Origin of the sequence: Nibribacter ruber, from assembly GCF_009913235.1 — a bacterium.
GTDB classification, from domain to species: domain Bacteria; phylum Bacteroidota; class Bacteroidia; order Cytophagales; family Hymenobacteraceae; genus Nibribacter; species Nibribacter ruber.
The window spans coordinates 1,565,172-1,622,671 of record NZ_CP047897.1; the positions used below are offsets into that span (position 1 = coordinate 1,565,172).

The window sequence follows — 57,500 nt, forward strand, 5'->3', positions numbered from 1 at the left end:
AAAACAGATACCCACGGCCAAACCGTAAGCACCGCAGCCCGGGCAACGGCATCTGGTGAAGTTTCTGCAGACGCAACCGGTAAAGGTGAATACGTGCGGGAGATGGCCCGTTCCAAAAAAGCCGAAGCCAGCCAAGCAGCCAATGCCTTTACCAAAGAAACGCAAGAAGCCGCTGCCGCTCGTTTCCAGGAGCTGTCTGAAACACAGGCATCTTTGGGAGTTAACACCCAGGTTGTCTCTCCTGAAGAAGGCGCGCTGACCAGTGAAACAGCTCTTACGGGTTCATTGCTGGCGCAAGGCAAAGGTCAGGGCAAAAGCCAGGACAAAGCCAAGGCAGAAAAGAAGGAGGTGTCTAAAGAAAAGGCTTCTGACAAGACCCAGAAAGAGCAGGACAACCATGGTAAGAAGGTAAAGGCTACAGCCCAGCAAGCCAAGGAGGACTCCAAAGAAAAAGGCCAGGACGTGAAAGAAGTGGCCAGCGCCAAACGCCAGGAGAAACCTGAGAAGGTAGAAGCTGGTGCCAAGGCAGAAGTAGAAGTGAAAGCGCCTAGATCTGCGGCCCGCCCAGGAAGAGGTGCCGCCCGGGCCGTGCAAGGTAGCGCCGCTGGGGCCACCAAAGCCGTGGGCAATGCCGCTAAAGCTGCCAAGCCGGTAAAAGTAGGCGGCAAAGTGGGCGTTGGCTCAGTGATCAAAGTAGGCAAAAACTAAAAAATACACCGTTAGCATATCCCCCAATGCTACCCGTCGCTTCTGCCCAGTGCAGAGGCGACGGATTTTTTATCCACTCACGTAACCCATGCAGATGAAAAAAGTAATTGGATTCTGTTTCCTTTTGGCGCTAAGCCTGACCTCGGCTGCCCAGACAGACAAAAACGGTTCTTCTACGGTCTCCTCAGGGCCTAGAGCCACCACCCCGGAAGACAACAAAAAAGGCTGGTGGACCCTGGGCCTTGAAAGCGCCAACAACGCCTCTTTCTATGGCCGCAACACCGCCATTCAATATCCTTACATAGCAGGCTCCCTCACCTATACCCACAAGACCGGGCTCTTCCTGTCTGTGATGTCCTATCAGTTGTTTGACACCGAGGACGTGATAGACGAGACCGATCTTTCTGCGGGCTACGCGTTTAAACTAGGCGAGCGCTTTGACGGGTCTGTGAGCTACACGCGCTTCTTCTTCGGGAAGAACACTCCTTTAATTCAGGCTGTCACTTCCAATGCCGCCACCGCTTCTGGCAACTATGACTGGAAGATCCTGTACACGGGTCTTACCACCAGCTACGTGTTTGGCGGCAGCAATGACATCTTCACCGTATTGGACAACTCGCGCTACATTCCCCTGGACCCGCTCTGGAAAGGTAAGTTCTCAGTAGGCCTGGACCCGAAGGTGAGCGTGATTGCGGGTACCCAGGAGTTTGCCGAAACCCATACCACCGTCACCCAGAACAAGAAGAAAGGCGGCGTCCTGGACCCGGTCCTGCCCATTGGCAACGGAAACGGCAATGGCAACAACGGCAGTACTACCACCACCACCACTACTACCACGTCTAAGCGCTTCAGAATCTTGAACTATGGCTTGCGCGTGCCGTTGGTGGTGAGCGTGGGTAATTTTGAGTTTGAGCCGGCTTACCGGTATGCCATTCCGGTGAACAAAGTTGAAGGCGATGAATCCAAGCCGCAGTCTTTTTACTCCATGAACCTTAGCTATACGTTTTAAGCTATCTTCGTCTAAAATTGAGTTGCCATGCACGTATTGATTATAGAAGATGAAGCCGGTCTGGCCAATGAGCTGGTGCACTTTCTCACCAAAGAGCATTACACCTGTGACTGGGCCTCCAGCGGCCGCGAAGCCTCTGAGAAGATTGCCGTCAACCTCTATGATTTCATTCTCCTAGACTTGGGCCTGCCCGATTATGACGGCCTGGACCTGCTCGCCGAAACCAAGCAACTGGACCATGATCCTTCTGTGATTGTGCTCACCGCCCGCGGCGCTCTGGAAGACCGCATTAAAGGCTTAGGGCTAGGCGCCGATGACTACCTGCCCAAACCCTTTTCTTTACTAGAGTTGCAGGCCCGCATGCAGGCCGTCGTGCGCCGAAAGTTCAAGTTAAAGACTTCCGTAGTGGCGTTTCAGGGGTTTGAGTTGGACACCAGTTCGCGCCGGGTTTCTTACCAGGACCAAGAGATTCTCCTCACCAAAAAGGAGTTCGACCTGCTGCATTACCTGGTGCTGCACCGCAACCGCATCTTAACCCGGCTGCAACTCACAGAGCACATCTGGGGCAACATCCTGGAAGACGACTACGACTCCAATTACATAGACGTGCACATCAAGAACCTCCGCAAGAAACTCTCCACCCACGCCCCCACTGACTGGCTGGAAACCGTACGTGGCGTAGGCTACCGGTTATCTGCGTAACCTTTTTTAATGTGCTAATGTGCTATTTTTTAATTTGAAGATGTGGAAATTTGGAGATGTGAAGATGTGGAAATCAGGAAATGATATTCTACCGCACTTCAATAAGGATGCACCGTAAGCACTGTTGCTGGCCTGTCCTGCCTTCCCTTGTTGGTGTTATCACCAACAAGGCCAATAGCCTCATAATATTTTCCACAACCCTATGCGTTTTTGACCTATTTTCGCCTAAACAAGCCAAAAACGATCCCTCCTCAATCCATTTGCACATCTTCACATCTCCAAATTTTCACATCAACAATTAGCACATCAGCACCTTAATCCATTAGCACATTAACCCATGCGTCTCCAGTCCAAACTTGCCTTGTTTAGTGCTGCTTCTAAGGTGGTCATTCTGCTGGTTTTGATTGCGGCGCTTCCTACGCTGGTGAACAAAGTGGCCTTGCACAACGCAGACGTGAGGCTGCAGCAGAAAGAGGAGATTGTCTATCAATTAATAGGAGACCGGGGCATTGAAACCTACATCCCGGAGGGCACCACCAGCTACGGGAGTTACAACCTGCTCAAAGAGGAGTTCGTCTCTTTGGAGGAGGTCAAAAGCGGCAAGGTCAACAACGGCATCAGCACGGCCCTGCGCAAAGTAGAAGGCGAAGTGGTAGAATACCGCCTCCTCTCCAGCACTTTTGACTTAGGCCAGAAGCGCTACCTGCTAGAGATTGGCCGCAGCACCGAGACCATTGGCGAGAACAGCCAGACGCTGCAAAGCTATGCGCTCATCTTCTTGGTAGCCGTGGTCTTGATTACAGTCTTCGTGGATTTGGCCTATAGCAAAGTGCTCCTGAAACCGCTTACTTTGATTGTGCGCCGCCTGCAACGCGTGGAACATCCTACCACCTTCAAACCGCACGGCCTCAACACCTCTACAGATGACTTCCTGTACCTCAACAACACCATCAATGACATGATGGGCCAGATACAAGAGGCGTTCCAGAAGGAGAAGGAGTTTATTGGCAATGTGTCACATGAGTTGCTCACACCCATCTCCATCATGCAGAACCGCTTGGAGAACCTACTGGCAGACCCAGAAACGCCAGAGGCCATGCTAGAGAAACTGGTAGACAATCTGCGCACCTTGCACCGCCTGAAAAGCATCATCCAGGCCCTGCTCTTGATTTCCAGAATTGAGAATGAACAGTATCTGAAAGATGAAAGCGTAAGCCTGGAGTCTTTGGTGCGCGAAGTCTGCGATGAAATCACGGAGCGCGCCGAAGTAAGGGAAGTCAACCTGGAAGTGCACGTACCCAAAGACTTCATACTGCCCCAAGCCAACCAGAGCCTGCTGTTCACCATGCTGTTCAACGTGGTCAACAATGCCATCAAGTACAATAAACCGGGCGGCACCATCACCATCAGGGGCGAAGAGAAACCGGAGGGCTACACTTTGTGCGTGGCAGATACGGGCGTGGGTATTTCGGAGGAGGCCTTGCCCTTCATCTTCAGCAGGTTCAAACGCTTTCATGCTCCAGACGGCGAGAGCCACGGCCTGGGCCTGCCCATTGTCCAGACCATTGCCGGCTTCCATGACATTACCTTACATGTGCAGTCCAAACTAGGCGAGGGCACCTCGTTTTGCTTCCAATTCAAAGGCGCTTAATCCGTTTTTGGCCTCTTTTCCAGAAAACAGGCCAAAAACGGCCCTGTATCACTTTGCCCGTGTGGCTGGTAAATCCGTACCTTCACAACAGTATCACCTCAACAAGAAGTAGCATGAAGATAGGATTTATAGGATTAGGGATTATGGGTAGCCGTATGGCCGCCAACTTGCAGAAAGCCGGCCATGAGCTGGTAGTGTACAACCGCACCGCCTCCAAGGCAGATGAGTTAGTAGCCAACGGCGCGCAGCTGGCTTCCTCCCCAGAAGAAGTGGCACAACAATGCCGTCTGGTCTTTACTATGCTCTCTACGCCAGATGCGGTAGAAGAAGTAGCCACCGGCCCACAAGGTTTTCTGAAGGTTTTACCCGGCAACTCTCTCTGGGTGGACTGCAGCACCGTGAACCCCTCCTTTACCGCTCGCATGGCCCAAATAGCATTGAAAATGGGACACCGTTTTGTAGACGCACCCGTATCTGGCTCCCTGATGCCCGCGCAGAATGGCCAGCTGATCTTTTTGGTTGGTGGCGAGGCAAAGGACGTGGAAGAGATCAGGCCGCTGCTGGACGTGATGGGCAAAGCCGTGACGCACGTGGGCGGCCACGGCCAGGGCGCCAGCATGAAGATGACCGTGAACATGCTCATGGGCCACGTAATGGCCGCCTTTTCCGAAGCCTTGACCTTGGGAAGTTCGCTGGGAATCTCTGAGGAGGTGCTTTGCCAAACCTTGCTTTCTGGCCCGGCCGCAGCCCCCTTCCTGAAACTGAAGGAAAACAAGCTCCTCACGCGTGATTTCTCTCCGGAGTTTCCGTTGGAATGGATGCACAAGGACCTGCATCTGGCCAGCGTGACGGCCTATGAGCAAGGCGTGGCTTTACCCGGCCTGCAAACCGTCAAAGAACTCTACGCCCAAGCCAAACAAAACGGCCTAGCTGACCAGGATTTTTCCTCTATTTACAGTTTCCTAAAAGGCTAAGTCTGTACTGTACCTGCCAGCGAACAGACATAATTCCAAATACCATAAACCCGTTTTTGGCATCTTTTCTGGAAAAGAGGCCAAAAACGGGTTTTGATTTCTACCATGGCGTAAGCGTCCTTCATCAGAAATCAACTGCTTTCAAACTATTGGCAGAAAAATCAAAAAGCAGCCTAAATCACGTCACTCAGATAGAGCGTGGTTTTGATGGTGGCGGAGTCGCGTTTTACTTGGAGTTTGAGTTTGCGGCCGGGCTTGCTTTGGAACAGGCTCAGGATTTCTTCCAGGGACTTGGTGGCGCAGTTCACGCCGTCAATGGTGAGCAGGGCATCGCCCTTTATAAGGCCCGCCTTGCTGCTGGCAGAGTTGGGAAGCACATCAGAAACAGTGTAGTAATTTAAACCTGGGATGGGCGTGACAATTTCCAGCCCGCTCAGGTTAAAGTAAAACGGCGAGCCGTACTTGTAGTTCTGGGTCAGGAACATCTGGCCGTTCTGGTAGTCCATCACCACTTTGAACCGTTGCAGAATGTCGGCGCCCAGGTTGCCATTGCGGTTTTTGAGATTGAGCGCGTGCTGGATGGAGATGGAATCTGGGAACGAGGCCGGAGGGCGCTTCAGCAGGAAGCTTCCCAGTTGCAGGCTTTCTACGCGGCCAATGCGACCATGGATTTCACCGTTCAGGCCGCGGCCCAGGTAAGCTTCAATGTTGGGCTGTGGTATTTTCAGGGCGGCAATGGAAGGCAGGTACAGCAACATGGTCGTGCTCAGGCCACTGTCAATGACCAACCGGATGGGGTGCTTTATGCCGTCTTCAGAGGTAATGACCGCTTTCACGTAAGGCTTGGCGTCTTCAATGAAAATGGGCACCCGGCTGGCCTTTTTTAGCCGTTTCTTGGGGTAGGTGCCGGGTTTGAACAGCGTTAAGACCCGGTTCTGGTAGTCAATCTCAACCACAAAATTTTTAAACAGGGAGTAGCCAATGATGCCGTGTATCTCCACCCCCAGCCGCGTAGAAAGGCTGAAGATGTTCTCCATGAGCACCAGCATCTGCTGGCCCTTGGCCTCAATCCCAGAAAAGTGGATGCGGTTGCCCGAGGAGTTCATCGCTTTGATGCCTTCGCCCTTGCCTAGGCCGCGCAGACTCAGAGGCCGCACATTGTTAAGGGTAATGGAGTCAAACTTGCCCAGCTGCGTGAGAAGCGATGTCTCCACGCCCGTATCTACCACAAAATTGAGCGGCTTGGAGTTGTTGATGTTCACCGGAATGACCACCAGGTTGTGCACCAGCTTGAACGGGATCTTGACGAAGTTCTTAGAAGCGGGGAATTTAAACTCCTCCACCTCTACCTGTTGGGCAAACGCCGCGGTAGTTGTCAAGAGAAACCACAATATCCAGAAATGACGTAACCGCATGAAAATTGATCTCTTTAGACAGGAAGCCATTACTAGCCGACAGGTGTAGTAATATAATCAACTTCTGATTAATTACATACAAATCTCCCTATATTTATAAACTATGCTACGGCCGTATGTCCGTTTCTAGGGAGCCTGGCTTCCCATCTGGCGCTGTCGGGCCTGGTCATCCTTAAAAACCAGACGCCTTTTTTGGGCTGTTTTCTGGAAAACGGGCCAAAAACGGCAGCAACAGCAAGCGCCAAAGAAGTTCTTTTGTTAACTTGCTGTTTTTAAAGAATCTTCTGCCATGAGCGCCGCTATCTACCAACAGTTCCTTTCCCAGGTTTTCTCACAAGAGGCAGCCACTCTGCACACTAGACTCACGCCTTTATACCAAGAGCTGGAAGAGGCCTTGCAGCAGGCCCGTCCTGGCAGGTTAAGCCAGGAGTTGGTAAGTTTCAAATATGAGCGCCTGCGCCTGGGCATTGCCATTACCTTGTTGCAGCTGCTCACAGACCTGGGCGGCGACCAGGACAGCGCCGAAGTACGCGACCTGCTGATAGACGCCCTGGACGCGCCCAACGTGCAGGAGATTGACAAGCGCATCCAGAAAAAAGGTCACCTGTTTGAAGAACTCTACACCGATTTGTACGTGAACGCAGAGGCCGAGCACGTGCTGGCCCTATTTGAGCGTACCCTGCAAGCCTCGTCTAAAGAAGAAACAGACGAGCTCCTGGAAGAAGCCCTGGAACTAGCTCATGACTTGGAGATTCAGCCCGGCCATGATGAGGATGAGGACGATGATTCTGAGGGCAACCCTGCGTAACCTGCCGTTGCTTTTCTCACTGCCATGGAGATAACGCTCACCACCCCCGCCCTGCTGTTCCCGGCTTTGTCTTTGTTGCTGCTGGCGTTCACCAACCGGTTCATGTCTCTGGCCAAGCTCATCAGGGATTTAAAGCACCGGTACCAGACCTCGCACAGCCATCTGGTGTTCGGACAAATCCAGAACCTGCGTACGCGGCTCTTCTTGATCAGAAACATGCAGGCCATGGGCATTGCCAGCATGTTCTCCTGCGTGCTGTGCATGTTTATGCTGTACAGAGGCTGGCAGACTGCCGGTGAAATCATCTTCGGTGTCAGCCTGGTGCTTTTGATGGTGTCAATGTCCCTCTCCTTCCGGGAAATCCAGATTTCTGTAAAGGCGCTTGAACTAGAATTGAGCGACCTGGAGCAGGGAGAAGCCAGCGGACCGTTGGTGCTTCCTTAATAATCTGTCCCTGCGCCGGTTCCTGAAACGGATGCCTGCTAAATTTGCCATTACTTTTATCGTTTTACTACGCGCATGAGTGCCTTCCATCCCCGTCAGATTTCCATCTCAGACTATACCTATGACCTCCCGGAGGAACGCATAGCCCAGTTTCCGCTGGAGGAAAGGGACCAGTCCCGTCTGTTGCTCTACCAGCAGGGTCGCATTGCAGATGCCCGGTTTACTGATTTGCCCAACGCGTTGCCGGCCCAATCCTTGTTGGTGTTCAACAATACCAAGGTGGTGCAGGCGCGTCTGCGTTTCCAGAAAGCCACGGGTGGCATGATTGAGTTGTTCTGTCTGGAGCCGCTGGAGCCCATCAGAGAAGTGCAGCAAGCCATGCAGCAGACGCAATCTGTGGTCTGGAAATGTTTGGTGGGCAACAACAAGCGCTGGCGCGAAGGCCGTCTGGAAATGCCCCTCGGTCCTTCCCCAGAAAGCGGTGTTCTGAACGCGGAGCGCTTGGCTCCTGCCGAGGAAGGCTATGCCATCCGGTTCTCCTGGACGCAGGCAGAGCGCACCTTCGCGGAGGTGCTGGAAATTGCCGGTCTTCTGCCGCTGCCTCCGTATATGAACCGCGATGCCGCCCCAGAAGACCAGAACCGCTACCAGACCGTGTATGCCGCCGCCGCCGGTGCCGTGGCCGCACCTACCGCCGGCCTGCACTTTACGCCGCGGGTGCTGGAGCAATTGCAACAGCGAAAACACCAAGCGGCGTTTGTGACCCTGCACGTGGGCGCAGGGACATTCAAGCCAGTCAAGTCTGAGGTGATGGAGCACCATTACATGCACCCAGAGCAGCTTTCTGTGGATAGAGAGATGGTAGAGCAGCTACTTCGGCATTTGGGCAGACCCGTCATTGCCGTGGGCACCACTTCCATGCGCACCCTGGAAAGTCTGTATTGGCTGGGCGTAGGCTTGTCTATGGGTTCCCTGCCCACCGAAGAGGATCAGTTACTAGTGCCGCAATGGCTGCCGTATGACCAGCGCACCTCTCTTTCTGTGCAGGAGGCGCTGGAGAGCATTATCCATTATTTAGATCAGCAAGGGCTCACTCACTTACAGGCCACCACCCGTATTTTGATTGCCCCCGGCTACCAGTTCAAGCTCTGCACTGGCCTCATCACCAATTTCCACCAGCCTACCAGCACGCTTTTGCTTTTGGTAGCGGCTCTCATCGGCCCGGCCTGGCAGAAGGTGTACAAGCACGCCCTGGCCAACAACTACCGCTTCTTAAGCTACGGAGACAGCTCTCTGCTACTCCCTTGATCCCTTTCGTTTTTGGCCTCTTTGCTAGAAAAGAGGCCAAAAACGATGTTCTGCCTACGCAAAGGTTTGGTTAAGTTGCCTAATCTGAGTAAGTTCCGTTACGCAAACCTACCTTACTAAACCCTAAACAACTTGTATGGCAAACTATTACCCTTCAGAGAAAAACATTGATTTAGAATTTCAGGGAAAAGGCTCCCAGTTATTTGAGATCCAGTTGGCCAACTGGGTGCTCACGGCCCTTACCTTAGGTCTCTACTATCCTTGGGCCAAGGCCAATATTCTCCGCTACACTTACGCCAAGACCAAACTGTCTGGCAGTTCCTTTACGTTTCACGGCACTGGCAAGGAGATGTTCATAGGCTACCTGAAGGTAATGGCCTTGGTAGTGGTCTTCTATGCCTCTCTTTTCTATGCCGCATTCACCCAGGACCTGGATTTGATCAACTATGTAGTCTATGGATACCTGGCCGTCTTGGTGGTTTTGATTCCGATGGCTATTCATGGCCGCATGCGGTACAGAATGTCCCGCACGTCCTGGAGAGGCATTCATTTTGGCTATCGTGGCAGTTTGAAAGAGCTTTCTCTTATGTTTTACCGTGACATATTCCTGACCATCATCACCCTGGGCTTTTACCGGGCATGGCTGGAGGTGAATCTGCGCACTTACATTGTCAACAATTTGAGAATGGGCAATGTGCAGTTCCATTTTCAGGGCACGGGCGCAGAATTGTTCATGATTCATCTAAAAGGCATGATCCTGTCTGGCCTTACCCTGGGTATTTACCTCTTCTGGTACATGCGCGATCTGCACTTGTTCTACCTCAACAACATGCTACTGGAGCAGAACGGCAAATATGTAAGGCTGGATTCTACGGTGTCTGGCTTCGGGTATTTTAAACTGTTGGTAGGCAACCTGCTGTTGGTCATGTTCACGTTAGGACTAGGATCACCGTGGGCCACTGTGCGCACGCTTAAATTCATTATCAACAACACAGACATCATGGGTGATTTTGACCCAGACAGCCTGGTACAGACCGAGGAAGAATACAAAGACGCGGTCATGGAAGACATGTCTGACATGATGGACTTAGGCTGGGTATAAGGAATAGATGGATATGCCCACGTATTCTGGCACGTACTATGACGGGCGCTCCTCCCTGGGGCAGTCCGTAGAGATCATCTTACAAGAAACCGGATTGGCGCTGTACCCTTCTTCTCTACCGGAGGAAGGGGCAGCGCCTTCTGCTGCCTTTTTCTGGGAAGCAGCCCTGCTCAAGCCCAACGCCTTCCGGGACGGGCCCAAAACGGTACTCCGGTACGGAGATTATCCGGCACAGTCCTTAGAGGTGGTTTCTCCAGGCTTCGCAGAGACCATAAAGAAAGCGTATCCAGAGGCAGTCTTCCATAAAAACGCCCAGCCGGTTCCCAAGGGACATCGGCCTGGATTGTATGTATTGGGTTTGCTGTTCCTGGCTGGTTTGGCTCTGTGCTATCTCTTTCTGCTGCCTGCCGTGGCTGATCTGCTGTCTAGGCAGTTGCCCAAAGAAACAGAGATTAGCCTGGGTGAGAAGATTTACACCCAACTCATGGAAAAGGAGCAGGTGGATTCTGTACGCACCCGTCATGCCCAGCGGTTTCTGAAGCAGCTTTCCATCAAGACGGACTATCCGTTACAGGTGACGGTGGTGCAAGACAAGACTGTGAATGCGTTTGCCCTGCCGGGCGGCCATCTGGTCATTTACTCGGGACTGCTCAACAAGCTGGAAACCCCTGAAGAACTTGCCGCGCTTTTAGGCCATGAGTACGCCCACGTGCAGGAAAAACATACGCTGCGTTCCCTGGCCCGGCAACTTTCTTCTTACATTTTCCTGTCCCTGCTGTTTAATGACGTGGCCGGGCTTTCAGGTCTTATCCTAGAGAACGCAGACAAGCTAAATTCCTTGGAGTATAGCCGCACGCTGGAGCAAGAAGCAGACACCAAGGGCTTCTTTTTACTCAAGGCCAATGCGCTCAACCCCAAAGGCATGCAACGCTTGTTTGAACGGCTGCAGGAGGAGGATTCTTCCGGTTCTCAGGTACCCACACTCCTGAGTACGCACCCGCTCACCACAGACCGCCTCCAACACCTGAAGGAACTGATCCAACAACACCCTTACACTTCTGCTCCGGCATCTGCTCCATTGCAACAAGCCTGGCGGTCCTTGCAACAGAGATAGAAACAAAACCTGGGTTTGGACAACCCTAGAAGTAAGGGCAAATAAAAAAGAGGAGGCGTTAGGCCTCCTCTTTTTTATTTAAGGGTAAGTTGAGATTACAGATTAATATCCAGGATTCTGCTTGCCCAAGTTAGGGTTGGTCTCAAACTGCTGGAATGGCAATGGCCATAAGTTCCGGAAGGTGTTGTCTTGCGTTTCGGCTGTTTCTGGACAGAAATTAAGGACGGCACAGGTCTGTCCAAAACGCTTCAAGTCCATGAACCGAAGACCTTCAACCGCAAACTCCAGACGGCGTTGTTTTAAAATCTCCGTCAAAGCTTCTGCGTTGGTGGCAGGATTGGCATCTGCTACCCCAGCACGGTTTCTAATCATATTAATGTCATCTACCACCTGCTGAGAAGGTGCAGCACCTGCCGCTCCCAGACGGGCGTTGGCTTCGGCTCTGATCAGGTACATTTCGGCTAACCTCAGGATGACCACGTTATCACTGCCATTTACTACGTCATCATATTTGACAACTCTTCTTCGGGTACCCTGCTGCAAGGTAGTCTCTCCAAATCTCTCCCCCCCATCACTTGAAAGCAGGTTGAAAAGCCCGGCAGAAACATAGAATTTTTGACCTGGCACCGCGGGGTTAGAAGAACTGGCCAGTGCGTTTTGATCATCTTCATTGAAGGCAAGTTCAAAAATTGACTCAGAAGAGGCATTGTCCGTACCAGAAGCATCAAAGATTTTTCCGAAGTTTTCTTCTAAACTAAAGGGACCGTTATCAATCACGTTAGATGCCTTATCCCGTGCCTGAGCATAATTGCCTTGTTGCAAGTATACTCTAGCCAGGAGCGCTGTAGCAGCCCAACCAGAGCCACTGAAGACATCTTCGTCATCTGCTACCAGTTTGGTTTCTGCCACAGTCAGGTCAGAGATAATCTGGGTATACACCTCCGCCTCAGTGCTTCTACCTTGGTTTTGAATACCTCCTACATCAATGGTGGGTTTGGTAACAATCGGGACGCCTCCAAATACTTTCAGCAAATCAAAATAAGCCAGGCCCCTCAAGAAATGAGCTTCGCCCACAATTCTATCCTTTTCCTCCTGCTCAATGTTGGCCAGCGCATTCACTTCCTGTATCACTACATTGGCTCTGCCAATGGCGGTATAAATAGAAGCCCAGGTGTTGGCAATCTGCAGGTTGGTAGGATTGATGTTACGGCTGGCTACTTCTCTGTGGGTGCTAAAAGTACCTGTGAACGTGAGGTTATCTGTATACAGGTCTTGGTAGTATAGGTAAGACAACCCATAATAATCACCTGCTTGAAAGGCGCTGTAGACTCCTTGCAACGCTCTGTCTGCTGACCGGGCGTCAATGATGGCTCCTTCAAACTCTATGCTAGCGGTAGGCTCTACGTCCAGCACATCTTGGCAGGAAGTGAAAACACTCAATCCTGCACTAATAAAAAGTATATAAAGTCTCTTTTTCATGTCTGAAAATTAAAGTCCGATGTTAACACCAAACGTGAAGGTTCTTGATTGCGGGAAGGTGTAAAAGTCAACGCCAATGGTGGTGTTAGAAGTACCTGCAAAGTTCACTTCTGGGTCAAAGCCTGGATAGTCTGTGAACGTCACCAGATTTTGGGCCTGTGCAAAAATACGTACGCTGCGCAGTTTGGCTCTCTGGCTGATGGTGCTTGGCAACGTATAGCCCAGCATCAGGTTTTTTAGACGGGCATACGACCCATCATAAATAAACCGGTCTTGGTTGCTACGGCCGTTTCCGTTCTCATCTAAGTACGTAGCCCGTGGAATGTCTGTCACGTCCCCTTCTTTTTTCCATCTTCCTTCTACTATGTCCCGCATGTTGTCATCATACACACCCAGGTGTTGCTGGTACTGCATGGCTGGGTTGGCAATGTCATTGCCTACAGAGAATTGCAGGAAAGCGGTGAGGTCAAAGCCTTTATAAGTGAAGGTGTTGGTGAAACCACCCACAAAGTCTGGTTGGGCGTTGCCAAGGATGGTCAGGTCATCATCTGTAATGAAACCGTCTCCGTTGGTGTCTACAAAGTTCACGTCGCCGGCCTGGGTGTCAATGTTCCCGTCCTGGTTGGCGTCTACATACCTGCCGGCATCCACTACCTGCTGAGTAGTAGAGAAGATGCCGTTGGTTTTGAAACCATAGAACGTTCCAATAGGCTCCCCTTCCCGCAATACCAAAGAGTTACCGCCAAACCCGTAGAAAATATCCTGGCCCTGGTACAGTTCTAACACTTTGTTTCGGTTGAAAGACAAGTTAAAATCTGTGTTCCAGGTAAAGCCTTTGTTTTCTGAGGTGAAGTTGACGGTGCTCAAAGTAAATTCAAGGCCTTTGTTCTCTACACTACCAATGTTGGAAGAATAGCTTCTCAGACCATTCTGAGTAGGAATTGGGCGATTGTACAATAAATCATCTGTGGTCTTAATGTAGTAGTCTACCGCAACGTTCACCCGGTTGGAGAACAGCCCCAGGTCAGCACCAATGTTGAACTGCTTGGTTTCTTCCCATTTCAAATCTGGGTTTTCTAATTGACTGTAGGCAATACCCGGTCTGTCAGCATAGCTGGCAGGGCCAAACAGTCCCAGGAAGGTGAAATCTCCAATCTCCTGGTTACCCGTGATACCATAGCTGGCCCGCAGTTTCAATTCACTAAGAGCAGCTACTTCTGGCATGAAGCTTTCTTCCAGGATTCTCCAACCAACAGAGATGGATGGGAAATAACCGAAGCGGTTATTCTTACCGAAACGGGTTGAACCGTCTGCTCTAAAGTTTAAGCCCAGCAAATACCTGTCTGAGATATTAAAGTTGGCTCTACCAAAGTAAGACAACAAGGCAAATGGCGTGATGGAGTTAGAGCCATTGTTCACGCTGGTGGCACTGCTCAGGTAGCGGAACCGCTCACTTGGAAAGCCTTGGCCCGTTACAAAGGTTCTGTCAATATCATTCTCCTCCACAGAGGTACCCGCCAATAAGTTCACGTAACTTGTTGGCGTGAATTCCCAACGGTAATCTGCCGTAGCTTCTAAAAGTCTCTTGCTTACCAGCGTAGAAGTTTTGGTAGCCGAACCCTGGGTGGCAATGCCCACACTGCCCGGGAAGTTGTCACCGGTATAGCTGCGCTCAGAAAGGTTCAGGACGTCAGCCCCAGCTTTCAGGTTCAGGTTTAGCCTAGGAAGAAGGGTGTATCTGGCAGAAATGTTACCAATGGCACGCAGGTTTTTGCTTTCATTGTCATTCTCCTTGCCTTCTGCCACCGGGTTGGTGTAGTAGTAGTTAGGGTAGCTGTAGGTGCCGTCTGGGTAATACACCGGAAACACCGGCGAGGCAGCCAGCGAGTTGGCAAACGGCCCAATTACGGTGTTGTCACTTACAATACGCTGGTTTTCAGACAAACTTAATTGCACGCCGGCAGAGAAAGATAACTTGTCACTGTAGGAGTGATCCAAGTTCAAACGACCACTGTAGCGCTCATAGCCGCTGCCTATGATGATACCGTTCTGGTCAAAGTAGTTACCAGACACATAGTACCTGGTTTTGGCATCCCCGCCGCTGGCAGACAGCTCATAGTTGCTGATGCGGGCATCTTTCACGGTCACCTGGTCCATCCAGTCAGTGTCTACGCCTTCGGCATCAAAGTCAAGTCCTCCGTAATAGAAATCGCCGAAATCATTTGGTCCCCATGGATCGTCTTCGCCAAGATAGCCGTCATTGATGAAGGCTTCGCGCATTACTTGCAGGTACTGGGCTGCATTCAGGTAACCCGGCTTCTTCCACATGTTCTGAATACCAGTATAGGCATTGAAGTTGATGGTGGTTTTGTTGGCCTTCCCGCGTTTGGTAGTGATCAGGATTACCCCGTTGGCAGCCCGTGAACCGTAGATAGCCGCCGCAGAGGCATCTTTCAAAATGTCCATGGACTCAATGTCTGACGGGCTCAAATCTGAGAGTGCGTTCACAGACTGGCCCCCGAAGTCTAACTGAGAGTAGTCACCGGTGGTCATGGGCACCCCGTCAATCACGTACAAAGGCTGGTTACTAGCTGAGATAGAGCTAGAACCACGCACCCGCACGGTCACCCCGCCCCCTGGCGTACCAGAGTTCTGCGAGATTTGCACCCCGGCTGCCCGTCCCTGCAGGGCTTGGTCCACACCCGCAACGGGCACGTTCTCAATGGCAGCAGCATTTACCTGGGTAGTAGCCCCTGTTACCTCGCGGCGCTCCTGGGTACCATATCCAATCACCACTACTTCATTCAAGCTACGCGCACCCTCAGCCAGGGCAACATTTAAGGTGGCTCCGGTGCCGGCGCTCACCTCTTTGGTATTAAATCCCAGGTAACTGAAAACCAACGTTGGAGACCCAGAAACGCTCAAAGAATAGCGGCCGTCTGCGTCTGTACTGGTCCCATTGGTAGTCCCTTTTACTACTACGCTTACGCCCGGCAACGCAGAGCCGTCAGCCGCAGAAGTGACCCTGCCCGACACAGTTCTTTCCTGCGCCATGGCACTTATACTCAACACGTTGAGCATGACAAACAAAATGAGGAAAAGTCTTTTCATATACAATTGTTACAGGTGTTTACTATTTACAAATCACACATCTACCAGAGAAAGAGCGCATCTTTCCTTTGTCACTTTGTCTAAGTTTTGTTCTTCATGAAAAAGTCATTGATTAGGTTTATCCTATGTACGTATATAGGGCTGGCTACGGTCTTAATTTTTTCACATATTTTCCTTATTAATATTCTATTTAACCGTAATTTAATGATTAAAGTGAAAGATGCAAAAGATGATCTGAGCGGGTTTGTCGTTTTAGTTTTCACCGCGTTTTTGACTAGTTTTACACCCATAAGTACCATAACTATAAGACATATGAAAAAGCACATTCAATTAGCCTGCACGTTGGTTTGCGCCCTGGCCATGTTTCTGGTAAGCACCCAATCCTCTGCCCAGATTAAAATGCCCGCTGCCAGCCCGGCCGCTACGGTAAAACAAGCGGTTGGCTTGGGAGAGGTGACCGTTGAGTACTCCAGACCCAGCATGAAAGGCCGCAAAATAATGGGCGACATAGTTCCCTTTAATGGCAAGCTTTGGAGAACGGGAGCCAATGCATCCACTAAGATCACCTTCTCTGAAGACGTCATGTTGGAAGGCAACAAAGTGCCGGCCGGTCAATATGCCTTGTATACCATCCCTGGTGAGAAAGAATGGACCGTCATCATTCATAAAAACCTGAAACACTGGGGAGACGGTGGCGAGGAATACAAGCAGGAAGAAGACCTGGTGCGTTTTAAAGTGAACGCCAAAGACCTGGATGACAAAGTAGAGACCTTCACCATTGGTTTCAATGACCTCACCAACAACGGCGCTACCCTGCAAATCATGTGGGACAAAACGCTAATACCAGTTAAAATCACCACAGACGTAGACGCCAAGGTAATGGCCCAGATTCAGGAGAAGGTGATCAACGGCACAGACGTAAAACCCGCCATGTATGCCGCCGCCGCCAACTACTACTCAGAGACCAACAAGGACCTGAAGCAGGCGCTTGCCTGGATGAAGAAAGCCAATGAAAAAGACCCGTTGTTCTACAACATGCACTACCAAGCCAAGATGCAGCTGAAGCTGAAGGACTACAAAGGTGCCAAAGCATCGGCTGAAAAGTCTTTGGAACTGTCTAAGCAGGCTAAGAACGCAGACTACGTGGCCATGAATGAGAAGCTCCTAGCCGAAATCAAAAACAAATAGCGTTTTTGGCCGCTTTTGGCCAAAACAAGCCAAAAACGAAGCCCCGTCAGAATGATCTGGCGGGGCTTCGTTGTATAGGGTGAAAAGAGGAAAATTACATCCAACGCACTTTTTCCGCTAAGGGAACCACCCGCTTGCCGGCGCTCAGCACCGGTCCCTCTGCATATCCTAAGTACAAAACTCCTAGAACGGTGTCCTCTTCCCGCAGGTGCAGAAACTCTTTCATGGCTGGCTTATAGGCCATTCCTCCAGAACCCCAATAAGTGGCTATGCCCAGCGCCGTAGCACCTAAGAGCAGGTTCTGGATGGCGCAGGAGGTGGCCGCAATTTCCTCTAACGCCGGTATCTTGGGCAAATCGCCGCGGTGCATGTAGGCTACTATCACATGCGAGGCCCTATTTCCCATGTGCAATAGCTTTTCATAGGTGGTATCCTTAAAGCTATCTGCTGGGGTGTGCGTCTTATACAACTCCGCGTGGGATTGACAAAACTCCTGCACTTTCTCTCTGGCATAGACTACAAACCGCCAGGGCTCTGTGTGCCCGTGCGTGGGTGCCCAATCTGCCAGGTCCAAAATAGCATGAATCTGTTCATCAGGGATGAAACGACCGTTCATTTTGGGCGGCTTGGTCGTTCTCCGGCCTTGGATGATTTCTTGTAACGTCTGAAAACTAGGATTCATGCGATGGCATTAAAGGTTTCTACTCGCCAATCAAGGTGTCTTGTTTCGGCAAAAGAGGCTGCAACAGATACGCAATGCTGATGACCAAGCCACAGCCTATGAGGTTGTACCAGAGGTAGGCGATGGAAGTTGTATAGTAGAGCGTAAAGATGATTAATTGAGTAATAACCGCTGCCCAAAAAACCGCGTTGCCCCGCAAAGACTTACAGTAAAACGCCGCCAGAAAGACGCCAAGAATGGTACCGTAAAAAAGCGAACCCAATATGTTCACCGCCTGAATCAAATTCTCCAACTGTGAGGCAAACAAGGCAAACAGAATGGAAATGGCACCCCAGCCAATGGTCAGCCACCGGGAGGCGCTCACGTAATGTTCATCTGAGGCATTCTTCACAATGGACCGCTTGTACACGTCTACTACCGTGGTAGAAGCCAGAGAACTGAACGCCGAGGCCGTGCTGCCCATGGCCGCGCACAACACCACCGCCAACAACAATCCAATCAAGCCCTGGGGCAATTGCTGCGTCACAAAGGTCAGAAACACATAGTCCGTGTCTTTCAATTCCACGCCCACGTTCTGCCGGTTTACCAAGGCCTGGGCGTCTTTCCGAAGCGCTTTGCGGGTTTCCTCGGCGGTTTGAGCTTGCTGGGCAGCCTGTTCTACGCCTTGCGCATCATTGGCCTGATGGGCGGTCACCATGGCCAGGGCCGCCTCGCGCTTCTGGTTAAAAGCGGCGGTGTTCTGGGCTTCTAACTTTTGCCATTCCCCGGCCTGCGCAGAGGCTTCTACTTTAGCCACCTGCTGTTGATTGAAGTACAGCGGCGGTTGGTAAAACTGATAAAAGACAAACACCATCACGCCCACCATCAGAATCAAGAACTGCATGGGCACTTTCACCAGGCCGTTCATGAGCAGGCCCAAGCGGCTTTGAGCGATGGTCTCGCCGCCTAAATAACGTCCCACCTGCGACTGGTCCGTCCCAAAGTACGAGAGCGCCAGAAAGAAGCCGCCAATCAAACCAGACCACAGATTGTAGCGGTCATTGGGGTTAAAGCTCAGGTCCACCAGGTTCATCTTACCCATCTTGCCCGCCACTACCAGAGCATCAGAGAAACCCACCTGGTCCGGCAACAAACGCACCACTACAACCGCCGCCACCAGCATACCGCCCAGCATCACGGTCATTTGCAAGCGTTGCGTCTGGCTTACCGCCTTAGAGCCGCCCACCACCGTGTAAAACGTCACAATCACGCCAATGAACAGAATGGTGTAAGTCAGGTTCCAACCCAAAATAGCCGACAGGATAATGGCCGGGGCATAAATGGTGATGCCCGTAGAAAGACCGCGCTGCAACAGAAACAGAAACGCCGCCAAAGAACGGGTCTTCAGGTCAAAGCGTCCTTCCAGGTACTCATACGCCGTGTAGACTTTTAAGCGGTAATAGATGGGAATGGCCGTGGCAGACAAGACCACCATGGCCAGCGGCAACCCGAAGTAGAACTGAATGAACCGCATCCCGTCCTCAAAGGCCTGCCCCGGCGTAGAGAGAAACGTGATGGCGCTGGCCTGCGTGGCCATGATAGAAAGGCCCATCATCCACCAACGCTCGGTGTTATCCGCCTTCAGAAACGTGGACATGTCACGGGTCTTGCGGGTTTTCCAGACGCCGTACAAGACAATGAACGCAATGGTGCCCACCAGCACGGCCCAGTCCAGGTAACTCATGCGTAGGCCTCCGTCATAAAGTAGAACAGCACAATCAAAAACGCCAACACGCCCAGCACCAGCCAATACATGCCTTTCCAGGTCTTGAAAAACGGCGGCGGGTCAATATCTCCTTTGGTCATTTTCTTGATTGTTGGTTGTTGATTGCTGATTGTTGTTTTCAAGGATAAGAGGATTGCAAATCTACTCCATCCCCTTCTTCCGTTTTTGGTCTATTTTCCGGAAAACAGGCTAAAAACGACTTCAATGTGTATTGCCCTTTTTACCACTCCTGCAAGTTTAAGCGAAGCGGCAACTTGCAGGTGATATTAGGGCGAGTTTTCAAACTTGCCAGTGTCTTTTGCAGACTCACCATCTGGACGCCTGGAAAATCTAGTATGCCCGCGGACACAAGCAGACGCTTGCGCCATGCTTCCTATTTTTTCTTGTGCCTATATCCTTTACTCACTTTTTAAAATCTCTTATTGCCAAAAAGCGCTGTGTCTAAACAGCTTCATTTTTGGCCTGTTTTCCGGGAAATAGACCAAAAACGAAGGTTACTCTTAGCTGCGGCCCATTAAGCTTTCCCACAAGTTCTCCCGGCACAAGCCCGGCATGTCCCACCGTCAGGATGACAAATGTGAGGAAGAGTGAAGCCACCGCCCTAAAATTCCTGATTCCAGATTCTATTAGTTTCCCAAAGACAGCAGGTTCACAAACAATCTGTAGGCGCCGGGCACGCCGGCGGGGAGCTCCCTGAAGAACGAATATCCCGTGTACGCAAAATGCCCTTTGCCGTATTTGGCCACCAGCAAGCCACTTTCTTTGGCGCTCTCGCCGGGGTCATTGCTGGAGATGACGGTTTCATACTCGGGGGCCCATTGGTTAGGAAAATACAAGCCGCGTTCCTGCACCCAGCCAGCAAAATCCTTCTCGGAGATTTTATTGGGCGTGTTCAAGACAGGGTGATTGGGCTTCAGGAATTTGACGGGCGCGTCTTCTACCGTCACGCGGTCCTGTGACAGCTTGAGGCTGTAAGGGCCCAGTTGGTTAGTGACCAAGCCGTTGCTCACGTTGTATTGTACTACCAGGGTTCCGCCCTGGCGCACGTACTCCAGCAACTGCGGTTGCTGAAATTTAAGCCGATCCAGGGTGTTATAGGCCCGTACACCAGTCACCACGGCATCATATTTTTGCAGGTTGGTCGCAGACAAATCCTCCACGCGTAGTAAATCTACGGTGTAGCCAATCTGTTGCAGGCTGGCGGGCACCTCGTCGCCGGCGCCCATGAGGTAGCCAATGCGTTGTCCCTTGCGCTTCAAGTCCAGTTTTACGGCTTTAGAAACGGCTTCGGGGAACAGGGTCTGGGTAGGAATGTGGTTGTATTCAATGGATTTGAGGCCTTGAGCGTATGATTTTCCGTTCATGGACACGTGAGCGCCAATGGTACTCTCCGTCTGAGCCTCTCCCGGAAACACCTGGAACGTAAACTGCTGCTCCTCGCCTTTCTGGCTAAGTTTCACGGGGAAAGAGGCTGGCGTGGCACGCCAGCCTTGGGGCAGTTTCAAGGTCACCTGGCCTGCTACGTTCGGCTCGCCGGCGCGAACTTTCACGGTCACTGGCTTAGAAGCGGCATCGGCAAACACGTATACTTTCTCTGTAAGGTTGACAAAAACTGGTGGCGTGATCTCAAACGGGCGGTACTGCTCTCCTTCTACCGGATCTGTGCGTTTGAACACCAGCGGAACGGTAAAGGCAAGGGGCTGGCCTTGCACCGTTACATGAATTCTCACCTGGGCGGCTGGTGGGTTTTCGGGTAGGCCAATCAGGGAGGCGTCTTCTACCTTGAACATGCCGGTAGTGCCCGGTTTTCGCAACCAGTATGGCTGAGAATAAGGCACTGTGGCCGGAAGAACCACATTGGTTTTGGAGAACCAAGGATTTCCGGCAGTCAATGTTTGTTGCAAGGTGGTATCCTTTTGCCCGAACAGGTATTCTACTTTGGTGAGGACCACGGGAACGGCAGAACGGTTCACGGATTCTACCTGCACGTTCACCTGCTCACCGGGCACGGCGGCGTATTCTCTGGCCGAAGCCTCCAGGTACAACCCAAGACAAGCCTTAACCAGCTGGTTCAATTCCTGTTGTTTCACTTCTTTCCAGGGAGTGGCCGGCAGGTTGCTTAAGGCGGTGTTTATCTTGAGAAGCGTGGGCACTATTGCGGCTGGATTGGTGACAGAGTAGTTTTTCAGTGCGTCTTGCACCAGTTGACCCACGGCTTCACCGCCTTTCACGCGGCTCCAGGTAGTGTTCACGCCTTCCAGCAAATCGGTTTTGGCAGGTTCGCCTTTGAGGAACTCAAAATATTCAAGGGCTTCGCCTCTGCTTCCGCTGCTGCCAAAGCCCTGGCTTTTGTGCATGCTGCGGCTTTCAGCGGCCACCTCATTGTAAGATTTGCCCAGCAAAGGGTTGTACACGCCGGTTTCCAGTTTTAGCTTATTGCTTTCGTCAAACTTCTGGCCCTGCCCATAGAAAAAGCTGGAGGTGTTCCAATAGACGCGCTTCACCTGCCATGGCTCCACGGTTTTGAGTTGCTCCGGAAAACGCTTGGGATCAGCGGCGGCAGTGAAGGCCTCCAGGGCAATCATAGCCGATGCCGTGTGATGACCGTGCGTGTTGCCAGGCTCTGGCGAGAACCGAGTCACAATCACATCTGGCCTGAATTTTCTGATTACCCACACGGCGTCTGCCAGCACCTGCTCACGGTTCCAGATGGTAAAGGTCTCTGCCGGATTCTTGGAAAACCCGAAGTCATTGGCGCGGGTGAAGAACTGCTCCCCACCGTCGGTGCGGCGGGCCTGCAACAATTCCTGCGTCCTGATGATGCCCAACTCCTCCCTAATTTCCGGCCCAATGAGGTTCTGACCGCCATCGCCGCGGGTAAGAGACAGGTAGCCGGTGCGCAGCTTGCGCTCATTGGCCAGATAGGCAATGAGACGGGTGTTTTCATCGTCGGGGTGGGCGGCCATGTAGAGCACGCTGCCCACCACGTTCAGTTTTTCCAAGCCCAGCCGGATGTCTGCGGCGTTGGGTTTCTTGGGAGCCTGGGCCTGCGCAGCCGGAGTTGAGAGAACCACTACCGCTAACCAGACGCCAACTAATGCACGAAGAGAGATCATGAGCAAACAAGGAATGGAGAGGCGGCTTCCCGTTGCCGCACTCTGCTTTGTAACGGTAAAGCTATTCAATTTTATATCATTCGCCACACGGAGAATGGCAGGCGATGGCCCACGCCGGGCCGCTCATAACTTTTTACCGCCTTCTCTAGTTAAGAGAACTTGAAACAGCACGTTAAACCATACTTCTATGAAAAAGATACTTGTGACTTTGCTTCTGGCGGGTGCTACCGGCCTGGTTGCCTCTTGTGACGCCAACACCGGCGGAAACACCACCAACGCCACCCAGGACGCTGAGCAAATGGACGGCAACATGTCTGGCTCCACGCCTACCACGTCCAATGACACCACTGGCGCGGCAGCCACTGAGAAAACCCAGCAGAACGTAGGCAACTCCCAGACCCGCGGCGAGGCCAATACTTCTAATTCCTCCACCACCCAAAACGTGGTGGTAGGTAAAGACTCTGCGCAATAGAAAGCCGCTTAAAACCACAACGCCCGTTTTTGGTCTGTTTTCTAGAAAACAGACCAAAAACGGGCGTTGTGCATATTTCTAATGATAGTCCTTATTTTTTCTGAGCCGGTTTGGCGGTGCTTCTGGCCTTTTGTTTCTCTTTAAATTCCTGACCGCCGCGCCACGTGTAGAACTCGCCTATCAAGGACCTGATTTTTATCTCATCCAAAGTAGTCAGCTGGCTTTCTACGGTTGCTTTGCGTTTGCCCAGGTTCTGTAGAATGTACTCGGCATAGTCCCAGTCCCGCGGAATCCAGGTTTGGCGCTTGGCTCGCACGCTCTGCAAGAATACAATGTAGGCTTCCCGCATTTGCACCGCCTTGATGGTTTGCACGTTGCTGAACTTGCCCAAGAGCTCTTTCTCCCGGCGGCGCACTTCCTCGGCCTGCAAGGGAATCTCATCATAGGCCGGACGGTTCTCCATCTCCTGGAAGGTGGCTTTCAAATCCAGGAAATCGCGCTTGGACTCTTCAGACAAACTTTGGAAGCCGCTTTCAATCTTGTCAGAGTGCCGGGCAAAATCGCTTTTAATGCTGGGCCATTCGGCGCGGGTGGTGGTGGCTACCTTATCATTCTGGAGGCGCATCCAATCCTTCAGCTGTCTCAGGTCCTGTTCCACGGCAGACTCCTGAACTGGCTCCTTTTTCACCTCCTGAGTGGTTTCATTCTTCACTTCCTGGGCCAGAGCGGTCAATTGGGCGCCGCTGGTCAAGGCCACAGCCAATCCCAGGGTTCTCCAAATCATTTTCGGCTTTTTCATAGCTAGGGTACGCTTGTGCATCTCAAATATACATATTTCTAAAAACCCACCTGCAAAAACAACGCCAAGGCTTTTTTAAGGAATAATGATTAGTGAATAGTGATTAATTACCAGTAATCAGTTAGAAGTGATTTGCAAATTGTGAATAGTGGCTAATGACGCGTGAAGAAGATTCATGCACAGTGCGTTATCAGTAATGGATGGCGAATTAATTATGAATGAAGAACTGGGCATGGTTACGAGTTATAGTAGATGCGTCTCCCTCCCTCTGTCCTCCTGAAAGGACCTTGTAGGCCAGATATACAGGCAAAAGCTACGCGCAATTTTCGTTTTTGGCTTATTTTCCAGAAAACAGGACAAAAACGAAGAGTCCCTGCCAACTTTTCCTGACAGGGACTCTTAAAATATTCTCAGCTCAATCTTAAAAGACCCGCTACTATATACTCTGAAATCAGGGCTGCAACGCTTTGGGTTGTTTAGTTCTGCTCCAGGATTTGGAAGAGTTCGTCCAACTTAGGCGTGAGGATGATTTCGGTGCGGCGGTTCTTTTGGCGGGCTTCTGCCGAGGTGGATGGGTCTACGGGTACGTATTTAGAACGACCCGACGGGGTTACGCGCTGAGGAGACACGCCGGCATCTGTGAGAATGCGCGTGATTTCAGTGGCGCGCAGGACGCTCAGGTCCCAGTTGTCTTGCATACCGGCCGTGCCCTTGGCAATGGGAACGTCATCTGTGTGGCCTTCCACCACCACGTTCACGTCTGGCTGGTTCTGCAACACGCTGGCCAGTTTCTTCAACGCTTCCTGCCCTTTGGCATCTACTTTGGTACTACCAGATTTGAACAGCAGTTGGTTAGACAAAGACACATATACTTTGCCGTTGCGCACGTCAATGGTCAGGTCAGAGGCTTTGAAACCTAGCAGGGCATCGCCTACGGTCTTGCGCAGGTTGTTCACCGCGCGGTCCTTCTCTGCCAAGATGCGTTCCATCTCTTTGAGGCGGGCCTCGCGGGCCTGTAGGTCTGTGGTGAGTTGGTTGACCTGTTCGCTTTTATTGTTGAGGTTGGTGCGAAGAGAGGCTTCTGTAGAGGCTTTTTCTTTGGCCAAGTCTTCTTTTTCCTGGGTGAGGCGGTCGCGGTCTTCGCGCAGCTTGGCGCGCTCGCTTTCCAGTTCCAGCTTCTGGCGGTTCAGTTCATCCTGTAAGACTACCAGAGAGCGGTTTTCTGCCAGAGCGGCTTCATATTTCTTGGTAGAGACGCAGGAACTCATAAGGCCCAGGGCCAGCAGCGCAGGTAGAGCCGTAGATAGCAATGATTTTTTCATAGGTTGGGTACTTGTCAATTATCCGTAAAAGACGCAATACTTGCGATAGTACCCTTACGCAAGGAAGTAGGCAGAAGTTAAAACCTTAACTGAACTCGGCTTACCTTGTGCCCTTACCTCCTTCCCTGGCCAGGTTTATTCTGAGGAAGAAGTCACCAGATCTGTCTGCTCCAAAAACTCCTGAATGGTCTGCACGGCTAGGTGAATACCATCCATGCTTTCCAGCTCTGCGGGTTCTTTGCGCAACTGTTCCAATTGATCAGCGGTGGTTTCTACCAACCTAAGCTGTTTGGTTTTGCACCGCATAGAAATCTCATGCAGGTAGATGCGGGCATCTGCTATATAGGCAGCTAATTGTTGGGCGTTGGCCTGTTCTGTTTGTCTCAACTGCTCTAACTGGTCAGCAATGACCTTCAATCTCTCTATCTGCAGGGCGCAAGTCTTCATAGGTCCAAAAATTTAAGTAGATGTACTATACGTACTTATCTCAAAAAGTAAACCAATTTTATGTAATTATCTAAATTCTGGCGGTCAGGAAAAAAGTTTGAGACGCCTGCGCTTTGGTCAAAAAGACTATCTTTGGAACCTGTCAAATCCGCTTACCGCCCATTGGGCCTATAAATGGACAGACACGCTTTCTAACCAGTCATCGATTTTAGCCTCTTTTTCTTAAAACACCATGAAAACAAAAATCACCGTGAACAGCAACGGCTCTCTCAAAGTAGAAGGCGATTTTATAGTAGTAGACGCCCAGGGCAACGAGTACAACCTGCAGGGCCGCGAGGTGGTGTCGTTCTGCCGCTGCGGTCTTTCCAACAACAAACCCTTCTGCGACGGTGCCCACCGTGGTCACTTTGAGCACAACGCCGTGGCTTTTGACCTGCCACCAAGGAAAGTATAGCTTTTTTGAGTCTTGAGTCGCGAGTTCTGAGTCTTGAGTCAAAATTGTTGATTGTCAATTGTTGATTGTTGGCCTCTGTTCATTTCCGATCACTGATCACTCCTCCCCATTTCTAATTTCTAATTCGTAATTTCTAATTACACAAAAGTGTATGTCTGAAACTTCTACAGGGTTTAAGCGCGAAATAAAGCTGTTTGATGCCGTCATGCTGGTGGCAGGGTCCATGATTGGGTCTGGTATTTTCATTGTGAGCGCAGACATTGCCCGCAGCGTGGGCAGTCCGGGGTACTTGCTGCTGGTGTGGGCGCTTACGGGCCTCATGACATTGGCCGGGGCCCTCAGCTACGGAGAACTCACCAGCCTCATGCCACGCGCCGGCGGGCAGTATGTGTACCTGCGGGAATCATATGGTCCCATGGTGGCATTTTTATATGGCTGGACCCTGTTTCTGGTCATCCAGAGCGGAACCATTGCCGCCGTGGCCGTGGCTTTTGCCAAATTCACGGGCGTGCTGGTACCTTGGTTCTCTGAAGACCATATTCTGCTAGACCTGGGTTTCCTGAAACTCACCACGGTGCAGTTGCTGGCCATTTCCTCCATCATTCTGCTCACGTTGGTCAACCAGCAGGGCGTAAGAAACGGGAAGTTCATCCAGAACATCTTCGGCTCTACCAAAATCATTGCCTTGTTTGCCTTGATTGGATTTGGTTTGCTGCTGGGCACCAACGCCGAGGTAATGGAGCTCAACTTCACAGACATGTGGAATGCGCAGACCGTGTCTACAGAACCGGTGTCTGGAACGCCCTTCCGGACGCCGCTGCAGGGTTGGGCCCTGATGGTGGGCATTGGCACGGCCATGATCGGGTCGCTGTTCTCCTCAGATGCCTGGAACAACATTGGCTTTTCTGGAGACGAGATTGTGAACCCTAAGCGCACCATCGTGTTGAGCATGGCCATAGGCACCGCCGTGGTGACCTTGTTGTATATTCTGATCAACGTGGTGTACCTGACCATTCTTCCGCTGGAAGGTTACAAAGCCGGCGCCGATGTGATGGCCCGCGGTATTCAGTTTGCCAGCAATGACCGCGTAGCCACCGCCGTGGCCGAAGTCATTGGCGGCTCCACTGCTACCATTGCCATTGCCGTTTTGATCATGATCTCCACGTTTGGCTGTAACAACGGGGTTATTCTGTCTGCCCCGCGCGTATACTACACCATGGCCAAAGACGGTCTGTTCTTCACCAACATGGCCAAGCTGAACAAGAATGCCGTGCCCGGAGTTGCCTTGACCTTCCAGTGCGTGTGGGCCTGTATTCTGTGCATGTCGGGTAAGTACGGTGATCTGTTGGATTACGTGATTTTTGCCGTACTGCTGTTCTACATCTTGACCATTGCCGGTATCTTTATTTTGCGCCGCACCATGCCAGACGCACCAAGACCGTACAAAGCCATCGGTTACCCGGTGCTACCGGCCTTGTACATTGCCATGGCCTCGTTCATCTGCATCATCCTGCTCATTTACAAGCCCGCCTATTCTTGGCCAGGTTTGATTTTAGTGGGCGTGGGCATACCGGTGTACTACTTCTTCAAGAACAAATTCCAGAAGATAGCAGACTAGCGCCGCTACCTTCTATTTTAAGAACCGCCCTTCGTTTTTGGCTTGTTTTCTACAAAACAGACCAAAAACGAAGGGCGGTTCTTTTATACTATCTCCTTCTAGACCAACGCTGCCTTCTTTCCTGAGGGCCGTATAGCGCTGGCAATCAAACTTTCAGTATTTTAGAAACTCCAAACCTACTCTACAAACAACCTCTATATGAAGAAACACTTTTACGCGGTGGCCGCCCTGGTTTTGCTTGCGTTCACTTCTTCCCAAACCCTGGCCCAGAAAACGTATTTGCATTGCGGCACACTGATAGACGGCATAGGAGACAAAGCCCAAACGGAGATGACCGTGATTGTAAGCGGCAATCAGATTCTGGCCGTGGAGAAAGGCTATGCTACCCCAGAGGCCGGCGCCCAGGTCATTGACCTGAAGAACAAGACCGTACTTCCCGGCTTCATGGACATGCACGTGCACTTTGAGAGCGAAACCAGTCCCAACGCCTACGCAGAGAAACTGTCTTTAAACCAAGGCACCATGGCGTTCAGGGCGGGAAATTACGCAGAAAGAACGCTCATGGCCGGCTTTACCACCGTGCGGGATTTGGGCGGCAGCGGTATCAACATCCAATTGCGCAACGCCATCAACCAGGGCCTCATGCGCGGCCCCAGAATGTTTGTGGTGGGCAAGGCCATTTCGGGCACCGGCGGACACATGGACCCTACCAACGGCTACAATGACCAACTAATGGGAGACCCGGGGCCGGCAGACGGCGTAGCCAACGGCGTGGACGAGTGCCGGAAGGCCGTACGCCAGCAGTACAAAAACGGGGCTGACTTGATCAAGATTGCTGCCACCGGCGGCGTGTTGAGCGTGGCCAAAGACGGATCAGGCCCGCAGTACTCTGAAGAAGAAATAAGAGCCATTGTAGAAACCGCCCATGACCTGGGTATGAAAGTGGCCGTGCACGCCCACGGCGCCGAAGGCATGAAACGCGCCATCCGGGCCGGGGTGACCTCCATTGAGCACGGCACCCTCATGGACGAGGAAACCATGAAACTCATGAAGAAGAACGGCACTTGGTACGTACCCACCCTCACTGCGGGTAAATCTGTGGCAGATTCGGCTAAGATTCCTAACTATTACCCGCCGCTGGTCACGCCCAAAGCCTTAGCCATTGGTCCGCAGTTGCAGGGCACGTTTGCCAAAGCTTATAAGGCTGGGGTGAAAATCGCCTTCGGGACGGACGCCGGAGTCTTCAAGCACGGCAAGAACGCCAAGGAGTTTGAGTACATGGTAGAGGCCGGCATGCCCGCCATGGAAGCCATCAAAGCAGCTACCCTACACGCCGCTGAACTGGTGGGCGCCTCAGACAAATTGGGCTCTGTACAGAAAGGCAAGCTAGCCGACCTTATTGCCGTAGACGGTGATCCTTTACAGGACATCAAAACGCTGCAGCAGGTGTCCTTTGTCATGAAAGACGGAAAAGTGTACAAGCAGTAGCCTGACACCAAGTTAGTTCCCCTAAAAAATCCAAGAAAAAAGCGGAATGAGATAGGGTCAATTCCCTTATCTTTGCCCTCTTATTAGCGTAATAAAACATGAAAAGAATGATCCTCTTGGGCGCTTTCGCCCTTATAAGCGTAGTGGGCGCCCAGGCGCAGACCAACTTTGGTATTAAAGTAGGGTTGAACGTGGCCAACATTGGCGGCGACGCTAAAAATACAGATCCGCGTACGGGCGTACATGCCGGCTTCTTTGCCACCGCTCCCATTTCAGACCGGTTTGCCATTCAGCCGGAGGTCTTATATTCTCAGCAGGGGTACAAGTCTGGCAAGAGCACGTTCACGCTCCACTACCTCAACATTCCCTTGATTTTCAAAGGCACCATCTCTGGCGGCTTTCATTTACAGGTAGGACCGCAGTTTGGGATTCTTCTGGATGCCAAGCAGAAAGTAGGCAACACCACCTATGACATCTCTGACAATCTAAACAAATATGACGGCGCCGTTGCCTTAGGCTTGGGCTATGACCTTTCCCGCTTACAAGTATCGGCTAGGTACAACCTGGGCTTATCTGACATTGCAGACGGCAACATTAAAGGAGAGTCTTATCCCAACAACGTGTTCCAGTTATCTGTGGGCGTAAAGATGTAAGCGTTTTTTGCCTGTTTTCCTCAAAAGCCCCGAAAAACGATCGGGGCTTTTTTTATGCCTAAGTTTTTCAGTTGAACCGTTGGTAAAGCTTTTTTCCTAACGCATTCACTGACTCTGATTGTTTGAATTTCAGCCCGATTGATTTTAATCATATTACCAGTTTAACCTAAAGCCTTCAATTTGACTATAGCATCAGAAGTAGTTTGCCCGAAGATTCATCCTATCTCGGGTGCCCGCAAAATCACACTTGAAGGAGTCTATTTCTTTCTCATTCAGGTGAGCCAGTCTTCTGGTCAAAAATCCTGGCTGGCGTAAAGTGGATAAGATGGCTGCGTGAATTTCTGCCGTTTAAGCGGTACCTTGCGGGTGTTTTTATATTTCGTATGTCAGGCTTACCTATTTTCTCCAATCCTATGGCTTCCCCTACTTTGCATGCGCAAGGCGTAACGCTAGAAGAAACCACAGACACGCTGGCCATTCATCATCTGGCGCACCAGACCTGGCAGCCTACCTACAAAGACATTCTGGCCCCAGACCAAATCCAGTACATGCTGGACATGTTCTACACGCCGGCCTCATTGCAACAGCAAATGGAAGAAGGACAGACCTTTTTGTTGGTAAAAAACCAGGGAGAACCAGCGGCTTTTGCCTCCTACTCACTGCTTTACCCAGAAGAAAAGGTGTACAAGCTGAACAAGCTCTACATCCACCCCGGGCAGCAAGGCAAAGGCTTCGGGAAGCTGCTGCTGCAGGAAATTGTGCGCCGCATTCAACCGTTGGGCGCTACCGCCCTGGACCTGAACGTGCACCGTCAGAACCCAGCGCTCCAATTCTACCTGAAACACGGGTTCCATATCCATCAAACCCTGGACATTCCGCTGGGGCCTTACACCTTAAATGACCACATCCTGCGCTTGCCGCTCACGGTTTAGTCCTTGCTCGTGCGTTTGAGGTTACTCTATTACTTGAATGCACCCTCCACTTCGTTTTACCTGTTTTTATGCGAAAGATCCTCTTCACCCTCAGTCTGATTCTTGCCTGTTCTGCCATGAGCATGGGCTGGGGTTTCTATGGCCATAAAGTCATTCAGCAACTTTCTGTGTACGCCCTGCCTAAAGACATGCAGGCATTTTACCATAGACATATGAAGTATCTGGTAGATGCTGCCGTGCGTCCAGATGAGCGTAGAAACACAGACTCTGCTGAGGCCGTCCGCCATTTCATTGACGTGGATTATTTTGGACCTAACGCCGTGAATGAAATGCCAGAGAGTTGGGCCGCCGCCTCTGCCAAATATCCGGTAGACACTCTCACCAAGTATGGTCTGGTGCCGTGGCACGTGGTGGTCATGCAGCAGCGCCTTACCCGTGCCTTCCAGCAGAAAAGCGTGGACAGTATCTTGTTCTACTCGGCAGATCTGGGCCATTACATCCAAGACGCGCACGTTCCGTTGCATACCACCTTGAACTATGACGGCCAGTTAACAGACCAGCACGGCCTGCACAGCCTTTGGGAGTCTAAACTGCCGGAGCAGAATCTGCCAGGCTATTCCCTCAAGCACAAACAAGCCCAGTACCTGGCCAATCCAGAACATGCCATCTGGGAAGTGGTGCGCGGCTCGCACAAAGAACTGCCCAACCTGCTGGCCCTGGAGAAACAAGTAACCAAGCAGTTCACAGACCAGACCAAGTTTGTGGTTACAGAACGAAACGGTAGAACCCGCAAAAACTACTCAGACGCTTTTGCCAAAGCCTATCAAGAAGCCCTGGGACCTATGGTAGAACAGCGCATGCAGGCCGCCGCCCACATGACGGCCAGCTTCTGGTTCACCTGCTGGGTAGATGGCGGCCGGCCCAACCTGAAGAACCTGCTTGCTACCCCTTACACCAAGGCCCAGGCCAAACAATTCAAGCAGGAAAGGAAAGCCTGGAAAAAAGGACAGCTCCAGAAAAAAGATTTGCTCCTCACCAAAGGCCGCTAAGCCGTTCCCTTGTAAAACAGGAGGCGTTTTTGGCTTGTTTCTGAGAAAACAGCCCAAAAACGCCTCCTGTTTTTTTAGCACCCACCGCGGGTTCCCTGCTGATAATCTGCCCGAAACCCTTATTTTTGTCATCCGCACTTTTTTAAGCACCAACCACATCATGCATATTGCCATCGTCGGGAACATAGGAGCCGGCAAAACCACGCTGGCCACCAAGCTGGCCCAGCACTTTCAATGGGAAGTCTTTCTGGAAGCCGTAGATGACAATCCCTACCTCAAAGATTTTTATGACGACATGCCGCGCTGGGCGTTCCACCTGCAGGTCTTCTTCCTGAACAGCCGCTTTAACCAGGTGCTGCAGATCAATGAGCGCACCAACGGCGTGGTACAGGACCGCACCATCTACGAGGACGCGTACATCTTCGCCAAAAACCTGCACCAGTCCGGCATGATGAGCGAGCGCGACTACCAGAACTACTTCAACCTGTTTCTGTCCATGACCAAGATGGTGAAGGCCCCAGACCTCTTGGTCTACCTCAAAGCCGACTTGCCCAAACTGATTGGCCAGATACAGAAGCGCGGGCGCGACTATGAAGAGAACATAGCCCTGTCTTACCTCAAGAACCTGAACGAACACTATGACCAGTGGATCAGCGGCTACACGCACGGCAAGCTGCTGGTGGTAGACGTCAACAACATGGACTTCGTGCAGAACCCAGAAGACCTGGGCACCATCATTGAGCGCATCAACATTGAGCTGTTTGGCTTGTTTTAGGCTGTAGCCACGCACAAGTATAGCAAAACCTTTATCTTTCAGGGCCGGGATTGCGTATGTACCAGAAAAACATTGGTCATATGAAATCCCGGTTTTCTTTTCCCTTCCTGCCGCTGCTGGCCGCAGGACTATTGCTTGCAAGTACAGGTTGCAACAAAACCTCCTCAGAGGCAGAAGCAGACGCCCATAGAGCCGGCAGCAAAGCCGAACAGGAACTAGCCGAGCTCAGAGAATGGGCCAAAGACAAGGCCAATGACGCGGACAGCACCGCAGACCGCAAGGGCCCAGAGATCAAGGAGGAGTTCAAGCAGCGCTCAGCGGCCTTAGAAGCCAACCTGGACAGTCTTTCTGAAGAATCAAAGGAAGAATACAAGGAGCTCAAGCGCCGGTTTGAGAACTGGCAGTCGCATACCACCCAGCGCAGCCAGATGCCCTTGCGCGCTAGCAAACTAGACAGCATCACGGTATTACTAATGGGCTCAAAGACGGCCATGGACAGTACCTGGGCACCTACCAAAGTACGCGACAAGTATGAAATCTTCATCAGAAATGTGCGCCAGCACCGCGGCAACTGGACGGCATCAGACTGGGACTACGTAGACGCGGTCTACCGCCAGCTCAATGAAAAGAAAGATCCCCTGGAAGATAATTTGAGCCCCGCAGACCGCCTGCGCATAAAAGGCCTGCAGGCAGAATACCTGGCCTTGGAAGCCAAGAAAGACATCACAGACCTTCATCAACAGTTAAAGGACAGGTAAGGCAGAAAGGTCGTTTTTGGCTTATTTTCTGAAAAACAGGCCAAAAACGACCTAGCTGGCTTGCTCCGCGTCCTCAGAAGAAGGTTGGGGTGGGGAAAGCAGCGGTCGGCAGAGCCATTCTTCCGCTAATGCAGGATCCCAGAACATGGAGGCCTCACAATGCTGGGCAAACCGGGCGATCATGTCTTTGGCCGAGACCACCTGCTGAAAGTTAGGAGAAAGCACATGGGCAAACTTGCGCATGCCCAGACGCACCGCATCAGGGAGCCACTCATACTCCAGCCAGTTGTTGGCTTCTTCCCAGTCTCCGGTTACTTCGCTTTTGTCATTGAGAAGACGGGGGCACTTCCACTTCTCCTGCAGGGCCAGATAGGCCTTGGCGGCCAGAAGCACGTCTTCGGCGTTTATGTGTCCTTTCCATTTTACCAAGACAACTTCTTTTGCCTGGTCATAGAAAATAGAGACGTGGGCATGGGCATGGGAAAGGTGCCAGGTAGATTCCATATACGCACTGGGTCTAACATGAATAATAGGTCAAGCGGGAAAGAGGCGTCTGGAAAGAGGACTCTGAAATGTACGCAGCCTTACACCCGAATGTTGGTACAAATACTTAATTAAATTAAGTACATATACGTATTTTCCTATCTATTGACTACCGGCCAGGGCTGGATGGGGTGTTTGGGGCCTCCAGCCAACCAGTGGTGCCACCGGCCACACGCACCAGCCAGAAGTCTTCCATTCTGGCTAAGACCTGCACGCTGGTATCTGCCGGAAGGGTGCGTTTGGCGGCGGCCTGCGCATGGGACGTTTCCAGGAGCGAGGCCGTCTGGCGCAGCCTTACGGTTTGCAGCGGCTTGTCCAGGGGTTCTACCAAAGAGGAAGCCATGAAGCCCTGTTGCCCATTGGCCAACACCACCCGGTACCAGTCAGAAGTGCCAGCCACCACCTGCACGGGCGTATTCTTTTCCAACGTAGTCACAATGCTGGCCTTGGTGTCTGGAGACTGCCGTACCGTGCCCTTGGCTTTGGCTACCCGGGTCCATTGGCCCAACTGCTTCTCACTCACGTTCAACGGGGCCGGCTTCTCTTTGCTTTGGAAGACATAGGGAAAGGGATCTACGGCGCCTCGGCCAAACTTATAAATCCCAAAGTGCAGGTGCGGGGCCGTGGTTTTGGCGTTGCCCGTGTTGCCCATCAGGCCCAGAGTGTCGCCAATGGCAACGCGCTGACCGGGCTGCACCAGTTGGCTGTCCAGATGCGCATAATACAGGCTTTGGTTGCGGCCGGGGTCTTGCAACCAAACCACCTTCCCGCCAATAGGCGTAGTACTCACCCTGGATACCACTCCTTCTGTGGAGGCAATTACAGGGGTGTTTCTGGGCGCAAAAATGTCAATGCCTTCATGTTTTCTAGCGCCAGCGTCGCGGTCCTGCCCCCAGAAACTCTGGATGGCGCGCCCGTCTTTGCCCTGCACCGGAAACGCCAGCACTGGCTGCGCCTCAATGGTCACCGTGTACTGACCGCTGCGCAGCAGTTCTGGCTGCACCCGCAGCACATGCGCTACGCTCTCCTCAATTTCATACTCCAATTCCTGCGCGGTAGAGTCTGCGTTGGCCACCTGTTTGGGCGCCGTGGGCTCCTCTGGTCGGGTTTCAAAAAGATCCAGGAACACCTGGGGCACGGCCGTACCTTTGGTTTGCACCTTCACAGCCACCTTCTGCCCTTGCTGCACGGTAAACTGGTAACCAGCCGCCATGGGCTTGTCTGCCGGAAAGTAGCCGGTTTCTTTAAAAGGCAGCGTGACGGGCACCGGTTTTTGCAGGGCATTCTTTCCTGCGGCCAGCCACTGCTGGCCCAGCGCGGTTTGGTCTAGCTTGGCCTCTTCCAGACCTTTCTGGTATTTCTCATAGGGTGTCTGTTTCTTGAACACGCCGCGCAGCGTGTTCTGCGGACTACATGCCTGTAGGCAGACAAAAAAGACTAACCCACAAATTAACCGGGAGTGCTTGCTGAAATACTGGGGAAGGTTCATACGCAGATTCAAAAAAATACCCGCTACCCGGGCATACTATAACGCGGGTAACGGGTAAAATGTACGAACCAGAAGAAGTTTTGGCTTCACAGCCAGCAGATTACTCTTCTTCTATGCGGCGGTGCGGGTGCTGGTAGGCATGCGCTTCTGCCTCAGAGATCTCGTCATACTGGTCAAGCATCAGCTGCAGGGTACCCGAGTTGGTGGCCTTAACAAAAGCTCCCTCTGGGGTGGCGTAAATGGCGTAGTTGTGCAACCCAAAAGGATACAGGTTGTTGCTGCGTATCTCTTTGGCGAAGGTGAGGTCATGCTGGGCTCCGTTAGAGGTAGTCACCAGGTATAAAGTATGCTGCGTCATGCTCAGAAATAAGTAAAAGGATTAGGCTCTTACGCCGGAAGGCTGTTGAAAAAGCCACTGCTTGGCTTCCACCAGGTTAGGAAACTGGCAGTGCTGGCAGATGCCGCTGGCGTTGGCCATATCTTCAATGGCTTTCACGGCCAGTTTGGTAAAAGCGCTCTCCGGAACCACCACTGCAATATACAGATAATTGTTTGGTGCTAAATCGGCTAGCCGGGGAATAATGGCAGTGGCCATCCAGCGCTGGTCTTCCGGTGACACCAGGCCCAACGCCAGCACGTCCAGGTTCACCCGCTGGGTGGGGTACAACCGCATGGTCTGCAGCAGCCGCTGGTTGGCTTCCTTGAACTCCTCTGAGGTGCATTTGCGGCCATACCGCAAAAACACGCCCTGCAGCAACTCATCATACCCGGTAGTGGCGTAATCAGTTCTGGTATGAATCATATGATAAGAAGCGTAAGCGGTTGGGGGAATGAATTACTAGATTTTTAACGCGGAAACATCGCAGCGGTTTCCTGTCTGGCAGCCCGCTTTTCCTTCTGATTGATGGTGAGAGACTTACATTTTTCCCTACCACAACTGGCTAGCATCATCAGGCAAATCCCTTGCTTACCGCAGAGAAACCGCCAATTGGAACTCCGTTGCCGGAAGGCGTTTTTGGGCTGTTTTCTGGAAAAGAGGCGAAAAACGGACAGGTTCTATTCTACCGGACCAGCTTCCATGACCTGAATTTTGTCTCCTACCTGCACGGTGCCGGTAGACAGGCCAATCAGGTTCATCCCGAAGGAGACATTGCTGCCCTGCTTGCGGTAGGTAGACAGCGTTTGCAGCGGCTCCTGGCTGGCAGCGCCGGTGGCCTGGTCAATGGTAGACATGGCGCAGTGGCCGCAGGGCTTGGCGCCGTAAAAGAGTACATCCCCAATTTTAAAGGTCTTCCAGTTGTCTTCGTCATGAGGCAGGCCGCCCGTGAACACAAACGTGGGCCTGAACCGGTTCATGGGCAAAGACTGCTCCAGCCGGTTGTTCAAATCATTCAAAGATTCCTGGCCAATGATCAGGAAAGGAAAGGCATCTGCAAAGTTCAGCTTCTCATTGTGCTTGGCGTAGTTGGGATCAATGAGCCTGATGGAGTTGTCTGGCATGTACACCAGACGGCAGTCTACGCCCAGGGCTTCGGTGAACCACGTACTGGCTTCTGAACTCACCACGTAGGCAAAGCAGATATCGTCCCAGACGGTTACCAGCAGGGAGCGGGTGCTGTTGGTTTCTAAAGGCACGCGCAGCGGGGTCAGGTTTTTGGTGCGGTGGGTCACTTCCAAATGGTCTGGGTGCAGGGCCACCTGCAAGAGGGCCATCTCGGGAAGTTTGCGCTGGGTCAGGAACAGGCCACTCTCGTCAATCAGCATCCAGCGCCGGTCATACTGCAGTCCGCGCTCCTCTACCTGGGCAGACGTGAGCGAGATGCCGCCTAATGACTTAATGGGATATACATTGATTTCGCTGAGTACCAAGTGTGACATATAAATCTATGTGCGGTGACGTGCCTATTCTCCTAAAAGCTAAAGGTAGGAATGATTCCTAAAACGCAGAGAAGCTCTGCAAAGATTTGCACTTTCACAACAAATTATCTTCACTAACCCCTATATTTAGCTAACATGATAATTTTTTTAGCAGACAATTGACCGCAAAGACAAAAAGCGTAATTTTAGGAGATTGAAAATAAGAGGAGCGCACGGAATGGGGACATATTTTCAGAGTTACCGCGAAGAGATTTCGCTGACGGTTAGCACCAACCGCCCGCTCACCCTGTATGAGTTCAACCACCGCCTGCGCGAGGAGATTGAGAACGCCCTGCCCCACCGGTATTGGATTATTGCCGAAATCTCTGAAGCCCGCGTGCACCACGGCAGCGGCCACTGCTACCTCACCCTCACCGACAAAGAACCCGGCCCCAAAGCCACGCTCACAGCCCAGGCCCGGGCCACCATCTGGAAACGACAGTACCAGGAAATCGCCACTTTCTTTGAGGAGCAGACGGGGCATCCGTTAAAGGGGGGCCTTAAGATTCTGTTCAACGCCAGCCCGCGGTTTCATGAGCTGTACGGCTTCAGCCTGGACATTCATGACATTGATCCCACCTACACCCTGGGAGATCTGGCCCGCCAGCGGCAGGAAACCATTCTCAGGCTGCAGAAAGAAGGGCTGTTAGACCTCAACAAGCAACAGCTCTTACCCGAAGTACCGCAGCGTCTGGCCGTCATCTCGTCGCCTACTGCTGCCGGCTACCAAGACTTCGTCTCGCAGTTGGAGCACAATCCGTTTGGTTATTCGTTCCAGTTGACCTTGTTTGAAGCCAGCGTGCAAGGCGCCGAAGCCGTCTCTTCCATCAGAGCGGCCTTAAACCGCGTGGCCTTGCAGCGCCCGGCCTTTGATGCCGTGATCATCATTCGCGGCGGAGGTTCGCAGACAGACTTGTTGTGCTTTGACCGGTATGAACTGGCCGCCACCGTGGCCCAGATGCCTTTGCCTGTGTTGACGGGTATTGGGCATGAGCGTGATGAGTCTATCACCGATTTAGTGGCCCACACGCCTTTAAAAACGCCCACGGCCGTAGCCGCTTATCTGGTAGACCGCTGCAATGAGTATGAGGCCAAAATAGAAACCATCTTCCTACAGATCAAAGACGCAGCCACGGCATTGGCCGTGGTAGAAGAACGAAGAATTACCCAACTCACCAACCAATTGCAGCAGCGCACCAACGGCTTCCTGCAGACGCGCCAGTTCCAGTTGGAGTGCCAGACCCGCACGCTCTCAGACAAACCCAAGAACTACCTCACTCAGGAACAGCGCCACGTTATGTGCGAAGAACTGCGCCTCACCCATTCTGTGGAGCAACTTTTAAGGGCCAAAGAAGCGAAACAACACCAGTACCTGCAAACCCTGGAGCATGAGAGCACGCAAAAGGTAACGGCTGGCCAGCGCAAACTCACCCACATAGAGCACTGCGTGCAGCACGGTTCAGAACTTCGGCTTCAGAAAGCCAAATTGGCGTTCCAGAAAAACCAGCAGCGGTTGCTTTACGGCGCCAAAGACCATCTGCAAACCAAAAGCCACCAGCTGCAGATCGTGGCCATGGACATCCGGTCCCATGACCCCGAGGTGATGCTGATGCGCGGCTACACCCTTACCTACGTCAACGGAAAGCTGCTGCGCTCCATAGAGCAACTCTCTCCCGGCGACGAACTCAAAACCCGACTGCTCGTGGGCTCCCTCACCAGCACCGTCACCAACATTCAAGAACCAGACCTGTTTAATTAAAAATTAGAAATTAAAAATTAGAAATGGTGATTTGCACTCTGCCCAATAACCCAAACCATCGTTCTTAATTTCTAATTTCTAATTAATAATTTCTAATTAGAAAAAGCCATGAGCACCCTCACGTATAAGCAAGCCACCCAGGAGTTAGAGGCCATTTTAAAGGCCATTGAGAATGATGATGTAGACGTGGATGAACTGACCCAGAAGGTACAGCGCTCCTCTGAACTCATAAAACTGTGCAAGCAGAAACTCCGCTCCGCCGAAGACGCCATCAACCAAGTCTTCAAAGACATCAACTGCGATACTCCAGAAACGGAGTAAGCCTTCGTTTTTGCTTGTTTTCACCAAAACAGGCTAAAAACGAAAAGGGCAGCTACTTGCGTAGCTGCCCTTTTTATGCGGTAAGCTTTTTGATCTTCTACAAATGGATGATAGGATCAGCTTTGCCGTCTGGGTCGCCTTTCACATAGCCACTGATGGTAGGCTTGCCACCGGTCACCAGCATAACGCCCGCAGCATGCGGGGTAGCCATTGAAGTACCACTGATGGTATTGTAGCCACCGGCTTTCCAGGTAGATTTAATGCTCACACCGGGTGCACACCAGTCCACGTGGGTACCGTAGTTAGAAAACGAAGCCCATGTATCTGTGTTGTTCATGGCAGAGATGGTGTAGATGTTGGCACCTTCGGCGCGGGCCGGAGAGTGGTTGTCTGCATCATCAGTCTCATTGCCAGCGGCCAGGCAGAAGATAACACCGCCTTTAGCTGCGTTTACTACTGCATTGTCCAGGGTGGTAGACACGCCACCGCCCAGGCTCATGTTGGCCACGTCGCCAGGCTTGCCGTTGGTGCCCACGTAATCAATACCAGCAATCACGCCTGAAGTAGACCCGCTGCCTCTGGAGTTCAATACTTTCACTGCTACTACGGTAGCATTGTAAGCCACGCCGATGACGCCAATTGTGTTGTTCTTGGCGGCAATGGTACCTGCTACGTGAGAGCCGTGTCCGTTGCCGTCATCTGCGCTGTTGGCATCTGTACCAGAAGTGATAAACGTACGGCTGCGGTTTACATCTACGTTCAGGTCTGGATGGTCCAGGTCAATGCCAGAGTCAATCACCCAGGCAGTCTTGCCAGTGCCGTCTGCAGAACCCACGCGGGTAATGCCGTACGGCTTCTCCTGAATTGGTTGTGTAGTTCCGCCGCCGCCCGGTTTGCCCAGGCTGATCACTTTATCTTGTTCAATATAGGCAACGCGTGGGTCGCGGCGCAGCTTTTCTACCTCGGCCTCAGAAAGGTCGGCAGAGAAGCCTTCCAATACTTTGCCATAGGCATGGCCCAGAGCCTGTTCAGCAATACCACGCTCCCGCAGAATCTGCTGGCCGCGGCTGCGAGCCTGGCTTTGGCGCTGGGCATACGTAGCCTGCTCTGGCATACGACGGTTGTTGTCCTTTTTCAAAACCACAATGTACTTACCGGCAATAGGCGTACCCTGTACTGCGGCACTGGCCGTAGCGTCTAGAGGGGTAACGGCTTCTTCAGGGCTTTCGCAGCTTTGGAACGTGCATGCAAGAAGGGCGGCACCCAACATCATTTTGGTGGGGGACACAAAAGAGAAGTTCTTTTTCATACAATAGAGTGTTTGTTAGAAAGATGGATGAATGAAAGCGTTGCCCTGATAAAGAGCAGCTCCAAATTATGTAAAACAAACTTTAATAGACACCCCAAAAACATGTATCTTTAAATTATTTAACTCGTACACAACCTGTTACACTTCATCATTACCGTCTACAGCCATTTTTCAAGACGATTTTCTCCCCTGCTTTTTCTTGCCTAAGAGTACCGCAATGGCTAGTTTTGACTTACCAGTACCCTTAGCTACGCTCAAAAATATGCGCACTTCTTTTCTGAGGTTTGTCTTAGCCTTCACGCTTGCGGGCGTAAGCGCCTTCTCGTTTTCTGCCTGCCACCGCAAAGTCCCAGAAACGCCGGCCCCGGTGAAAGCAGAGCCACCTACCCCTACCCTGCTCACCCAGGAAACGGTGGTAGACACCCTCACGGCCTACGGGCAGGCACACCCGCAGGACAGTCTGGTTCTAATTAGTACTTCAAAAGGTGACATCACCATCAGACTGTTCAAGGACACGCCGCTGCACCGGGCCAACTTCCTGAGGCTGGCAGATTTTGGGTTCTTTGACAAGACCGTGTTCTTTAGAGTAGAAAAGGATTTCATGATCCAGGGCGGCCGCACTGATCAACCTAATATTAAGATTGGCGGTTACAACATCCCTCAGGAGATACGTCCGCATTATTACCACAAGCGCGGCATGGTGGGCATGGCCCGCTACGGCGATAAAGAAAACCCAGAGCGCATGTCCTCGCCGCGCGATTTCTACATTGTGCAAGGGCACCCGTTATCTCCAGAGGAACTGGCGGCCAACATTCAGGAATTCAACCTCAAGCTGAGCCCGGCCCAGAAAAAAGTGTACAGAACCCTGGGCGGCGCGCCCAACCTAGACCAGCAATACACCATTTTTGGCGAAGTAGTGGAAGGCATGAGCGTGGTAGACAGCATTGCCGCCGTGCCGGTAGACCCGCAGCAGCACTGGCCCTTAAAAGACGTGACCATGAAGGTACGGGTGCTTCGTTAAAAGAAGCCTACCTTTGCAAAAGCATCCTCCCGCCCATTCCTTTCAAACGTTGACCTACCTCTCTAGCAGAAACTTGCATGAAGCACATACCACTCCACAGCACGGACTACCTGACCATTGAATACAACGCCATTGATGACATCCTTATCAGTACCTGGCGGGGCACGCTTTCCAATGAACAGATAAAGAAAGGCTATGAGGCCATTGCGCTTCAGCTGAGAAAGCAGTTCTGCCACAAACTGCTGGACAATCACATAGAGGTGCGGGGCCTGTGGGCAGACCTAGCCGAATGGGTGGCCTTTGACTGGCACCCGCGCGCCGAAGCCTTTGGCCTGCACTACCACGCCTGCGTCTACTCCACCAGCACGTTCAGTCAACTCTCCACAGAAAAAGCCATCAGCCTCATTAAGACCAGCATTGTGCAAGGTTTTGAACACCTAGACGCCGCAGAGAACTGGCTTAAGTCCTTTTAGATTCTTTATTTGCTATGCAGAAAAATTAAAACGTCCCACTTTAGAGAAACCAATTTTTGCCTGTTTTCCAGAAAATAGCCCAAAAACGTAAAACGAAACTTCTCCTATTGGTTTGGGACAATAGTAACCTCATTGGAAGGGTGCCCAAGATCAGAACTTCTTGATTTCAAACAAATCTTCTTACATGCCTTTCACATTTGCCCATCCCGCTATACTACTTCCATGGAGAAATTGGTCAGGTAGGTGGGTTTCCTGGACGGGCCTTATCTTGGGGAGCATGTCTCCTGATTTTGAGTATTTCTTGAGAATGCGGGTAGAAAGCAACTACAGTCACACGCTGTCGGGGCTATTGTGGTTTAACCTTCCGCTGCCATTTATCCTGGCCGTGCTGTTCCATATCCTTATTAGAAACCCAACCATAGACCACCTGCCTCACGGGCTTGGTGAAAGGCTAAATAGCTATAAAGACTTCCAGTTTGTACACTACCTAAAAAAGCACTGGCACATTTTTGCTTTGTCAGTAGTGATGGGCAGTTTTTCGCATTTGGCATGGGATGCCTTCACGCACCAACAAGGTTTCTTTGTAGAGCGGTTACCCGTATTGCAATACCATTTCAGTTTCAGGGGTTTCCACTTTCCCGTTTACAAAGTCTTGCAGCACCTGAGCACCGTAGTGGGTTTTGTCTGCATAGGTTATTTTACATGGAAGATGCCTACCAAACCAGTGGAGCCAAGCTTTAGGAAGTTCAGATTCTGGGTTTCTATCGCGGTACTGATGACAGCCATCTTGGTCATCAGGCTCTTAACGGGACTTGCCTTGGAGCAGACGGGGCATTGGATTGCAACCGGCATTTCGGGTGGATGTATTGCTTTGCTAGTCACTTGCTTGTTTGCCAAGGACAAACCTTCACAAAGTACATAAAGCAAAAAACGCCCCTCAGGACTGAGGGGCGTTTTTTGCTAGTTTTCTGGGAAATAGCCCAAAAACGGCTTACCAGATGTGCACGCGTTCAGCGTCTGGGCGGTACATCTTGTTACCCGGTCCGCAGTTGAACGCCTTGTAGAACTGAGGCATGTTGGACAACGGACCATTGATTCTGAACGAGGCAGGTGAATGCGGATCTGTCTGCACTTGTTGACGCAGGAAGTTCTCGGTGGCGTTGGTTCTCCAGATTTGGGCCCAGGCCAGGAAGAACCGCTGCTCTGGCGTGAAGCCGTCAATCTTGTCCACGTTCTTGTTGGCAATGGCTTTCTGCAAGGCCGTGAAGGCAATGTTCAAGCCACCAATATCAGCTATGTTTTCACCCATGGTGAGTTTGCCGTTCACGTAGACGCTATCCAGGGGCTGCATGGCGCTGTACTGGCGGTCTACCATGTCGGTGCGCTGTTTGAACTTGGCCTTGTCCTCGGCGGTCCACCAGTCGCGCAGGTTGCCTTGCGGGTCATACTGGCTGCCCTGGTCGTCAAAGCCGTGGGTAAGTTCATGGCCAATCACGGCGCCCATGCCGCCGTAGTTCACGGCATCATCTGCCTTAGGGTCAAAGAAGGGAGGTTGCAGAATTCCCGCCGGGAACACAATTTCGTTCATGCTGGGGTTGTAGTAAGCGTTCACGGTAGGCGGCGTCATGCCCCATTCCATGCGGTCTACAGGTTTGCCCAGCTTAGAGGTATTCTCCTGGAAGCGCCATTGTGCGGCGTTCATCACGTTGCGCACAAAAGAGGTACGGTCCACTTTCAGGCCTTTGTAGTCTTTCCACTTGTCTGGGTAGCCAATCTTGACGGCAAATGCGTTTAGCTTGCCCATGGCCTGCTGCTTGGTGGCCTCGCTCATCCAGTCAAGGTTCTTCACGTGCTCCTGGAAGGCGGCGCGCAGGTTGTTCACCATCTCCAGAGCCTTGGCCTTGGCCTCAGGACTGAACGTTTTGTCTACGTACGCCTGTCCCAGCGCCTCGCCAATGTTACGGTCGGTTACACCCAAAACGCGTTTCCAGCGGGGCTGCATGGTTTTGGCACCACTCAGGAATTTGTTATAGAAGTTGAAGTTCTCCTGCACGAAGGCCTGCGGCAGGTAAGTAGAGTAGCTTCGGGCAAGGTTCCAGCGCAGATAGTTCTTCCAGTCTTGGGTAGGCACCGAGGCCAGCATGGCGCTGGTTTCCTTTAAATATTCCGGCTGCCCTACCACCACTTCGGTAGCGCTGCCCACGCTCAGGTTCTTTAACAAGGTAGACCAGTTGTAGTTGGGTGCCAGCTTCTGAAGCTGCGCAATGGTCATTTTATTGTAGGTGGCATACGGATCACGTTGCTGCACCCGGGTCATGGACGCCTTGGCCATGCGCGTTTCCAGAGCCATGATGGTGGCGGCGTTTTTAGCGGCAGTGGCGGCGTTGTCACCCATGAGCTGCAGCATGTTGGCAATGTGCTTCTGGTACTCCTCCCGGATGGTTTTAGAACGGGCATCTGTGTTCAGGTAATAGTCACGGTCTGGCAGGCCCAGGCCGCCCTGGTTCAGGTTAACCACGTTCTGGGTGCTGTTCTTGTCGTCTTGTCCCACGTACAGATTGAACAAGCCACCCGTGCCAATGGTCTTCAGGTAAGCAAAAGTCTGCAACAAGCTGGCTCTATCTTTAATGCCGTTGATGCGGGTGAGTTCCATGCGCAGCGGTGACAGACCAGCTTTCTCAATAGCGGCGGAGTCCATGCCGGCGGCGTAGAAATCACCTACCAGTTGCACGCTGGAGCCCTGGGGGGCATTGGTACTGGCCACGGCGGCATTCACTACAGAACGCAAGGCCGCGTTGTTCTGATCACCTAGCTCATTAAAACTACCCCAGCGGCTTTCTGAAGCCGGAATAGGATTGTTCTTGAGCCAACCACCGTTGGCAAACTTGTTGAAGTCCTCGCACGGAGAAACCGAGCGGTCCAGGTTTTCCATCTTGAGACCAATGCCGGCCACGCTGGCCTCCATCTCTGTCTCTGTGGTAGCCGAAGCAGTGGTTGTTTGCGTTGTGGACGTCTGCTGCACCGCTGCCGGTTTGCTGCAGCCCACGGCCATGACCCCGGTAAGGGCGGTGGCCAGCCAAAGCGTATTGGTTTTTTTCATATAAGTAGGTTGTATGGTGTGAATACTACACGGGAGACGTGCGCCTCCTTTACATGTAAAGAAGTATACGTAGAACTGTCCGTTGTGTAATGATAACCGTTTTTAGCCTGTTTTTCAGGAATTAGCCCTAAAAGGGTGCGTGGTCCGTTTCCCGCACCTCATAGAAGGTGGCAAAATGCTTGGGAAAGAAGGGCAGCCCCTGCGCCTGGGCGTACACTTTGGTGAAGGCCGCGCCAAAAAACAGAATCATGGCAGAATAGAAAATGAACAGCAGCAGTACCACCACAGACCCAGACGTGGAATACAAAGACCCCAGACCGCTTTTCACCAACACCTGCCCCAGAATGAGTTTCCCAATCAGGAAGAGCACGGCCGTCACCACGGCCCCAAGGCCAATGGCGCGGCGGTCAATGTACGCGTAGGGCAGAAACTTGAAGATGATGGCAAACCACATCGTCTCAATGAGCAGACCCACCAGCCGGTTGGCGCCCTGTACCAGATGCAGCTGCGTGCTCTCATCCAGAAGGGAGTAATGGTCATTTAAAAACGCAAAAGCCGTCTCCACGGATAGGGTAGCCAGAAACAAAAGCCCGCTGGAAAAGATGATGAGCAGCGCCCTGAACCGGTTCCGGACGGCGGCCCGCAAATGCTGCTGCCCCTTGGCGCGCACGCTCCAGAGCTGGTTGATGGAATTCTGGATGACGCCAAAGAGCGTAGTGGCCACAAACGTCAGGAACAAGAAACTGAAGGCCGCCGCCCAGCCGTTGCCCTGCAAATTCAGGAAGTTGATGAGAATGAGCTCCACCTGCCCTGCCACGTTCTCACCCATGATGTTGGCCATTTTCTGGAAAAGCTCCCCGGTGATGAGTGCGTTGTTGAACATCATGCCCAGCACCGAGATGAGCAGAATCAAAATAGGAGGCAGCGCAAACAACGTAAAAAAGGCCGCCGAAGAAGCCAGCCGCAACGGATCATTGCGTCTAAACAGCAGAAAAGCTTCCTTTAAAAGCCGCAAAAACGGCTGTACTCTTTTGGCAAGCGGCAACGGGGAAGGTGCAATCATGAAGGGGAAATACGTAATAAAATCGTTTTTAGGCTGATTTCTGGAAAATACGGCAAAAACGGCTACCGGTGGCGGGCCATGACTTTCAGTTGCAGACGCACAATGTCGCCCATGGATTGGCATTGCAGAAAAGCCTTGTTTTGGTGGTGCTTAGCCAGTTCTTTCTTCAGCTGGCTTATTTTCTCTGGCGTGGAGATGGTGTCTTTGCGCATGCAGTCCACCAGGTCTTTAAGCCGATAGCGGTCTGAGCGTAGACGCCGGAAAAGCAGGGTGCGTTCTTCATTCTGGTATTGCTTGATGGTCTCGGCGGGCAGCCACTCAGTGCACAGGGCCACAATGGGATTGTTTTCTTTGAAGAACTGCGGCAGGTACATGGTCTTGCGGCCTTCGTAACATTCCTGGTCAAAGTCAATGGGCCGCACACGGTACTGCTCCTCTTCAAAGTCTGGGGTGATGTCAATGACGTAGTTGTAGGAGCGCATATCGCCTAACAAAACAGAGAAGCAGCGTTCATTGAACTTCACAAACTCTTTGGCAATGCGCACTTTGTTGAGTGTGGGCCGGTCCAGGTAATGCTTGATGAACTCGTCGCCGGGAATGCCCGCAATGTGCTCTTCAATCAAAGAATCCCCGTGCACCAAATAACTGATGCGGTTAGGCGACAGAATATGCTCCAGTTCCAGGCCGTAGACGCGGGAGGCATCTGCTTTTTTGAAGTAAAAATAGTCAAAGTTGTCATTGAGCAAATTCACCACCCGTATTCTGAAGGGGTTGGAATTCCCGAAGGAACAGTAATCTACCCGCTCCACAGAGAGGTGCTCCATTACGCTCAGGTCACCGTCGGTTTTGAGTTGCACGTAGATGCGGGTGAGGCCGTCAAAGATCTCCTGCATCTGGCTCTGGTCATAGATGACAGACTCCCAGAGCGTGTCCTGGCCATGGCGGTCGTAGAGCGGGAAGGAGTCTACGTAGCGCATCATGTCCTGGTACGTGACGGGCAGCGGGGCCTCGCGGTCATATTCCCGCAGGTATTTGCGCAGGCCTTCCTGTATGGGATAGAAATGCTTTTTCTTGGAGATGTTGTTGAGGTTGTTGCTATCTACTTCCATGGTTACAGCAGTTCTTTGGCGGGGTCCCAGAAACGCTTGGCAAAGTCCACCACCTGATCGTCTTTCACTTCTACGCCCTCCTTCTCCAGGTTCTCTTGCATGGCGTTGGCGTGTGCAAAGTGTTGTTTGCCGGTGAGCATGCCGTTTCTGTTCACTACCCGGTAGGCGGGTATGCCGTGCTGGGCGTGCGAGGCAATGAGCGCCCAGCCCACCATTCTGGCAGAACCTTTAGCCCCCAGATACGCCGCAATGGCGCCGTAAGACGTGACCCGGCCCGGCGGAATGAGTTTGACCACTTCATGCACGTCTTTGAAGAAATTAGTTTTGCGTTGCTCAGCGTCTGTTTTTGGCATGGCAGATGAGTTATGAGGCCTAAGTACGTAAATTTCAAGACACAGGAGAACCAGAATTATTTCTCTAGGCGGTTTAAACCTTGCGCGCCTATTGTTGTCTATACAATATTACCAGGCCGTGACACAATAATTTACCATGCGCCCGTTGAACGTGTAGGAGTTTTTTCTCTTGCCACCATTGTAACTGTACGCAATAAGACTGCCCCCATCTCTGCGCCATGAAAAAAATCAGGTTCCTTTCCTCTTCTACCCTGCCAGAAAGCGCTTGCCGCGTTTCTTCCGTCGGCTTGGCCGGCTTTTCTGTTTTGCTGGTAGCCTTCAAAGAAATTTTCCTGTTTTCTTTGCACCGCAGAGAGGTAACCCAGACGCATGGATCACTTTCTTAACCGGTAATGCCCTGGGGCCGGGAACCTGATGATTTTATTCAGGTGTTACCGCTCCATTGCCCGCTGCCTTAGAAGTATTTAAAACCTAAACTACCTCAGTGCTCCGGCCCTGACACACCTATCACACTCTATTACAGTATATGAAAATCAAGCACATCGTTTACACTCTCCTGATTCTGGGTTTTGGAGCCTTGGTATATTATAGAATTTCGGCAAACAAAGAATTGGCAGGTGCAGGCGGCGGCCCAGGTGGCAGTGGAAAACCGGGTGCCGGCGGTCCCGGAGGTGGGAAAGGCGGCCCAGGTGGCGGTGGCGGAATGCCCATGCGCGTGAGCGGCATAGTGGTAGCCCCGCAGCAATTCGCCAACTCCCTGCAAGTGACCGGTTCCATTGAAGCCAATGAGCAAGTAGAGATCAGAGGCCAGGTTTCTGGTTTGGTGCGCAGCATCTCGTTCCAGGAGGGCAGCAATGTGAGCAAGGGCCAGACTCTGGTGAAAATTGACGACTCTGAACTACGTGCCCAACTGGCCCAGGCACAGACTAAACGCTCACTTACCGCAGAAAATGAGCGCAGAGCCCGCCTCTTGTTGGAAAAAGAAGCCATCAGCCGGGAAGAATATGACGTAGCCCGCGCCGACCTCAGAACTGCCCAGGCTCAGATTCAACTCATTCAGGCCCAGATTGCCAAAACCACCATCAAAGCGCCTTTCTCAGGTAAAGTAGGTTTACGCTCTATTTCGGTGGGTTCTTTCCTGTCGCCAGAGACGGTAGTCGCCAATTTGGTGAGCATCAATCCTATAAAAATCTCGTTCTCAGTGCCTGAAAAATACGCCAACTCTGTGCGTACCAACACGCAGATTCAATTCACGGTGGCGGGTTCTAATGAGAAATACACGGCTACGGTATACGCCATTGAGCCCGGCATTGAAGCCACCACCCGCACATTGCAGTTGCGCGCCCGGGCCAACAACGCCAACGGCGAGCTACGTCCAGGTTCCTTTGCCAACGTAGTGCTGCCCCTTACCACTATCAATGACGCCATCTTAATCCCTACGGAGGCCGTGGTACCGGTACAGAACGGCAAGAAGGTGTTTGTCTCTGAAGGCGGCAAGGCCAAGGAAGTCATGATTGAAACCACCACCCGTACAGAAAAAGAACTTCTGGTTACCTCTGGTTTAAGCGCCGGCGACACCGTGCTCACCACCGGGGTCATGTCCTTGAAAGCGGGAAGCCCCGTGCGTGTAGCCATAGCCAAGAACTAAATCATTTCAGCATATGAGTTTATCCACCACCAGTATTAAACGGCCGGTTTTTACCATCGTGCTCAACTTGCTCCTCATGCTGTTTGGGGTGATTGGGTACACGTTTCTGGGCGTACGCGAGTATCCGTCCATTGACCCGGCCATTGTGTCTGTGCGTACCAGCTACTCTGGTGCCAACTCAGACATCATTGAATCCCAGATCACCGAACCCCTGGAGAAAGCCATCAACTCCATTGACGGTATCCGTAACATTTCCTCTACCAGTAACCAGGGTTCCAGCAACATCAACATTGAGTTCAACCTGGAGAAAAACCTGGAAGAGGCTGCCAATGACGTGCGGGACAAGGTATCACAGGCCGTAAGAAGCTTGCCAGATGACTTGGACTCGCCGCCGGTGGTGTCCAAAGCCGATGCCGACTCTGAGCCCATCATCACCATGACCGTGCGCAGTGCCACCCGTGACGCTCTGCAACTGTCAGACTACGCAGAAAACGTAATTTCCCAGCGTCTGCAGACCATACCCGGCGTGAGTAGCGTCCAGATCTGGGGGCAGAAACGCTATGCCATGCGCCTGTGGCTGGACCCTATGAAACTGGCTTCTTATGGCTTAACGGTGTCTGACGTACGCACGGCCCTCAACCGCCAGAACGTAGAATTGCCCACCGGTAAGGTAAGCGGCAGCAACACAGAATTAACGGTAAGAACTCTGGGCAACTTGTCCAATCAGGAACAGTTCAACAACCTGATCATTGCCTCTGAAGGAGAAAAAATCACCCGTTTCAGTGACATTGGCCGCGCTGAGTTAGGACCAGAGAACCTGGAAACCAAGATGACCGAATCTGGCACGCCCATGGTGGGCATGGCCATCATTCCGCAGCCGGGAACCAACTACCTGGAGATTGCCGGCAACTTCTATGAGCAATTTGAAAAACTGAAGACTGAACTGCCCAAAGACCTGGAGCTGGACATTGTCATGGACAACACCGTCTTCATCAAGAAATCAGTGACTGAGGTGGCCGAGACCATTTTGATCGCTTTGATTCTGGTAATTTTAATCATCTACCTGTTCTTCCGGGACTGGGGCATCGCGTTCCGACCTTTGATTGATATTCCGGTGTCTTTGATTGCCACCTTCTTTATTATGTACCTGGCGGGCTTCTCCATCAACGTACTCACGCTTTTGGCCATCGTGCTAGCTACCGGTCTGGTAGTGGATGACGGTATTGTGGTCACGGAAAACATCTACAAAAAGGTAGAGGAAGGGATGTCTCCTATTGAGGCGGCCATCAAAGGTTCCAATGAAATTTTCATGGCGGTTATCTCCATCTCCATCACGCTGGCGGCGGTGTTCTTGCCCGTGATTTTCCTGGAAGGCTTTGTAGGCCGACTGTTCAGGGAATTTGGCGTGGTGATTGGGGCGGCGGTATTGATCTCTGCCTTCGTGTCTTTGACCTTGACCCCTATGCTGAACGCCTACCTGATGAAAGGCGGCGAGCAGAAGAAATCCAGGTTCTACAACTGGACCGAGCCTATGTTCCAGCGCATGAACTCTGGCTACGCCGAGGCGCTGGCTGGTTTCATGAAACGCAAGTGGTTGAGCTTCCCTATTATTCTGGCGTGTCTGGGCATGACGGTGCTGTTCTATAACGTCCTGCAAAAAGAAACCGCTCCCTATGATGACCGAAGCATGCTACGCGTGTCTGCCACTGCCCCAGAAGGTGCCTCTTATGAGTACATGGACCGTTTCATGACCGAATTATCTGCCCTGGTAGATGACTCTATTCCGGAGAAGCAGGTGAACCTGGTGATTACTTCGCCGGGCTTTGGTTCCAGCTCTGTGAACAGCGGTATGATGCGCATTGCCTTAAAACAACCAGAAGAACGGGAGCGCACTCAGAAAGAGATAGCAGACCACCTGTCTAAGCTTACCAGAAAATACCCTGAGGCCCGAACCAACGTCATTCAGCAGCCTACCATCTCAGTGAACCGCCGCGGAGGCCAGCCTATCCAGTACATCATTCAGGCGCCTAACTTTGAGAAACTGCAGGAGAAAATCCCGTTGTTCATGGAAGCGGTGAGCCAGGATCCCATCTTCACGCAGGCAGATGTCAACCTCAAGTTCAACAAGCCTGAGATCAACATCACCATTGACCGGGAGAAGGCGCAAAGCCTGGGCATCTCGGTGATTGACATTGCCCAGACCTTGCAATTATCTTTGAGCGGACAGCGCTTCGGGTATTTCTTGATGAACGGCCGTCAGTACCAGGTCATGGGTCAGTTTGACCGCCAGGACCGCGATGACCCCATGGATTTGACGTCTTTGTTTGTGCGCAGTTCTACTGGCCAGTTGATTCAGTTGGACAACCTGGTAACCATGGAAGAACGCAGCAGCCCGCCCCAGTTGTATCACAACAATCGCTACCTCTCAGCCACGGTGTCAGCGGGACTGGCGCCGGGTAAAAGCATTGGGGATGGCATTGAGGCCATGGATGCCATCAAAGAAAAAGTGTTAGATGAGAGCTTCTCCACAGATTTGGGCGGTGAGTCCCGTGACTTCGTGGAAAGTGGGTCCAATACGTCCTTCGCCTTCGGCCTGGCTTTGCTGTTGATCTACCTGATTCTGGCGGCGCAGTTTGAGAGCTTCATAGATCCGTTCATCATCATCTTGACGGTTCCTATGGCGGTGGCCGGAGCCATGCTGTCCTTGTGGCTGTTTGGCCAGACCTGGAACATCTTCAGCCAGATTGGCACCATCATGCTCATTGGCCTGGTGACCAAGAATGGTATTTTGATTGTGGAATTCGCTAACCAGCTCAGGGAGGAAGGCAAGCCTAGAATGGAAGCCATCTTAGAAGCCTCTGAAGCCCGTCTGCGCCCTATTTTAATGACGTCGCTGGCCATTGCCCTGGGTGCTTTGCCTATTGCCCTGGCCTTGGGAGCAGCGGCGCAGAGCCGGATGGGCATGGGGATTGTGATTGTGGGCGGTACCATCTTCTCCCTCATCCTTACCTTGTTCATCATTCCGGCTATCTATTCCATGTGGTCTAAGGAGCGCAAGCACCATCCAGAGTTTGACCATATTGAAGAGTACGAGCAAGCCGTGGCCCATTAATTTTCTGCATGATATCTCATTCAATGACACTATATAAAAAAGGGGTCTTTGCCTTGGCGCTGCTTCTCGGTTTTCTGGGAGCAGGCCAAGCCGAAGCCCAGGAACTACTCACGCTGGAAGACGCGGTAAAGATTGCCCTGGAGCGCAACTACAACATCAAGCTGTCTGCCAATGACACAGAGATTGCCAAAAATAACGTAAGCCGGGGCAATGCGGGCATGTTGCCGGCGGTGACGGGTACCATCACCAACAACAACACCCTCCAGAACAGCTCCCAGACCCGGGCAGACGGGCAGGTGAATGAAGTGAACTGGGGCCGCGGCTCCACCCTGAACTACGGCGTAGGCCTGACCTGGACCGTGTTTGATGGTTTTGCCATGTTTGCCCGCTATGAGCAGCTGCAGGAACTACAGAAACTCGGCGAAGCCAATCTGCAGCAGGCGGTTCTTACCACCGTAGGCGATGTGATGGGCACTTACTTTGAACTGACCCAGCAACAGGCTCAGCTACAGGCCTATGACACCGCCATTGTCATCTCCAGACTACGCGTAGAAACCGCCCGAAACCGTTTTGAGATTGGCAAGGCCGCCCGCTTGGAGCTGCTCAACGCCCAGGTAGACTTTAACACAGACACCACCAACCTGTTACGCCAGAAGAACCTGTACAGGAACACCCAGATACGTTTGAACCAGATCATGGCCCGCGATGTAAATGCTACCTTTAGGGTCACGGATAATTTTGACATTGACGGCAACCTAACATTGGGGCAACTGTCTAACCAGGCGCAAGAGCAAAACCCCAGCGTAAAAGCGGCCATCCTGAACAGGCGCATTGCTGAACTGCAAGCCGACCAGGTACGGGCAGCCCGTCTCCCTACCGTTAACCTGAACACGGGCTACAACTTCAACCGAAACAGATCTGCCCTGGGCTTTAGTACTTTGTCTACAGGCAACGGACTCAACTATGGCGCTTCGGCTTCAGTGAACATCTTCAATGGGTTTAACCAACGCAGAAACGAGCAAAATGCCAGCATTCAGGTACAGAGCGCGCAGCTGCAGATTGAACAGGTGAACCAAGAGATATCAGCGCAGCTGGCAGCGGCCTATCAGACGTATTTGACCAACCTGACGCTGGTGCGCCTGGAAGAGAACAACCGCCGCATAGCCCGCCAGAACCTGGACATTACCCTGGAGAAGTACCGCCTGGGCAGCATTACCACGGTAGAAGTGCGCGATGCCCAACTCAACTACGTAAACGCCACCGTGCGCTACAGCAATGCCCAATACCAGGCCAAGCTAGGTGAAATTGGCCTACGGGAGATCGCCGGCAACCTGACCTTGTAAAACCGTCTACATTCTGAAAACCGTTTTTAGGCTATTTCCAAGAAAACAACCCAAAAACGATAAACCAAATAAAAAGCCCCAGCGAAAACGTTGGGGCTTTTTATTTACGCTATGGCCTTGTGAGCTTCTCTTAGTTGCTTCACACGTTCTTCAAACAGCGGCGGAGTTTCTTCCTTGGCCGCCACTTCATCAAACAGCTCCATAAGTTCTGGCTCATGCGTGGCACGCGCGGTCTTGCGCACGTCTATGTACACAAACTTCGTCCAGAGGACGGCCTTCAGCTTTTCCTTTTTCTCATCCAACATCACGTGCTCCACTAACATGCTGGAATCTGACACCGCTCTGATGCTGGTTTGAATGGTCACCAACTCCCGTACCATTGCAGGGTGCAGGTACACGATCTGGTTCTGGCCCACCACCCAGGCGCGACCGGTCTTCCGGAAGAAGGCGTGAATGTCCAATCCATAGGCTTCCTCTACCTGGTCTTCGCGGGCGTTCTGGAAGTAGTTGAGAAAGGCGCTGTTGTTCAGGTGCCCAAACGGATCACAATGGTCAAACCTTATGCGGGTCTGGCTTTCTAAGACCACAGGTCTGGGGGAAGTGGCTGATTCTATCATAGTTCAAAGGATAAGGCTAATTATAATTATATTGATTAAAAATCTCCTAGTTCTTGCTGCAGCCAGCGCTCCAGCTGTTGCAATACCGTTTGCAGCGGTCCTGAGTCATTGTAGGCTTTCCCTAACAGGATACCCCCTTCTACCGTGGCCACCACAAACGTGGCAATGTGCTGCGCATTGGCCGCTGAGGCGAAAACACCCTGCGCCTGACCCAGTTCAATGAGTTTGTACACGCCCTTGTGCAATCGGTTCAGCACCACTACCACGCGCGCATGCAAGGCCGGCTGGTTGTCATCTGCCTCTACCACCGTGTTGAGCACGGGGCAGCCACCCGCCAGAATTGGATGGGACAGGTACGTACGGTAAAAGTCAAGGAGGGCTCTTAGGCGGTTGCTGGCCAAGTCATGCGGCGCCATGGCCTCGCCCAACCGGTCAATGATGATTTGCGCAGCATATTCAAAAGCCTCTACTGCCAGTTCTTCTTTACTGGCAAAATGCCCATACAAGCAGCCCTTGGTCACGCCTGTGGCCTCTATCAAGTCCTGGTACGAGGTGCCAGCAAAGCCCTTTTGGTTAAACAACACTGCTGCCTGCTCTATGATGTGCTGGCGGGTTTGTTCTGCTTTGGGGGTTAATGGCGCTTTCATGGATACAAAATAAACCATTTGGTATATTTTATCCAAATCGATTTATAAATGTATTCAAGGCATGAGTAGGCTTTTGAAGAACCTTTCCTTTTGCGTCCCCCTTCGGAGGGGGGCAGGGGAGGATGGCGGGGCCCGCGCCTTGAGTCAAAGTGCCGTCTATGGCGTGGATTTGCTTCCCTGGTCTTCTGCCGTGCGCTTCCGTTGGCCGTTCCTGAGCTATGCCGCTTGTTCCGGTGCCCTTATGCTGTCTTGTTGCATTTTATCTGCTAAGCGCTCGCGGCCGCGAGGCCCCGTCTTGCCCCCTCGCGCTGTACCAGCTTGCCTCCTCTGCGTGGATGCTCCTTTGGTGGCCAAGCTGCTTCTGCCTTGTAGTGGTCGCCGTTCTAACCCGAGGCGGCAACCTGCTTAGGCGACTCGACGGAAAGACTGGAACTGGTACGTTTAGTAAAGGCCTTGGCCTAACGCACCAATTCCCCCCTTGAGGGGGGCGAAGGGGGGGGTTACAAAAGCAGATGAAATCAATTGACAATCAGCAATTGATAATCAACAATCCTTCATTTTTGGGCTGATTTCTGGGAAATAGGCTAAAAACGAGTGGTGCAGTTGAAGCGTTCCCTTCATCCATATAAATACTGGACGCAGCTGCATCTGATAACATCTCCCTGCTTAACAACGCAAGCCAGAAGCCTTAGCAGAATCATGGTCTTGTGCAATGACCAGCGTCATCCACCATAAAGCAGTTGCTCATTCATCTGGTCAAGGAGGTCGCCTACCTTGTGCGCAGTTTCAGGAAACCTGAGGCCTTACCAAGTAATTTGAACACCATGGCAACTCCTTCTCCGCATTCCTTCCACATCCCGGTTATGGGACTGGCTTTTTCCATAGATTCTCCTTTAAAAGTAGCGCGGTACGGCATTTCTTCGGTGCTGTCTCTGGCAGATGACCGCCTGCTGGAAGAAATGCGGCAGTACTATGCCGCGCTGTACCAAAAAACCTTTACTCCCATTTCTGATAAAACAGAAGACTACCGCGCCAAACGTGTCACAGCCTACTTAAACCTGGTAGACATGCTGGTGCAGGAGCAGCTGGAAAAAGTAAAGGCCGAAGAATTTGCCCCCGGCACGCAGCTCACCAAGTACTTTGAGATGCTGCCAAACGCTTCTCCCCTGCGCGTGCTGTATGACCAGATGCTGCAGACCACAGACGAGCCCTACCGCCAATACCTGCAAGACCAGCTGCGCGAGGCCCTGGTACCGGGGAGCATAGACGTGAACATCATGACCAAGGTGGACAAGACCAACTATGCCGCAGACGGTTCAGCGCTTCCTTCAGAATACTCAGACGCACTGGCGGCCCTACGAGGCTTTGCCAACAGCACCTTGCGTTCCTCTATCGTGTTTTCGGCGGGCATGAACCCAAGGCTGTTTGGCTATTTGGAACAGTTTGCGTGTTTTCAGCCGGATGCTCAGGGAAATTTGGAGAAGCAGGTCATCATCAAAGTCAGCGATTACCGGTCTGCGGCGGTGCAGGGAAAACTATTGGCCAAGAAAGGCATCTGGGTTTCTGAGTTCAGGATTGAGTCTGGCTTGAACTGCGGCGGCCACGCCTTCGCTACTGACGGCTTGCTGATGGGCCCCATTCTAGAGGAATTCAAGACCAACCGCGACAACCTAGCCACTGAGCTTTGGACGATGTGCCAACAGGCGCTCCAGACCAAGGGCGTGGCGACACCTACGCACGCACCTCAGCAGCGCATCACGGCGCAGGGCGGCATTGGCACAGCTGCCGAGCATAAATTCTTATTAGAACATTACGGATTAAACGCCACCGGCTGGGGCACCCCGTTCCTGCTGGTGCCAGAGGCCAGCACCGTAGACGCGCTCACCTTGACCCAACTGGTGAATGCCACGGCCAAAGACCTGTACCTGAGCCCCATTTCACCGCTGGGTGTGCCATTCAACGCTTTGCGCAGTACCACCAGCGAACAGCTTACCCAGGCGCGCATCGCTAAAGACAAACCTGGCAGCCCTTGCATCAAAAAGCACTTGGTTTCCAACACAGAGTTCGGCGAAGAGCCGCTGTGCACGGCTTCCAGAAAATACCAGCGCCGCAAACTTGACCAATTACAACAGCAGGACCTGGCCCCGGCGGTGTTAGAGGCAGAAAAAACCAAGGTTCTGGCCAAGGAATGTCTCTGTGAAGGACTGGCCAACTCGGCTACATTGCTGTACAACCTGGGCAAGAAAGCGCTTAGTCGGCCCGTGGCCATTTGCCCTGGGCCCAACCTGGCGTTCTTCTCCGGTATCTTTAAGCTACAGGAAATGGTAGACCAT

At 52.1% G+C, this 57,500-nt stretch carries 53 protein-coding genes (2 of these 53 cut by a window edge); 30 read left to right on the forward strand and 23 right to left on the reverse strand.

What is annotated here, in order from left to right:
- The 5 genes from GU926_RS06615 to GU926_RS06635 all read left to right on the forward strand — a co-directional run.
- Positions 1-708, forward strand: partial view of a hypothetical protein gene (locus GU926_RS06615; RefSeq protein WP_160690208.1) — the 3' portion only. It extends 81 nt beyond the left edge of the window; 708 of the gene's 789 nt are visible here — the last part of the coding sequence; its start codon lies off the left edge, out of view; the stop codon is at positions 706-708.
- 94 nt (positions 709-802) lie between these two features.
- Positions 803-1,717 (forward strand): hypothetical protein, encoded by a 915-nt coding sequence (locus GU926_RS06620; protein WP_160690210.1) that lies wholly within the window; start codon positions 803-805, stop codon positions 1,715-1,717.
- Positions 1,718-1,744: 27 nt separating this feature from the next.
- A complete protein-coding gene (locus GU926_RS06625; RefSeq protein ID WP_160690212.1) occupies positions 1,745-2,419 on the forward strand; it encodes a response regulator transcription factor in 675 nt (224 codons plus the stop codon).
- A gap of 337 nt (positions 2,420-2,756) precedes the next feature.
- Positions 2,757-4,070, forward strand: a complete 1,314-nt coding sequence (locus GU926_RS06630) for a sensor histidine kinase (protein ID WP_160690214.1) — start codon at positions 2,757-2,759, stop codon at positions 4,068-4,070.
- A gap of 59 nt (positions 4,071-4,129) precedes the next feature.
- Positions 4,130-5,044, forward strand: a complete 915-nt coding sequence (locus tag GU926_RS06635) for an NAD(P)-dependent oxidoreductase (protein ID WP_262886157.1) — start codon at positions 4,130-4,132, stop codon at positions 5,042-5,044.
- Positions 5,045-5,217: 173 nt separating this feature from the next.
- Here GU926_RS06635 and GU926_RS06640 read toward each other — a convergent pair whose 3' ends face one another.
- Positions 5,218-6,459, reverse strand: coding sequence for an aspartyl protease family protein (locus tag GU926_RS06640; protein ID WP_160690218.1), 1,242 nt, complete (start codon positions 6,457-6,459; stop codon positions 5,218-5,220).
- A 289-nt stretch (positions 6,460-6,748) separates the two neighbouring features.
- Here GU926_RS06640 and GU926_RS06645 point away from each other — a divergent pair, with 289 nt between their 5' ends.
- The 5 genes from GU926_RS06645 to GU926_RS06665 all read left to right on the forward strand — a co-directional run bounded on the left by GU926_RS06645 (position 6,749) and on the right by GU926_RS06665 (position 11,235).
- On the forward strand, positions 6,749-7,267 hold the full coding sequence (locus tag GU926_RS06645; protein ID WP_160690220.1) for a hypothetical protein: 519 nt from the start codon (positions 6,749-6,751) through the stop codon (positions 7,265-7,267).
- A gap of 24 nt (positions 7,268-7,291) precedes the next feature.
- Positions 7,292-7,711 carry a DUF2721 domain-containing protein gene (locus GU926_RS06650; RefSeq protein ID WP_160690222.1) on the forward strand — a complete coding sequence of 140 codons (420 nt, stop codon included), beginning with the start codon at positions 7,292-7,294 and terminating at the stop codon, positions 7,709-7,711.
- Positions 7,712-7,786: 75 nt separating this feature from the next.
- Positions 7,787-9,019 carry an S-adenosylmethionine:tRNA ribosyltransferase-isomerase gene (locus GU926_RS06655; protein WP_160690224.1) on the forward strand — a complete coding sequence of 411 codons (1,233 nt, stop codon included), beginning with the start codon at positions 7,787-7,789 and terminating at the stop codon, positions 9,017-9,019.
- Between the two features lie 136 nt (positions 9,020-9,155).
- Positions 9,156-10,121 (forward strand): YjgN family protein, encoded by a 966-nt coding sequence (locus GU926_RS06660; RefSeq protein WP_160690226.1) that lies wholly within the window; start codon positions 9,156-9,158, stop codon positions 10,119-10,121.
- 13 nt (positions 10,122-10,134) lie between these two features.
- Complete coding sequence (locus GU926_RS06665; protein ID WP_160690228.1) at positions 10,135-11,235, forward strand: M48 family metallopeptidase; 1,101 nt, start codon at positions 10,135-10,137, stop codon at positions 11,233-11,235.
- 102 nt (positions 11,236-11,337) lie between these two features.
- Here the strand turns inward: GU926_RS06665 and GU926_RS06670 are convergent, their stop codons facing one another.
- Together GU926_RS06670 and GU926_RS06675 are read right to left on the reverse strand one after the other, a co-directional pair.
- Positions 11,338-12,714 carry a RagB/SusD family nutrient uptake outer membrane protein gene (locus GU926_RS06670; RefSeq protein ID WP_160690230.1) on the reverse strand — a complete coding sequence of 459 codons (1,377 nt, stop codon included), beginning with the start codon at positions 12,712-12,714 and terminating at the stop codon, positions 11,338-11,340.
- Between the two features lie 9 nt (positions 12,715-12,723).
- Complete coding sequence (locus GU926_RS06675) at positions 12,724-15,825, reverse strand: SusC/RagA family TonB-linked outer membrane protein (RefSeq protein ID WP_160690232.1); 3,102 nt, start codon at positions 15,823-15,825, stop codon at positions 12,724-12,726.
- Positions 15,826-16,137: 312 nt separating this feature from the next.
- Here GU926_RS06675 and GU926_RS06680 point away from each other — a divergent pair, with 312 nt between their 5' ends.
- The gene (locus GU926_RS06680) at positions 16,138-17,013 is read left to right on the forward strand and encodes a DUF2911 domain-containing protein (protein ID WP_160690234.1); all 876 of its coding nucleotides are present in this window, start codon (positions 16,138-16,140) and stop codon (positions 17,011-17,013) included.
- A gap of 94 nt (positions 17,014-17,107) precedes the next feature.
- Here the strand turns inward: GU926_RS06680 and GU926_RS06685 are convergent, their stop codons facing one another.
- The 4 genes from GU926_RS06685 to GU926_RS06695 form a co-directional block, all read right to left on the reverse strand.
- Positions 17,108-17,695 (reverse strand): nitroreductase family protein, encoded by a 588-nt coding sequence (locus GU926_RS06685; protein WP_160690236.1) that lies wholly within the window; start codon positions 17,693-17,695, stop codon positions 17,108-17,110.
- Positions 17,696-17,714: 19 nt separating this feature from the next.
- Positions 17,715-19,418: a sodium:solute symporter gene (locus GU926_RS06690; RefSeq protein ID WP_160690238.1), complete on the reverse strand. Its 1,704-nt coding sequence runs from the start codon at positions 19,416-19,418 to the stop codon at positions 17,715-17,717.
- Positions 19,415-19,540, reverse strand: coding sequence for a hypothetical protein (locus GU926_RS18570; RefSeq protein ID WP_262886158.1), 126 nt, complete (start codon positions 19,538-19,540; stop codon positions 19,415-19,417). The genes GU926_RS06690 and GU926_RS18570 overlap by 4 nt, the downstream gene beginning before the upstream one ends.
- Before the next feature lie 546 nt (positions 19,541-20,086).
- Positions 20,087-22,576 carry a PIG-L family deacetylase gene (locus GU926_RS06695; RefSeq protein ID WP_160690240.1) on the reverse strand — a complete coding sequence of 830 codons (2,490 nt, stop codon included), beginning with the start codon at positions 22,574-22,576 and terminating at the stop codon, positions 20,087-20,089.
- 187 nt (positions 22,577-22,763) lie between these two features.
- On the opposite strand from GU926_RS06695, the gene GU926_RS06700 reads away from it, so the two are divergent.
- Complete coding sequence (locus GU926_RS06700; protein ID WP_160690242.1) at positions 22,764-23,048, forward strand: hypothetical protein; 285 nt, start codon at positions 22,764-22,766, stop codon at positions 23,046-23,048.
- 91 nt (positions 23,049-23,139) lie between these two features.
- On the opposite strand, the gene GU926_RS06705 is transcribed toward GU926_RS06700, so the two are convergent.
- From GU926_RS06705 to GU926_RS06715, 3 genes are all read right to left on the reverse strand, one after another.
- A complete protein-coding gene (locus GU926_RS06705) occupies positions 23,140-23,832 on the reverse strand; it encodes a hypothetical protein (protein WP_160690244.1) in 693 nt (230 codons plus the stop codon).
- A gap of 491 nt (positions 23,833-24,323) precedes the next feature.
- The gene (locus GU926_RS06710; protein WP_160690246.1) at positions 24,324-25,169 is read right to left on the reverse strand and encodes an OmpA/MotB family protein; all 846 of its coding nucleotides are present in this window, start codon (positions 25,167-25,169) and stop codon (positions 24,324-24,326) included.
- Between the two features lie 135 nt (positions 25,170-25,304).
- Positions 25,305-25,616: a hypothetical protein gene (locus GU926_RS06715; RefSeq protein ID WP_160690248.1), complete on the reverse strand. Its 312-nt coding sequence runs from the start codon at positions 25,614-25,616 to the stop codon at positions 25,305-25,307.
- Between the two features lie 232 nt (positions 25,617-25,848).
- Here GU926_RS06715 and GU926_RS06720 point away from each other — a divergent pair, with 232 nt between their 5' ends.
- From GU926_RS06720 to GU926_RS06755, 9 genes are all read left to right on the forward strand, one after another.
- The gene (locus GU926_RS06720; protein ID WP_160690250.1) at positions 25,849-26,070 is read left to right on the forward strand and encodes a CDGSH iron-sulfur domain-containing protein; all 222 of its coding nucleotides are present in this window, start codon (positions 25,849-25,851) and stop codon (positions 26,068-26,070) included.
- Between the two features lie 151 nt (positions 26,071-26,221).
- Positions 26,222-27,688 (forward strand): APC family permease, encoded by a 1,467-nt coding sequence (locus GU926_RS06725; protein WP_160690252.1) that lies wholly within the window; start codon positions 26,222-26,224, stop codon positions 27,686-27,688.
- Between the two features lie 198 nt (positions 27,689-27,886).
- Entirely contained in the window at positions 27,887-29,176 is a 1,290-nt protein-coding gene (locus tag GU926_RS06730; RefSeq protein ID WP_160690254.1) for a metal-dependent hydrolase family protein, read from the forward strand.
- 98 nt (positions 29,177-29,274) lie between these two features.
- A complete protein-coding gene (locus tag GU926_RS06735) occupies positions 29,275-29,829 on the forward strand; it encodes a porin family protein (RefSeq protein ID WP_160690256.1) in 555 nt (184 codons plus the stop codon).
- Positions 29,830-30,009: 180 nt separating this feature from the next.
- Positions 30,010-30,144, forward strand: a complete 135-nt coding sequence (locus GU926_RS18575) for a hypothetical protein (protein WP_262886159.1) — start codon at positions 30,010-30,012, stop codon at positions 30,142-30,144.
- A 98-nt stretch (positions 30,145-30,242) separates the two neighbouring features.
- Positions 30,243-30,761: a GNAT family N-acetyltransferase gene (locus GU926_RS06740; RefSeq protein ID WP_160690257.1), complete on the forward strand. Its 519-nt coding sequence runs from the start codon at positions 30,243-30,245 to the stop codon at positions 30,759-30,761.
- Between the two features lie 68 nt (positions 30,762-30,829).
- Positions 30,830-31,810, forward strand: coding sequence for a zinc dependent phospholipase C family protein (locus GU926_RS06745; RefSeq protein WP_160690259.1), 981 nt, complete (start codon positions 30,830-30,832; stop codon positions 31,808-31,810).
- 160 nt (positions 31,811-31,970) lie between these two features.
- Positions 31,971-32,585, forward strand: a complete 615-nt coding sequence (locus tag GU926_RS06750; protein ID WP_160690261.1) for a deoxynucleoside kinase — start codon at positions 31,971-31,973, stop codon at positions 32,583-32,585.
- Between the two features lie 80 nt (positions 32,586-32,665).
- Positions 32,666-33,343 (forward strand): DUF6565 domain-containing protein, encoded by a 678-nt coding sequence (locus tag GU926_RS06755; RefSeq protein ID WP_160690263.1) that lies wholly within the window; start codon positions 32,666-32,668, stop codon positions 33,341-33,343.
- Positions 33,344-33,394: 51 nt separating this feature from the next.
- Here GU926_RS06755 and GU926_RS06760 read toward each other — a convergent pair whose 3' ends face one another.
- From GU926_RS06760 to GU926_RS06780, 5 genes are all read right to left on the reverse strand, one after another.
- Positions 33,395-33,847, reverse strand: a complete 453-nt coding sequence (locus GU926_RS06760; protein WP_160690265.1) for a hypothetical protein — start codon at positions 33,845-33,847, stop codon at positions 33,395-33,397.
- Between the two features lie 148 nt (positions 33,848-33,995).
- Positions 33,996-35,375: a M23 family metallopeptidase gene (locus GU926_RS06765; protein ID WP_232058456.1), complete on the reverse strand. Its 1,380-nt coding sequence runs from the start codon at positions 35,373-35,375 to the stop codon at positions 33,996-33,998.
- Between the two features lie 100 nt (positions 35,376-35,475).
- Entirely contained in the window at positions 35,476-35,733 is a 258-nt protein-coding gene (locus GU926_RS06770) for a hypothetical protein (RefSeq protein WP_160690267.1), read from the reverse strand.
- Between the two features lie 21 nt (positions 35,734-35,754).
- Positions 35,755-36,177 (reverse strand): hypothetical protein, encoded by a 423-nt coding sequence (locus tag GU926_RS06775; RefSeq protein ID WP_160690269.1) that lies wholly within the window; start codon positions 36,175-36,177, stop codon positions 35,755-35,757.
- 254 nt (positions 36,178-36,431) lie between these two features.
- Positions 36,432-37,253 carry an MOSC domain-containing protein gene (locus tag GU926_RS06780; RefSeq protein WP_160690271.1) on the reverse strand — a complete coding sequence of 274 codons (822 nt, stop codon included), beginning with the start codon at positions 37,251-37,253 and terminating at the stop codon, positions 36,432-36,434.
- A gap of 217 nt (positions 37,254-37,470) precedes the next feature.
- Between GU926_RS06780 and xseA the strand changes: the two genes are divergently transcribed.
- Entirely contained in the window at positions 37,471-39,051 is a 1,581-nt protein-coding gene (xseA, locus tag GU926_RS06785; RefSeq protein WP_160690273.1) for an exodeoxyribonuclease VII large subunit, read from the forward strand.
- Positions 39,052-39,159: 108 nt separating this feature from the next.
- Positions 39,160-39,372 (forward strand): exodeoxyribonuclease VII small subunit, encoded by a 213-nt coding sequence (xseB, locus tag GU926_RS06790; protein ID WP_160690275.1) that lies wholly within the window; start codon positions 39,160-39,162, stop codon positions 39,370-39,372.
- Positions 39,373-39,469: 97 nt separating this feature from the next.
- On the opposite strand, the gene GU926_RS06795 is transcribed toward xseB, so the two are convergent.
- Entirely contained in the window at positions 39,470-40,681 is a 1,212-nt protein-coding gene (locus GU926_RS06795) for a S8 family peptidase (RefSeq protein ID WP_232058457.1), read from the reverse strand.
- Positions 40,682-40,943: 262 nt separating this feature from the next.
- On the opposite strand from GU926_RS06795, the gene GU926_RS06800 reads away from it, so the two are divergent.
- The 3 genes from GU926_RS06800 to GU926_RS06810 all read left to right on the forward strand — a co-directional run bounded on the left by GU926_RS06800 (position 40,944) and on the right by GU926_RS06810 (position 43,097).
- Entirely contained in the window at positions 40,944-41,702 is a 759-nt protein-coding gene (locus tag GU926_RS06800) for a peptidylprolyl isomerase (protein WP_160690277.1), read from the forward strand.
- 77 nt (positions 41,703-41,779) lie between these two features.
- Positions 41,780-42,175, forward strand: a complete 396-nt coding sequence (locus tag GU926_RS06805; RefSeq protein WP_160690279.1) for a hypothetical protein — start codon at positions 41,780-41,782, stop codon at positions 42,173-42,175.
- A 184-nt stretch (positions 42,176-42,359) separates the two neighbouring features.
- Entirely contained in the window at positions 42,360-43,097 is a 738-nt protein-coding gene (locus GU926_RS06810; protein ID WP_160690281.1) for a DUF4184 family protein, read from the forward strand.
- Between the two features lie 69 nt (positions 43,098-43,166).
- On the opposite strand, the gene GU926_RS06815 is transcribed toward GU926_RS06810, so the two are convergent.
- The 5 genes from GU926_RS06815 to GU926_RS06835 all read right to left on the reverse strand — a co-directional run bounded on the left by GU926_RS06815 (position 43,167) and on the right by GU926_RS06835 (position 48,171).
- Positions 43,167-45,275 carry a M13 family metallopeptidase gene (locus GU926_RS06815; RefSeq protein WP_160690283.1) on the reverse strand — a complete coding sequence of 703 codons (2,109 nt, stop codon included), beginning with the start codon at positions 45,273-45,275 and terminating at the stop codon, positions 43,167-43,169.
- Between the two features lie 127 nt (positions 45,276-45,402).
- Entirely contained in the window at positions 45,403-46,338 is a 936-nt protein-coding gene (locus GU926_RS06820; RefSeq protein ID WP_160690285.1) for a YihY/virulence factor BrkB family protein, read from the reverse strand.
- Between the two features lie 62 nt (positions 46,339-46,400).
- On the reverse strand, positions 46,401-47,447 hold the full coding sequence (locus GU926_RS06825) for a hypothetical protein (protein ID WP_160690287.1): 1,047 nt from the start codon (positions 47,445-47,447) through the stop codon (positions 46,401-46,403).
- A gap of 2 nt (positions 47,448-47,449) precedes the next feature.
- On the reverse strand, positions 47,450-47,800 hold the full coding sequence (locus tag GU926_RS06830) for an MGMT family protein (protein WP_160690289.1): 351 nt from the start codon (positions 47,798-47,800) through the stop codon (positions 47,450-47,452).
- Between the two features lie 131 nt (positions 47,801-47,931).
- Positions 47,932-48,171, reverse strand: coding sequence for a hypothetical protein (locus tag GU926_RS06835; RefSeq protein WP_160690291.1), 240 nt, complete (start codon positions 48,169-48,171; stop codon positions 47,932-47,934).
- 155 nt (positions 48,172-48,326) lie between these two features.
- On the opposite strand from GU926_RS06835, the gene GU926_RS06840 reads away from it, so the two are divergent.
- From GU926_RS06840 to GU926_RS06850, 3 genes are read left to right on the forward strand one after another with little or no spacing between them, the layout of a single operon-like run.
- Complete coding sequence (locus tag GU926_RS06840; RefSeq protein ID WP_160690293.1) at positions 48,327-49,448, forward strand: efflux RND transporter periplasmic adaptor subunit; 1,122 nt, start codon at positions 48,327-48,329, stop codon at positions 49,446-49,448.
- 13 nt (positions 49,449-49,461) lie between these two features.
- Entirely contained in the window at positions 49,462-52,560 is a 3,099-nt protein-coding gene (locus tag GU926_RS06845; RefSeq protein WP_160690295.1) for an efflux RND transporter permease subunit, read from the forward strand.
- A 53-nt stretch (positions 52,561-52,613) separates the two neighbouring features.
- Positions 52,614-53,903 carry a TolC family protein gene (locus GU926_RS06850; protein ID WP_232058458.1) on the forward strand — a complete coding sequence of 430 codons (1,290 nt, stop codon included), beginning with the start codon at positions 52,614-52,616 and terminating at the stop codon, positions 53,901-53,903.
- A gap of 104 nt (positions 53,904-54,007) precedes the next feature.
- On the opposite strand, the gene GU926_RS06855 is transcribed toward GU926_RS06850, so the two are convergent.
- A complete protein-coding gene (locus GU926_RS06855) occupies positions 54,008-54,520 on the reverse strand; it encodes an acyl-CoA thioesterase (RefSeq protein WP_160690299.1) in 513 nt (170 codons plus the stop codon).
- Between the two features lie 35 nt (positions 54,521-54,555).
- Complete coding sequence (locus GU926_RS06860; RefSeq protein ID WP_160690301.1) at positions 54,556-55,167, reverse strand: TetR/AcrR family transcriptional regulator; 612 nt, start codon at positions 55,165-55,167, stop codon at positions 54,556-54,558.
- An 824-nt stretch (positions 55,168-55,991) separates the two neighbouring features.
- Here GU926_RS06860 and GU926_RS06865 point away from each other — a divergent pair.
- Positions 55,992-57,500, forward strand: the 5' portion of a protein-coding gene (locus GU926_RS06865; RefSeq protein ID WP_160690303.1) for a nitronate monooxygenase family protein. 306 nt of this gene lie beyond the right edge of the window; the window shows 1,509 of its 1,815 coding nt (coding positions 1-1,509); it begins with the start codon at positions 55,992-55,994; its stop codon lies off the right edge, out of view.

What these genes read in the sequence shown, in the direction of transcription:
- GU926_RS06660 (WP_160690226.1), top strand. Translation starts at nt 9,156, where the DNA reads ATGGCAAACTATTACCCTTCAGAGAAAAACATTGATTTAGAATTTCAG.
- GU926_RS06775 (WP_160690269.1), bottom strand. Translation starts at nt 36,177, where the DNA reads ATGATTCATACCAGAACTGATTACGCCACTACCGGGTATGATGAGTTG.
- GU926_RS06815 (WP_160690283.1), bottom strand. Translation starts at nt 45,275, where the DNA reads ATGAAAAAAACCAATACGCTTTGGCTGGCCACCGCCCTTACCGGGGTC.
- GU926_RS06655 (WP_160690224.1), top strand. Translation starts at nt 7,787, where the DNA reads ATGAGTGCCTTCCATCCCCGTCAGATTTCCATCTCAGACTATACCTAT.
- GU926_RS06710 (WP_160690246.1), bottom strand. Translation starts at nt 25,169, where the DNA reads ATGAAAAAATCATTGCTATCTACGGCTCTACCTGCGCTGCTGGCCCTG.
- GU926_RS06620 (WP_160690210.1), top strand. Translation starts at nt 803, where the DNA reads ATGAAAAAAGTAATTGGATTCTGTTTCCTTTTGGCGCTAAGCCTGACC.
- GU926_RS06825 (WP_160690287.1), bottom strand. Translation starts at nt 47,447, where the DNA reads ATGGAAGTAGATAGCAACAACCTCAACAACATCTCCAAGAAAAAGCAT.
- GU926_RS06650 (WP_160690222.1), top strand. Translation starts at nt 7,292, where the DNA reads ATGGAGATAACGCTCACCACCCCCGCCCTGCTGTTCCCGGCTTTGTCT.
- GU926_RS06665 (WP_160690228.1), top strand. Translation starts at nt 10,135, where the DNA reads ATGCCCACGTATTCTGGCACGTACTATGACGGGCGCTCCTCCCTGGGG.
- GU926_RS06855 (WP_160690299.1), bottom strand. Translation starts at nt 54,520, where the DNA reads ATGATAGAATCAGCCACTTCCCCCAGACCTGTGGTCTTAGAAAGCCAG.
- GU926_RS06625 (WP_160690212.1), top strand. Translation starts at nt 1,745, where the DNA reads ATGCACGTATTGATTATAGAAGATGAAGCCGGTCTGGCCAATGAGCTG.
- GU926_RS06860 (WP_160690301.1), bottom strand. Translation starts at nt 55,167, where the DNA reads ATGAAAGCGCCATTAACCCCCAAAGCAGAACAAACCCGCCAGCACATC.
- GU926_RS06780 (WP_160690271.1), bottom strand. Translation starts at nt 37,253, where the DNA reads ATGTCACACTTGGTACTCAGCGAAATCAATGTATATCCCATTAAGTCA.
- GU926_RS06705 (WP_160690244.1), bottom strand. Translation starts at nt 23,832, where the DNA reads ATGATTTGGAGAACCCTGGGATTGGCTGTGGCCTTGACCAGCGGCGCC.
- xseB (WP_160690275.1), top strand. Translation starts at nt 39,160, where the DNA reads ATGAGCACCCTCACGTATAAGCAAGCCACCCAGGAGTTAGAGGCCATT.
- GU926_RS06755 (WP_160690263.1), top strand. Translation starts at nt 32,666, where the DNA reads ATGAAATCCCGGTTTTCTTTTCCCTTCCTGCCGCTGCTGGCCGCAGGA.
- xseA (WP_160690273.1), top strand. Translation starts at nt 37,471, where the DNA reads ATGGGGACATATTTTCAGAGTTACCGCGAAGAGATTTCGCTGACGGTT.
- GU926_RS06720 (WP_160690250.1), top strand. Translation starts at nt 25,849, where the DNA reads ATGAAAACAAAAATCACCGTGAACAGCAACGGCTCTCTCAAAGTAGAA.
- GU926_RS06845 (WP_160690295.1), top strand. Translation starts at nt 49,462, where the DNA reads ATGAGTTTATCCACCACCAGTATTAAACGGCCGGTTTTTACCATCGTG.
- GU926_RS06835 (WP_160690291.1), bottom strand. Translation starts at nt 48,171, where the DNA reads ATGCGTCTGGGTTACCTCTCTGCGGTGCAAAGAAAACAGGAAAATTTC.
- GU926_RS06715 (WP_160690248.1), bottom strand. Translation starts at nt 25,616, where the DNA reads ATGAAGACTTGCGCCCTGCAGATAGAGAGATTGAAGGTCATTGCTGAC.
- GU926_RS06645 (WP_160690220.1), top strand. Translation starts at nt 6,749, where the DNA reads ATGAGCGCCGCTATCTACCAACAGTTCCTTTCCCAGGTTTTCTCACAA.
- GU926_RS06800 (WP_160690277.1), top strand. Translation starts at nt 40,944, where the DNA reads ATGCGCACTTCTTTTCTGAGGTTTGTCTTAGCCTTCACGCTTGCGGGC.
- GU926_RS06700 (WP_160690242.1), top strand. Translation starts at nt 22,764, where the DNA reads ATGAAAAAGATACTTGTGACTTTGCTTCTGGCGGGTGCTACCGGCCTG.
- GU926_RS06730 (WP_160690254.1), top strand. Translation starts at nt 27,887, where the DNA reads ATGAAGAAACACTTTTACGCGGTGGCCGCCCTGGTTTTGCTTGCGTTC.
- GU926_RS18570 (WP_262886158.1), bottom strand. Translation starts at nt 19,540, where the DNA reads ATGACCAAAGGAGATATTGACCCGCCGCCGTTTTTCAAGACCTGGAAA.
- GU926_RS06840 (WP_160690293.1), top strand. Translation starts at nt 48,327, where the DNA reads ATGAAAATCAAGCACATCGTTTACACTCTCCTGATTCTGGGTTTTGGA.
- GU926_RS06795 (WP_232058457.1), bottom strand. Translation starts at nt 40,681, where the DNA reads ATGAAAAAGAACTTCTCTTTTGTGTCCCCCACCAAAATGATGTTGGGT.
- GU926_RS06685 (WP_160690236.1), bottom strand. Translation starts at nt 17,695, where the DNA reads ATGAATCCTAGTTTTCAGACGTTACAAGAAATCATCCAAGGCCGGAGA.
- GU926_RS06640 (WP_160690218.1), bottom strand. Translation starts at nt 6,459, where the DNA reads ATGCGGTTACGTCATTTCTGGATATTGTGGTTTCTCTTGACAACTACC.
- GU926_RS06680 (WP_160690234.1), top strand. Translation starts at nt 16,138, where the DNA reads ATGAAAAAGCACATTCAATTAGCCTGCACGTTGGTTTGCGCCCTGGCC.
- GU926_RS06820 (WP_160690285.1), bottom strand. Translation starts at nt 46,338, where the DNA reads ATGATTGCACCTTCCCCGTTGCCGCTTGCCAAAAGAGTACAGCCGTTT.
- GU926_RS06690 (WP_160690238.1), bottom strand. Translation starts at nt 19,418, where the DNA reads ATGAGTTACCTGGACTGGGCCGTGCTGGTGGGCACCATTGCGTTCATT.
- GU926_RS06770 (WP_160690267.1), bottom strand. Translation starts at nt 35,733, where the DNA reads ATGACGCAGCATACTTTATACCTGGTGACTACCTCTAACGGAGCCCAG.
- GU926_RS06765 (WP_232058456.1), bottom strand. Translation starts at nt 35,375, where the DNA reads ATGAACCTTCCCCAGTATTTCAGCAAGCACTCCCGGTTAATTTGTGGG.
- GU926_RS06695 (WP_160690240.1), bottom strand. Translation starts at nt 22,576, where the DNA reads ATGATCTCTCTTCGTGCATTAGTTGGCGTCTGGTTAGCGGTAGTGGTT.
- GU926_RS06830 (WP_160690289.1), bottom strand. Translation starts at nt 47,800, where the DNA reads ATGCCAAAAACAGACGCTGAGCAACGCAAAACTAATTTCTTCAAAGAC.
- GU926_RS06760 (WP_160690265.1), bottom strand. Translation starts at nt 33,847, where the DNA reads ATGGAATCTACCTGGCACCTTTCCCATGCCCATGCCCACGTCTCTATT.
- GU926_RS06735 (WP_160690256.1), top strand. Translation starts at nt 29,275, where the DNA reads ATGAAAAGAATGATCCTCTTGGGCGCTTTCGCCCTTATAAGCGTAGTG.
- GU926_RS06750 (WP_160690261.1), top strand. Translation starts at nt 31,971, where the DNA reads ATGCATATTGCCATCGTCGGGAACATAGGAGCCGGCAAAACCACGCTG.
- GU926_RS06670 (WP_160690230.1), bottom strand. Translation starts at nt 12,714, where the DNA reads ATGAAAAAGAGACTTTATATACTTTTTATTAGTGCAGGATTGAGTGTT.
- GU926_RS06805 (WP_160690279.1), top strand. Translation starts at nt 41,780, where the DNA reads ATGAAGCACATACCACTCCACAGCACGGACTACCTGACCATTGAATAC.
- GU926_RS06745 (WP_160690259.1), top strand. Translation starts at nt 30,830, where the DNA reads ATGCGAAAGATCCTCTTCACCCTCAGTCTGATTCTTGCCTGTTCTGCC.
- GU926_RS06740 (WP_160690257.1), top strand. Translation starts at nt 30,243, where the DNA reads ATGGCTTCCCCTACTTTGCATGCGCAAGGCGTAACGCTAGAAGAAACC.
- GU926_RS06630 (WP_160690214.1), top strand. Translation starts at nt 2,757, where the DNA reads ATGCGTCTCCAGTCCAAACTTGCCTTGTTTAGTGCTGCTTCTAAGGTG.
- GU926_RS06675 (WP_160690232.1), bottom strand. Translation starts at nt 15,825, where the DNA reads ATGAAAAGACTTTTCCTCATTTTGTTTGTCATGCTCAACGTGTTGAGT.
- GU926_RS06810 (WP_160690281.1), top strand. Translation starts at nt 42,360, where the DNA reads ATGCCTTTCACATTTGCCCATCCCGCTATACTACTTCCATGGAGAAAT.
- GU926_RS06725 (WP_160690252.1), top strand. Translation starts at nt 26,222, where the DNA reads ATGTCTGAAACTTCTACAGGGTTTAAGCGCGAAATAAAGCTGTTTGAT.